The 56841-nt window shown below is 70.6% G+C and carries 48 protein-coding genes and 10 pseudogenes (1 of these 58 only partly in view); 28 read left to right on the forward strand and 30 right to left on the reverse strand.

Annotated elements, in window-relative coordinates; genetic code table 11:
• The 6 genes and pseudogenes from AC27LF_RS38580 to AC27LF_RS38605 all read right to left on the reverse strand — a co-directional run.
• A partial coding sequence (locus AC27LF_RS38580) for a helix-turn-helix domain-containing protein (protein WP_479663920.1) occupies positions 1-147 on the reverse strand: 147 nt, incomplete at its 3' end.
• A 205-nt stretch (positions 148-352) separates the two neighbouring features.
• Positions 353-1231 (reverse strand): annotated as a pseudogene (locus AC27LF_RS38585) (IS701 family transposase); the annotation flags it as partial.
• Positions 1232-2971 carry a group II intron reverse transcriptase/maturase gene (ltrA, locus tag AC27LF_RS38590; protein ID WP_479663918.1) on the reverse strand — a complete coding sequence of 580 codons (1740 nt, stop codon included), beginning with the start codon at positions 2969-2971 and terminating at the stop codon, positions 1232-1234.
• Positions 2972-3638: 667 nt separating this feature from the next.
• A pseudogene (locus AC27LF_RS38595) lies at positions 3639-3734 on the reverse strand (transposase); the annotation flags it as partial.
• 825 nt (positions 3735-4559) lie between these two features.
• Positions 4560-5840, reverse strand: a complete 1281-nt coding sequence (locus AC27LF_RS38600; protein WP_479663917.1) for a metal-dependent hydrolase family protein — start codon at positions 5838-5840, stop codon at positions 4560-4562.
• Positions 5837-6895 carry an aminotransferase class V-fold PLP-dependent enzyme gene (locus AC27LF_RS38605; RefSeq protein ID WP_479663916.1) on the reverse strand — a complete coding sequence of 353 codons (1059 nt, stop codon included), beginning with the start codon at positions 6893-6895 and terminating at the stop codon, positions 5837-5839. Before AC27LF_RS38605 ends, AC27LF_RS38600 begins: the two co-directional genes overlap by 4 nt.
• A gap of 289 nt (positions 6896-7184) precedes the next feature.
• Here AC27LF_RS38605 and AC27LF_RS38610 point away from each other — a divergent pair, with 289 nt between their 5' ends.
• The 3 genes from AC27LF_RS38610 to AC27LF_RS38620 all read left to right on the forward strand — a co-directional run bounded on the left by AC27LF_RS38610 (position 7185) and on the right by AC27LF_RS38620 (position 9562).
• Positions 7185-7427, forward strand: coding sequence for a DUF3311 domain-containing protein (locus AC27LF_RS38610; protein ID WP_479663915.1), 243 nt, complete (start codon positions 7185-7187; stop codon positions 7425-7427).
• 16 nt (positions 7428-7443) lie between these two features.
• A complete protein-coding gene (locus AC27LF_RS38615) occupies positions 7444-8943 on the forward strand; it encodes a sodium:solute symporter family protein (RefSeq protein WP_487231292.1) in 1500 nt (499 codons plus the stop codon).
• 82 nt (positions 8944-9025) lie between these two features.
• The gene (locus tag AC27LF_RS38620) at positions 9026-9562 is read left to right on the forward strand and encodes a helix-turn-helix domain-containing protein (protein ID WP_479663913.1); all 537 of its coding nucleotides are present in this window, start codon (positions 9026-9028) and stop codon (positions 9560-9562) included.
• Between the two features lie 145 nt (positions 9563-9707).
• On the opposite strand, the pseudogene AC27LF_RS38625 reads toward AC27LF_RS38620, so the two are convergent.
• A pseudogene (locus tag AC27LF_RS38625) lies at positions 9708-9987 on the reverse strand (NF041680 family putative transposase); the annotation flags it as partial.
• A gap of 103 nt (positions 9988-10090) precedes the next feature.
• On the opposite strand from AC27LF_RS38625, the gene AC27LF_RS38630 reads away from it, so the two are divergent.
• Both AC27LF_RS38630 and AC27LF_RS38635 read left to right on the forward strand, forming a co-directional pair.
• Positions 10091-10468 (forward strand): DUF4259 domain-containing protein, encoded by a 378-nt coding sequence (locus AC27LF_RS38630; protein WP_479663912.1) that lies wholly within the window; start codon positions 10091-10093, stop codon positions 10466-10468.
• A 74-nt stretch (positions 10469-10542) separates the two neighbouring features.
• Positions 10543-10920, forward strand: a complete 378-nt coding sequence (locus AC27LF_RS38635) for a hypothetical protein (protein ID WP_479663911.1) — start codon at positions 10543-10545, stop codon at positions 10918-10920.
• Between the two features lie 88 nt (positions 10921-11008).
• On the opposite strand, the gene AC27LF_RS38640 is transcribed toward AC27LF_RS38635, so the two are convergent.
• The 4 genes from AC27LF_RS38640 to AC27LF_RS38655 form a co-directional block, all read right to left on the reverse strand.
• A complete protein-coding gene (locus AC27LF_RS38640; RefSeq protein WP_479663910.1) occupies positions 11009-11599 on the reverse strand; it encodes a hypothetical protein in 591 nt (196 codons plus the stop codon).
• 32 nt (positions 11600-11631) lie between these two features.
• Complete coding sequence (locus tag AC27LF_RS38645; RefSeq protein WP_479663909.1) at positions 11632-12030, reverse strand: hypothetical protein; 399 nt, start codon at positions 12028-12030, stop codon at positions 11632-11634.
• A complete protein-coding gene (locus AC27LF_RS38650) occupies positions 11987-12820 on the reverse strand; it encodes a hypothetical protein (RefSeq protein ID WP_479663908.1) in 834 nt (277 codons plus the stop codon). Before AC27LF_RS38650 ends, AC27LF_RS38645 begins: the two co-directional genes overlap by 44 nt.
• Before the next feature lie 592 nt (positions 12821-13412).
• On the reverse strand, positions 13413-13649 hold the full coding sequence (locus AC27LF_RS38655) for a hypothetical protein (RefSeq protein WP_479663907.1): 237 nt from the start codon (positions 13647-13649) through the stop codon (positions 13413-13415).
• Positions 13650-13968: 319 nt separating this feature from the next.
• Here AC27LF_RS38655 and AC27LF_RS38660 point away from each other — a divergent pair, with 319 nt between their 5' ends.
• Positions 13969-14370 carry a hypothetical protein gene (locus tag AC27LF_RS38660; protein ID WP_479663906.1) on the forward strand — a complete coding sequence of 134 codons (402 nt, stop codon included), beginning with the start codon at positions 13969-13971 and terminating at the stop codon, positions 14368-14370.
• A 36-nt stretch (positions 14371-14406) separates the two neighbouring features.
• On the opposite strand, the gene AC27LF_RS38665 is transcribed toward AC27LF_RS38660, so the two are convergent.
• On the reverse strand, positions 14407-15987 hold the full coding sequence (locus AC27LF_RS38665; protein WP_479663905.1) for a PucR family transcriptional regulator: 1581 nt from the start codon (positions 15985-15987) through the stop codon (positions 14407-14409).
• A gap of 125 nt (positions 15988-16112) precedes the next feature.
• Between AC27LF_RS38665 and AC27LF_RS38670 the strand changes: the two genes are divergently transcribed.
• The 16 genes and pseudogenes from AC27LF_RS38670 to AC27LF_RS38745 all read left to right on the forward strand — a co-directional run bounded on the left by AC27LF_RS38670 (position 16113) and on the right by AC27LF_RS38745 (position 34876).
• The gene (locus tag AC27LF_RS38670) at positions 16113-17564 is read left to right on the forward strand and encodes a sodium:solute symporter family protein (protein ID WP_479663904.1); all 1452 of its coding nucleotides are present in this window, start codon (positions 16113-16115) and stop codon (positions 17562-17564) included.
• A gap of 67 nt (positions 17565-17631) precedes the next feature.
• The gene (locus AC27LF_RS38675; RefSeq protein ID WP_479663903.1) at positions 17632-18396 is read left to right on the forward strand and encodes a class II aldolase/adducin family protein; all 765 of its coding nucleotides are present in this window, start codon (positions 17632-17634) and stop codon (positions 18394-18396) included.
• 326 nt (positions 18397-18722) lie between these two features.
• Positions 18723-19603: pseudogene (locus tag AC27LF_RS38680) on the forward strand (IS5 family transposase).
• A complete protein-coding gene (locus AC27LF_RS38685) occupies positions 19600-20352 on the forward strand; it encodes an IS110 family transposase (RefSeq protein ID WP_479663902.1) in 753 nt (250 codons plus the stop codon). The pseudogene AC27LF_RS38680 and the gene AC27LF_RS38685 overlap by 4 nt, the downstream one beginning before the upstream one ends.
• 17 nt (positions 20353-20369) lie before the next feature.
• Positions 20370-20669 (forward strand): reverse transcriptase N-terminal domain-containing protein, encoded by a 300-nt coding sequence (locus AC27LF_RS38690; RefSeq protein ID WP_487231293.1) that lies wholly within the window; start codon positions 20370-20372, stop codon positions 20667-20669.
• A pseudogene (locus AC27LF_RS38695) lies at positions 20584-21615 on the forward strand (transposase); the annotation flags it as partial. The gene AC27LF_RS38690 and the pseudogene AC27LF_RS38695, both read left to right, overlap by 86 nt.
• A gap of 358 nt (positions 21616-21973) precedes the next feature.
• Positions 21974-23074 (forward strand): ABC transporter substrate-binding protein, encoded by a 1101-nt coding sequence (locus AC27LF_RS38700; protein WP_479663900.1) that lies wholly within the window; start codon positions 21974-21976, stop codon positions 23072-23074.
• Positions 23071-24198 carry an ABC transporter ATP-binding protein gene (locus AC27LF_RS38705; protein WP_479663899.1) on the forward strand — a complete coding sequence of 376 codons (1128 nt, stop codon included), beginning with the start codon at positions 23071-23073 and terminating at the stop codon, positions 24196-24198. Before AC27LF_RS38700 ends, AC27LF_RS38705 begins: the two co-directional genes overlap by 4 nt.
• On the forward strand, positions 24195-25139 hold the full coding sequence (locus AC27LF_RS38710; protein ID WP_479663898.1) for an ABC transporter permease: 945 nt from the start codon (positions 24195-24197) through the stop codon (positions 25137-25139). Before AC27LF_RS38705 ends, AC27LF_RS38710 begins: the two co-directional genes overlap by 4 nt.
• Positions 25136-25972 carry an ABC transporter permease gene (locus AC27LF_RS38715; RefSeq protein ID WP_479663897.1) on the forward strand — a complete coding sequence of 279 codons (837 nt, stop codon included), beginning with the start codon at positions 25136-25138 and terminating at the stop codon, positions 25970-25972. The genes AC27LF_RS38710 and AC27LF_RS38715 overlap by 4 nt, the downstream gene beginning before the upstream one ends.
• A complete protein-coding gene (locus tag AC27LF_RS38720; RefSeq protein WP_479663896.1) occupies positions 25969-28098 on the forward strand; it encodes a hydantoinase/oxoprolinase family protein in 2130 nt (709 codons plus the stop codon). Before AC27LF_RS38715 ends, AC27LF_RS38720 begins: the two co-directional genes overlap by 4 nt.
• Complete coding sequence (locus AC27LF_RS38725; protein ID WP_479663895.1) at positions 28098-30152, forward strand: hydantoinase B/oxoprolinase family protein; 2055 nt, start codon at positions 28098-28100, stop codon at positions 30150-30152. Before AC27LF_RS38720 ends, AC27LF_RS38725 begins: the two co-directional genes overlap by 1 nt.
• On the forward strand, positions 30149-31081 hold the full coding sequence (locus tag AC27LF_RS38730) for an LLM class flavin-dependent oxidoreductase (protein WP_479663894.1): 933 nt from the start codon (positions 30149-30151) through the stop codon (positions 31079-31081). Before AC27LF_RS38725 ends, AC27LF_RS38730 begins: the two co-directional genes overlap by 4 nt.
• Positions 31078-32307: a M20 metallopeptidase family protein gene (locus AC27LF_RS38735; RefSeq protein WP_479663893.1), complete on the forward strand. Its 1230-nt coding sequence runs from the start codon at positions 31078-31080 to the stop codon at positions 32305-32307. The genes AC27LF_RS38730 and AC27LF_RS38735 overlap by 4 nt, the downstream gene beginning before the upstream one ends.
• Before the next feature lie 46 nt (positions 32308-32353).
• A complete protein-coding gene (locus AC27LF_RS38740; protein ID WP_479663892.1) occupies positions 32354-34141 on the forward strand; it encodes a thiamine pyrophosphate-binding protein in 1788 nt (595 codons plus the stop codon).
• A gap of 57 nt (positions 34142-34198) precedes the next feature.
• Positions 34199-34876 carry a GntR family transcriptional regulator gene (locus AC27LF_RS38745; protein ID WP_479663891.1) on the forward strand — a complete coding sequence of 226 codons (678 nt, stop codon included), beginning with the start codon at positions 34199-34201 and terminating at the stop codon, positions 34874-34876.
• A 5-nt stretch (positions 34877-34881) separates the two neighbouring features.
• Here the strand turns inward: AC27LF_RS38745 and AC27LF_RS38750 are convergent.
• The 3 genes and pseudogenes from AC27LF_RS38750 to AC27LF_RS38760 form a co-directional block, all read right to left on the reverse strand.
• A pseudogene (locus tag AC27LF_RS38750) lies at positions 34882-35037 on the reverse strand (IS5 family transposase); the annotation flags it as partial.
• Positions 35022-35183, reverse strand: a pseudogene (locus AC27LF_RS38755) (IS630 family transposase); the annotation flags it as partial. The pseudogenes AC27LF_RS38750 and AC27LF_RS38755, both read right to left, overlap by 16 nt.
• Positions 35184-35266: 83 nt before the next feature.
• Positions 35267-36139 (reverse strand): SDR family NAD(P)-dependent oxidoreductase, encoded by an 873-nt coding sequence (locus AC27LF_RS38760; protein ID WP_479663890.1) that lies wholly within the window; start codon positions 36137-36139, stop codon positions 35267-35269.
• A 105-nt stretch (positions 36140-36244) separates the two neighbouring features.
• On the opposite strand from AC27LF_RS38760, the gene AC27LF_RS38765 reads away from it, so the two are divergent.
• From AC27LF_RS38765 to AC27LF_RS38775, 3 genes and pseudogenes are all read left to right on the forward strand, one after another.
• Entirely contained in the window at positions 36245-36895 is a 651-nt protein-coding gene (locus AC27LF_RS38765) for a TetR/AcrR family transcriptional regulator (protein WP_479663889.1), read from the forward strand.
• 266 nt (positions 36896-37161) lie between these two features.
• A pseudogene (locus AC27LF_RS38770) lies at positions 37162-37649 on the forward strand (PP2C family protein-serine/threonine phosphatase); the annotation flags it as partial.
• Positions 37650-37891: 242 nt separating this feature from the next.
• Positions 37892-38935 (forward strand): glycosyltransferase, encoded by a 1044-nt coding sequence (locus AC27LF_RS38775; protein ID WP_479663888.1) that lies wholly within the window; start codon positions 37892-37894, stop codon positions 38933-38935.
• A 172-nt stretch (positions 38936-39107) separates the two neighbouring features.
• Here AC27LF_RS38775 and AC27LF_RS38780 read toward each other — a convergent pair.
• Both AC27LF_RS38780 and AC27LF_RS38785 read right to left on the reverse strand, forming a co-directional pair.
• Positions 39108-39707: pseudogene (locus AC27LF_RS38780) on the reverse strand (phosphotransferase); the annotation flags it as partial.
• 569 nt (positions 39708-40276) lie between these two features.
• Positions 40277-40732, reverse strand: coding sequence for a MarR family winged helix-turn-helix transcriptional regulator (locus AC27LF_RS38785; RefSeq protein WP_479663887.1), 456 nt, complete (start codon positions 40730-40732; stop codon positions 40277-40279).
• Positions 40733-40799: 67 nt separating this feature from the next.
• On the opposite strand from AC27LF_RS38785, the gene AC27LF_RS38790 reads away from it, so the two are divergent.
• Both AC27LF_RS38790 and AC27LF_RS38795 read left to right on the forward strand, forming a co-directional pair.
• Positions 40800-41294: a hypothetical protein gene (locus AC27LF_RS38790; RefSeq protein ID WP_479663886.1), complete on the forward strand. Its 495-nt coding sequence runs from the start codon at positions 40800-40802 to the stop codon at positions 41292-41294.
• Positions 41291-42871, forward strand: a complete 1581-nt coding sequence (locus AC27LF_RS38795; protein WP_479663885.1) for a multicopper oxidase family protein — start codon at positions 41291-41293, stop codon at positions 42869-42871. The genes AC27LF_RS38790 and AC27LF_RS38795 overlap by 4 nt, the downstream gene beginning before the upstream one ends.
• Before the next feature lie 218 nt (positions 42872-43089).
• Here the strand turns inward: AC27LF_RS38795 and AC27LF_RS38800 are convergent.
• Both AC27LF_RS38800 and AC27LF_RS38805 read right to left on the reverse strand, forming a co-directional pair.
• Positions 43090-43260: pseudogene (locus AC27LF_RS38800) on the reverse strand (integrase core domain-containing protein); the annotation flags it as partial.
• 103 nt (positions 43261-43363) lie between these two features.
• Complete coding sequence (locus tag AC27LF_RS38805; protein ID WP_479663884.1) at positions 43364-44089, reverse strand: group II intron reverse transcriptase/maturase; 726 nt, start codon at positions 44087-44089, stop codon at positions 43364-43366.
• Between the two features lie 193 nt (positions 44090-44282).
• On the opposite strand from AC27LF_RS38805, the gene AC27LF_RS38810 reads away from it, so the two are divergent.
• Positions 44283-44471, forward strand: coding sequence for a hypothetical protein (locus tag AC27LF_RS38810; RefSeq protein ID WP_479663883.1), 189 nt, complete (start codon positions 44283-44285; stop codon positions 44469-44471).
• 28 nt (positions 44472-44499) lie between these two features.
• Here the strand turns inward: AC27LF_RS38810 and AC27LF_RS38815 are convergent, their stop codons facing one another.
• From AC27LF_RS38815 to AC27LF_RS38865, 11 genes are all read right to left on the reverse strand, one after another.
• Positions 44500-46236: an ABC-F family ATP-binding cassette domain-containing protein gene (locus AC27LF_RS38815; RefSeq protein ID WP_479663882.1), complete on the reverse strand. Its 1737-nt coding sequence runs from the start codon at positions 46234-46236 to the stop codon at positions 44500-44502.
• A 218-nt stretch (positions 46237-46454) separates the two neighbouring features.
• Positions 46455-47486 (reverse strand): GDP-mannose 4,6-dehydratase, encoded by a 1032-nt coding sequence (locus tag AC27LF_RS38820; RefSeq protein ID WP_479663881.1) that lies wholly within the window; start codon positions 47484-47486, stop codon positions 46455-46457.
• Positions 47483-48136, reverse strand: coding sequence for a D-glycero-alpha-D-manno-heptose-1,7-bisphosphate 7-phosphatase (locus AC27LF_RS38825; protein ID WP_479663880.1), 654 nt, complete (start codon positions 48134-48136; stop codon positions 47483-47485). The genes AC27LF_RS38820 and AC27LF_RS38825 overlap by 4 nt, the downstream gene beginning before the upstream one ends.
• Complete coding sequence (locus AC27LF_RS38830) at positions 48129-49226, reverse strand: NAD-dependent epimerase/dehydratase family protein (protein ID WP_479663879.1); 1098 nt, start codon at positions 49224-49226, stop codon at positions 48129-48131. Before AC27LF_RS38830 ends, AC27LF_RS38825 begins: the two co-directional genes overlap by 8 nt.
• Positions 49227-49301: 75 nt before the next feature.
• On the reverse strand, positions 49302-50030 hold the full coding sequence (locus tag AC27LF_RS38835) for an HAD family hydrolase (RefSeq protein WP_479663878.1): 729 nt from the start codon (positions 50028-50030) through the stop codon (positions 49302-49304).
• A 94-nt stretch (positions 50031-50124) separates the two neighbouring features.
• Positions 50125-51090, reverse strand: a complete 966-nt coding sequence (locus AC27LF_RS38840) for an FkbM family methyltransferase (protein WP_479663877.1) — start codon at positions 51088-51090, stop codon at positions 50125-50127.
• A 42-nt stretch (positions 51091-51132) separates the two neighbouring features.
• A complete protein-coding gene (locus AC27LF_RS38845) occupies positions 51133-52212 on the reverse strand; it encodes a methyltransferase (protein WP_479663876.1) in 1080 nt (359 codons plus the stop codon).
• A 16-nt stretch (positions 52213-52228) separates the two neighbouring features.
• Positions 52229-53641 carry a phosphohexomutase domain-containing protein gene (locus AC27LF_RS38850; protein ID WP_479663875.1) on the reverse strand — a complete coding sequence of 471 codons (1413 nt, stop codon included), beginning with the start codon at positions 53639-53641 and terminating at the stop codon, positions 52229-52231.
• A gap of 27 nt (positions 53642-53668) precedes the next feature.
• Positions 53669-54163, reverse strand: a complete 495-nt coding sequence (locus AC27LF_RS38855) for a ferredoxin family protein (protein ID WP_479663874.1) — start codon at positions 54161-54163, stop codon at positions 53669-53671.
• Positions 54153-56006 (reverse strand): alpha/beta fold hydrolase, encoded by a 1854-nt coding sequence (locus tag AC27LF_RS38860; RefSeq protein ID WP_479663873.1) that lies wholly within the window; start codon positions 56004-56006, stop codon positions 54153-54155. Before AC27LF_RS38860 ends, AC27LF_RS38855 begins: the two co-directional genes overlap by 11 nt.
• Positions 55991-56841, reverse strand: partial view of a glycosyltransferase gene (locus tag AC27LF_RS38865; protein WP_479663872.1) — the 3' portion only. 55 nt of this gene lie beyond the right edge of the window; 851 of the gene's 906 nt are visible here — the last part of the coding sequence; the start codon falls outside the window, past its right edge; the stop codon is at positions 55991-55993. Before AC27LF_RS38865 ends, AC27LF_RS38860 begins: the two co-directional genes overlap by 16 nt.

Raw genomic sequence — 56841 nt, forward strand, 5'->3', positions numbered from 1 at the left:
ACGGGTGTACTTCGGCGGCCGGTCGGTGTTCAGGGCCTTCTTCACGGTGTTCTTCGAGATGCCCAGGTGCCGGGCGACAGCCCGGACCGGCATGCCCTCAGCGCGGTGCAGCCTGCGGATCTCTGCCCAGTCCTCCACGCGGATCACCCTCTCCTCCTGACTCCCTGTCAGAAGTCAGAATGGTCAGAAGATCACGGAGTGGGTCACTTTTGATCCGCCGTTCGTGAGCCAGTTTTCAGGCGTCGCCGACACGTGCGGCACCGCCGCAGATAGTGACAGCGGCGGGCCACTGCTTCGCGTCGGCGGCGCCAGTTCGACCAGCTCAGCGCGTGGTGTCGGCCTCGGTGCCCGCTCAGGTGCGGGGGCCGGGCACGACAAGCTGCCAGGAGTCGCCGAACCTCCGCCACTTGAGCCCGATGGCCCCGGCCGTCCCGCCTGTGCCGCCCCTTTTTCCCACGGCTGGTGTGCCGTTGCCGCCAGGAAGGCGTGCGCGAGCATGGCCAGAGTGGTCCAGGCCGCATTCGTTCTTCGCGGCCTGGAAGCATTCCTCGATCGCCCAGCGTGCCCCGGCGACCCGCACCAGCTCCTGGACGGTGACCTGAAGGGGTGCGTAGGCGAGGTAGCAGGCGATCTCCTCGGGCCTGCTGATGCTGCGCCGGGCCAGCGCCCGGCGCATCCGGTGGGGAACCTCGCCCTGACAGTCGAACTCGGCGAGGGCTGGCAGCCGCACCGCTGCCCAGTGGTAGACACGGGGCCCCTTCGCGCCGTCGCCGCAGGAGATCTTCTCCCATGCCTCGTCCGGGGCCTGCGCGAACAAGCCCTCGATTCGTGAACAGCCCACGCTGAACTGGGACTTGGGGACGGCCAGTACGTAGCCGGCACCCGGCTGTTCCAGCAGCCGGCGGAACCGGTTGTCCTGCCCGTAGGCGGAATCCGCGGTGACCCAAGTGATGGGAAGCGGCGAGGCGAGGGCCCGCAGCACCATGTGCCGGGCCAGTTCGCCCTTGGTGGCGAACTCCCGCTCGTCGGGGACCCTTGCGGTGCGGCAGCGTTCCCTGTCCTCGGTCCAGGACTTCGGGAGGTAGAGCTCGCGGTCGACCAGAGCCCGGCCGCGGGCGGAGGCGTAGGCGGCGAAGAGTCGGGTAGGACCGCCGCATTGCTGCGGCGGTCCCCCCTCAGAACCGGCCGTGCGGGCTTTCCCCGCAGCTCGGCTCAGGCAAGCCCTGAAGCCTCACAGACATGCAGCGCGGCAGGCCGCGTGGATGAGACGGAGCTGCACCCCGTCCGACGTGTCGATCCCACGGTAGGTGATCTTCCTCGCGGTGATCGCCTGGCGGGTGCCCCGCAGCCACTGTTCCCACTCGGTGGGGCTGGACGGCGGGTCATCGGCGTGCAGAAGCGGGCACCGGCAGATCAGACATTGCCCTTTCTGCGCCTGGAGCAGACGCAGGGTGGCGCGGTCGATCGGTGGTGGCGGGCTGGTGCGGCGCCGTTCGGCCCAGTAGGTGGCCAGGGCGGGGTCGTCCGGGGACGCCGCGCCGTGGACCATCTGGTGTCGGACGATCTTCGTCCAGGCGAATTTCAGCAGGTAGGCGCCGCTGTCACGGTCACCGAACACCCACTGGTCCTGCCGGGACTTGTTGAACGTGCCGTAGTACCGGGCGGTGACCCAGTGCCGGGGCTTGTTCGTGTGAGCGCGGGTCGCCCACTTGTAGGTGAGCTTCCACATGTAGTCGTCCAGCGCGGTGAAGACCTCGCTGGCGACCACGCTCCGGTAGTAGGCGGACCATCCCCGGATGATCGGGTTGAGCCGTTGCAGCACCGCAGCAACATTGGCCCCGCGAAGGGACCGCACTTCGGCGCGCAGCCTGTTCCGGATCCGTCTGACGGCCTCGCGGCTCGGCTTGATCAGCAGCTTGCCGTGATAGCGGCGGATGGTGAAGCCCAGGAAGTCACAGCCCTCTTCGAGGTGGACGACGCGCGTCTTGTCCTCGTTGAAGACCAGCCCTCTCGGCTTCAGCCACTCGGCAAGCCTCGCTTTGACCTGTTCGGCCTGTTCCCGTGAATGGCACAGGGCGACAAGATCGTCGGCGTATCTCACCAGCAGCGGGGAGCCCGGCATGGTGTCACCGGCACGGCGTCCGGTCTGCCGGTACTGGACTCCCGCAGCCGTCTCCATCCCGTGCAGAGCGATATTCAAGAGCACCGGGCTGATCACGCCGCCTTGTGGAGTCCCCTCCTCGGTCGGTGTGAACCGACCCTCCTCGACCACACCCGCTCGCAGCCACTGCTCGACCCGTTCCCGTGCGGGGAACGTACCGAGTTGCTGGAGAAGGTGGTCATGGTCGATTCGGTCGAACGCCGCTGCCAGGTCCGCGTCCAGTACCCACCGGCGGCGGGCTCTGCTGCCCTTGACCGTCCAGTAGATCGCCGCGATCGCGTCCTGACAGCCACGGCCGGGCCGGAAGCCGTACGACTTCGGCTCGAACCGCGCTTCCCACTCCGGTTCCAGTGCCTGGGAGACCCGGGCTTGCTCCACCCGGTCCAGGATCATGGGAATGCCGAGCGGGCGTCTCCTGCCGCCTGGCTTGGGGATGTACACCCTTTTGACCGGCCGGGCCGTGCCTGGGCTGATCCGGTGCTGGACCCGGTGGGCCAGTTCCGCCTTGCCCGAGGCGGTCAGGACAACCTGACCGTCGATCCCGGCCGTCTTGCGTCCTGCGTTGATCTCCGTGACCCGCCGCACGCTGAGCAGCGTGTTAGCGCGGGAGCGGAGCATCAGTTTCTGCAAGTTGCGGACCTTTTTGAGGTCCCCTGCCTGCGATGCCGTGAAGATTCTCTGCCGCAGTCGCCGTACTGACTCCTCCTGGGCCTGCCAGTCGATGGCCTCCCAGTCGGGTGGAGCGTCCTCCGGTCCGTTCACCGGGACGGTGCTGGTCGCGGCCGGATCGGCAGCGGGTATGACCGTCACGGTGCCTAACTTGCCCTTCGGTTCCGGTTCCTGTCCGACAGCGTTCTTCACAGGCTCACCCGGCCCACGTCAGCACCCTTTCGGGTCCGGGCATGCACCCGTATCCGGCCAGTTATGCGGGACTCGGCGGAGGTGCCGATGCCTGTCCCGGTTTCCTGTTGCCTTTCGGCGGCCGGCATTGGCTTCCTGGGCCGTCCTGCACCCGCTGGGGAGCTGGGCCTCCCTTACGGTCGGCTGACCAGACCAACAGGTCTGGACCCCAACGGGGTTGTCGCGTTCCACACGTGTGAGATGCGACCGGGGTGGGCGCCCTCATTACCCCGGGGCGGTGGTGTCCTCCCGGCCGACTCGGTGTCTTCGACCGGCACCCGCCGCTTCTCAGCGGCCAGCCCTGCACCCCGCTGTTGCTACCCATCTGCGAGGCTTGCCATCACGGAGCATCGTTGAGGGTTCAGTGAGCTTCACCCGTCCGGTCTTCCCCTTGCCTGTGACCCCCGGATGGAACGGGAGTCCTTGGGCTTCTTCCCCGAGCTTCGCACCCCGCCGTTACCAGCGACGCACGCCGGGGAGGGGACGGGCCTTGGACACGGGCCCGGGTTACGTCATCGGCATCAGGCCGACCTCCTCCCTACGTAACCACTCACAGCGTGCGACCTCGCGTCGCACCGCCGATCTGGCAGTTCTCGGTCCGTCCGGCAGTTCCGGAGTACTGACGCTGGACCCCGGCTGAGGTGATGCCCTTCTTGATGAACCCGGTGTCGTCGTCCAGTTCGAGGTCCCACTGCGCGGCGGCAGACTCGGTGATCACCCTCGGAGGCCGCCCCGTCGCTGTCACTACCTGCGGCGGTGTCGCACGATCGAGGGGCGGTCTCCGTGAGACCGCCCCCGCACGATCGACGTCCCGCTACACTCCCGCCACCCGGAGAAAGACCAGGTCAGACAGCGAAATCCTGCTGGAGTACTAGCCGTCGGAGCCGTGCTAGTGCCGACCGGTGTGCCTGTCCGTCTATGGCGAATCCTGCACGGAACCGGGGCGGAGCAGTTCCCGCAGGTCTTTGAAACCGTCGCCGAAGCCGAAACCACCCTCGACGACTGAGACACGGGCGCGCCTTCGCGACGCGGCTCACGTCGGCGCATGCCCCGCGGTGTCAGATCTCGAAGAACGCGAACCAGCCTCGCTGGCCCGGGACCGGTCAACCCAGGAGAACAATTCCGTTCGACGACCCTGTGCACGGTCAAGAGCAACGGGTTTCATCACAGCTTCTCACCCCGACCGGCGACCGTGCCCCGGAGCGGTCCGGGGTTGCACCGGACCGGGCGGTCGTCAGGCCCCTCATCAGCGGTCAAGCGGTGCCCCGAGGCCCGACGACAACCCCCAGGTCATGCGCACAACAGGGGGCAAACGACCACACCGGACCCGGGGGCCAGGCGCCCAGTTACGGGGCCACGAGAAAGGTAACTGTGATAGTCGAGGTGCGGCCCGGGTTGGGCTGCTGTCAGGCTCGGCGTCGACGTTCCGGCACGACGCACAAGGTAATTGGCGGCTCGTCAGAGCTTGCGGGGGGAGCGGACTTGCACGGGCGGGTGCTTACTGTCCGGTGTCGTGACGGCCTGCACCGACCTCTAGCTTGCGCCGGATTCGGGCGCGCGATTCGGCGTCACCGGTATGAAGGGCGGTATCGCGGATCGGGTGGGGGCGGCCGGCGGCCATGACGAACCTCGGCTTGTGGAGGCCGGCGATGCTCTGGGTGGGGTCGCCGTCGACAGCGATCAGGTCGGCGCTCAGGCCGGGCGACACTCGCCCGGTGACGTCTTTGAGGCCGCAGACTTCGGCGGCGACATCGGTGGCGCTGGCGAGCACCTGGCGGGGGGACATTCCGGCGTCGGCGAAGACCTCCAGGCAGTCGGCATAGCGTTCGAAGTGGACGAGCGGGATGCCGGCGTCGGTGCCGGCGACCACGACGGCATCCAGGGCGATGAGCTTTTGAAGGTTGCCGATGACGGACTCTCGTTCGTCCCATGGACACATGTAGTGCTCGGCGGTACAGACGGTGTTCATGGCGGGGCTGATGGCAATGCCCTGCTCGACGATCATCGCGGCGATGCGGGGGTCGAACTGGGTACCGGTCCGGGTGACCCAGCCGCAGTGTTCGATGCAGTCGATACCGGCCAGGACGGCCCGTTCGATGCCTTCGGTGCCCAACGCGTGAGTGGTCACCGGAAGGCCGGCTGCGTGCGCTTCGGTGATGAGAGCGCTCAACTCGTCGACGGTGTAGCGGGCTTCGGAGGGATGACTGCCGGGTGTCATGAACCCGCCCGTGGTCATCACCTTGATCAGGTCGACGCCTTGTTCGGCGTGGTGGCGTACCTGTGCTCGCATCTCGTCGATGCCGTCGGCGATGCCGCCCATGGCCCAGGCATGGCCTCCTGTGACGGTGATCGGTGCGTTCGCCACCAGCATCCGGGGTGTGGCGTGGGGCAGCGTGGTGAGCAGGTCCCGTATCTCGGTTCCCAGGGTGCCGGGTGTGCCAAGGTCGCGGGCGGTGGTGACGCCACCGTCGAGCAGCCGCTGCGCGTTGGTGACCATGAGCTGCCGCATCGCCTCATGGTCGGAGGACATCTCGGTGAGGACGGTGTCGGAGTCCGGGTCCAGGCACAGGTGTACGTGGCAGTCGATGAAGCCGGGCATGATGGTGGTGTCGCCGAGGTCGGTGACGTTCTCGGCGGTGCTCACCCAGGCCGGCGCCGAGCTGCGGGGGCCGGCGTAGGTGATGGTGTCGTCCTCGACGCACACCATGGCGTCGTGGATCAGCGGCGCGGCGGAGTCGGTCAGAAGCCTGGTGGCCGCAAGGACGGTACGGGTGGTCACGACTGCCTCCGGTAACCCTGGATCGCCGCGCACAGGCGGTCGATGTCGTCGCTGGTGTTGTAGTAGTGGAAGGCGACGCGCAGGTTCGACCCGCGCGGGGAGGTGACGATCCGGCGTGTGGCCAGGAACGCAGCCAGAGCCTCCGGGTCGGTGTCGGCTATCGCGACCTGGGGGCCGGGGCGGGCGCCGGGGGCCGGCACGCTCAGTGTCTCGCCCGCCTCGGTCAGACGGGCACCGGTCTCGGCGACCAGCTTCTCGATGTGGGCCCACCGAGTGATCGGGTCGACCTGGTTGAGCGTTTCGATTCCGGCCCGTGCCGCGTACACCGAGGGGACGGCCAGCGTACCGGACTCGAAGCGGCGGGCCTCTGTGGGGTATTCGAGGTTGGTGGGATCAAAGTTGAACGGGTTCGGGCGGCCGAACCAGCCGGTCATCCGGGGCGGGTTCTCGTCCGTGACGCCCGACCGGGCGAAGAGTACGGCGATCCCGGCGAGACCCAGCATGTATTTCAGGGTGCCGGCGATGAGGTAGTCGCAGTCGATCTCGGCAACGTCGATGGGGACCACGCCGGCTGCCTGGTAGGCATCGACCATCACGCGGGCCCCGACCGCACGTGCGTGTTTGGCGATCTCGTTGACCGGTTGGAGGGATCCGTTCGTATACAACGCCAGCGGCACCGACACCAGCCGGGTGCTGTCGTCGATCTGGGCGCGGTATGCCTCGACCACGCCGAGTGTCTGCATGGCATCCTGGCTGACCCACCGCACTTCGCCGGGCCCAGGACGCTGGGCGTGCAGCACCTGGCCGATGCTGGGAAACTCCGCAGCCATGGAGACGATCACCCCGCCGCCTGAGAAGTTCACCGCGTTGGCCACCTGGAACGCGCCGTGCGATGCGGAGGGCACGAGGGCGATCTCGCTGGTGGATGCGTTGAGGAAGCCCGCCGTCACCTCGCGCAGTCGCTCGATCTCAACCATCCACGCTTCCCACGGCGCGCCCTGGTCCCGCATCGCGTAGGCCATCTCTGCCAGCGCCGTGGTGACACGTGCGGACACGGCGCCCTGGCTACAGGAAGCCAGGTGCGTGGTGTCGGCCAAGCTGGGGAACTGTGCTCGGAACCGGTCGGGATCCATAGGGTCTCCTCCGTGTGAACAACGCCTCACGTCTGTTAGTCACAGTGAACACGCGTCAGTGTGACTACGCAATACCGGGGAAAAGAATCTACTTCCGCAGGGTTGACGGCGCGGTGCGCGTCACTGACATTGATGCGAGTTCATTCCGGCTGAAGGCGAAGGGAACACTCGCCCAAAGCCGGGTCAAGGCCCTTGCGCCGATCGGAGCAGCATGTCTAGACCAACAACTGCGGCAGTCGGGCGCCGCCCCCGGCGCCGCTGGCACTGGCTCTTGCTGGCCATCCCGCCAATGTGGTGCATCGGTTCGGTCCCCCTGGCCAACCGCGTCGACTACGTCTTCGGCTCGATCCCGTTTCTGCTGGTCTGGATGACCCTCGGCGTCCTGGCCGGGTCCGGCGCCATCGCTGCCGTCTACTGCGTCGACCGCTCTCGCGGCGACATGGGCCGGGTGTGAGGAGCACGAGATGGCTATGATCCTCACCTTCGTGATCGCGATCGGCTCCATCGTGTGGGGCACCGTGGCGGCCGCTCGCGGCCGGACCATGAACCTGCAGGAATGGTCCGTTGGCGGCCGACGCTTTGGCACCCTGCTGTTCTGGTTCCTGCTTGTCGGGGAGACCTTCACCACGTCCGCGTTGCTGGGTTCCTCTCAGGCTGTGTTCAGCAACGGCGCGCCCGGCTTCTACAGTCTCGGCACCGTGGTCCTGACCGCCACGGTCGGCTACTGGATGGTGCCGAAGATCTGGCGGGCGGGTAAGCGACGCGGGCTGGTGACCATGGCCGACTACTTCACCGCCCGGTTCGAAGCACCCTGGTTCGGTGGTCTGGTGGCCGTCTTCGGCATCGTCGCGCTGCTGCTCTACGGTCAGCTGCAGCTGACCGGTCTGAGTCTCATCCTGGCCACCCTGTTCGGCACCGGGGTGCCGTCCGTCGCCTATGTCGTGGCCGGCGGTGTTCTGGTGGCCGCGTTCGTCCTGGTCGGAGGCATGCGCAGCGCCGCCTATACGTCGATCGTCAAAGACATTCTGCTGGTGGCGGTCCTGCTCGTGATCGCCGCCGGTGCGGCGAAAGCAGCCGGTGCCGACGGCCTCCTGGGCATCTTCGACGGCGTCAAGCGGACTCACCCCGCCGCAGCCACTCTCCCGGGCATCCACGGCGGCGCCGCAACGAACACCTGGTGGTGGACCAGCTTCCTGCTCCTCGTCCCGCTGGGCGCCTTCGCCCTGCCCCATGCGTTCCAGGTGTCCTACAGTGCCAAGGACGTGACCACGATCCGCCGCAACCAGGTGATCCAGCCCCTGTACTCCCTGTTCTACGTCCTGATCATCATCATCGCGTACGCCTCGCTGCTCGCGCTGCCGGATCTGGCCGGCAAGCAGGCCAACCAGTCGCTACTCGTGTTCGTGCAGGAGAAGTACCCGGACTGGGTCGTCGGAATTCTCGGAGGCGCGGGCATTCTCATTGCACTCGTACCCACCGCGGTACTCATGGTGGCAGCCAGCAGCCTGTTCAGCCGGAACGTGATCGGAGCCGTATCTCAGCGCTGGTCGTCGTCGCTGTCGCTGACCCGGGCCGGCCTCATCGTGTTCACTGCACTGTCGGTGCTGCTGGCCGCCGGCAGCAATGCCACCTTGCTGACGATCATGACGAGTGTGTACAGCGCCGTCGGCCAGCTGGCGCCCGCTTTGTTCCTGTCCATGCTGTGGCGGCGGGTCACCGCGGCGGGGCTGGCCGCCGGCGCGATCTGCGGCGGGCTGGTCGTCGCCGTTCCCGACCTGAGCACGGTCGTGCTGCACGCCGTGCCCTCTGGAATGGTCATCGGTCTGCCTGCCCTCGTCATCAATCTCATCGTGACGGTCGCGGTGACCATGGTCACCGCGCCTCCCTCGGACACCGCGATCGACGTCGGGACCGGAGATGAGATGACCAAGGACCCCGAGAAGGCGACCGAGGTCAGCCTCGCCGGATGACCTGAGAGGTGTGCGGGCTTCGGCCGCGTGCTCGGGCAGGAGCCCAAGGCACGCGGCCGAGGCCGTACTGGATAATGGCGTGGTGGCCGTGACAAGGATTCGTGAATATCGCAACCTCAAGGGCATGACCGTCCGGGAACTCGCTGACCGCGCCGGCGTCTCCACGGGCCTGATCAGCCAGGTTGAACGTGGCGTAACCGACCCCAGCCTCGAGACGATGCGCCGGATCGCAGAAGCCCTCGATGTCCCCCTGTTCAATCTGTTCCAGGACGGCGACCAGCAGACGGTCGCGGTCATCCGCCGCGAGGACCGGTACCGGATCTCCTCGCCACACCACGCCATCACTTACACCCGTGCCTCGCCCGGAGGAGCCAGACTAGAGGTCCTCGAAGGGGTACTCGAACCCGGAGCCGCCTCCTCGCAGACTCTCCGGACGCACCCGTCGGAGGAGTGCGCCGTCGTCCTCACCGGCCGGCTCACAGTCCAGGTAGGCGACCAGACCCACGTTCTCAAGGCGGGCGACAGTTGCCACTTCGACTCGAACATCCCTCACCGCTTCGTCAACGACGGCAGAAGCAGCGTGCGCTTCATGCTCAGCATCACGCCACCCAGCTACTGACCCTCCCGCGCAGGCGCGGCGACCGTATCGGTGCAGGTCGGACTGTGACGTAGCCGATGGGGTGCCGCTCCGGCCCCGGCACTCGCCCGGCCGGCTCCAGATCGGGCATCGATGCACCGGCGCTCTCCGGCAAGACCACTGTGGTGACCTCCAGCCGGATCAACGCGCCCTCGATAACGGGGAGTTCGCCATCGTGGTCGATCCAGGCGAGCGGGTGGTGAGCCGGGGACGGATACGGTCCCAGACCATCGTCCGCGCGGTCCCGTAGCGGTCGGTGACCTGCGCGGTCGCTGCGTCCGGCTCACCCCATGTGTCCGCCTGGCGAAGCGGAACTCCTGGCGGAAGATGTCAGCCCGGCTGTCCCAAGGCCACTGGATTCCCGCGACAAGCCGAGGACCTGGGCCCCGGCGGCACCTCCCACACCGGTTCAGGATTTTCCGGCCTCGCCTGCCGCACCTCCGTGCGGCCCGGTTGTCAGTACACGCTGATACAACTCTTGCGAACGACCCGGCGAGCAGAGGAGATCCCGTGGGCGACTGGGGAACTGGCAACTTCGAGAACGACACGGCCGCAGACCACCTGTCGATCCTCACGGACCGGCTCATCACCGAGGTCGCGGAAGCGATGGCGGGCGACCCGGTCGGGATCGAACCCGACGAGTATTGGGGAGTCGCGGTGCCGGCCAATTTGGAGTTGCTGAGCCTCCTGGCGCGGCAGGGTTACGTAGGGGCGTCACTGCCTGAGGCTGATGTGGTCGAGGGGTGGAAGAAGACGTACATGGCGGTGTGGGAGGGCTACATCGACGAGTTGGAGGTCTCCTCGGGTTACAAGGACGAGCGACGCGCAGTCCTGATCCGTACTTTCGACGAGCTGGCCGCGCTCCAGAGGAAGGAGAACTCGGACTGAGGCCTGCCCTGGAACGGACACTCACACGGCGGCCTCGGCGGCGTTGTGGCACGCTGCACGGCGGTGACCCGGAAGTGCCGGTCCTCCACCACGAGACCATCCTGGTTCTGGCCGAACTCAGCTTTCATTTCACCGACGGGTCGATCACCACAGTGGAGGCCGAGGCCGAGGCCACGTTCATGAAGAGCGCTTTCGCCGGGGCTTCAGTTGGCGACTGGGCGTTCTGGTGGGCGGAGTTGAGCAGGCGAGTCGGCGGGCGTGATCGCAGCGCCGGCGAGACGGTCCTGCGGGCGGGGACCTCGGTGACCTCTTCTTTCTGTGGTGGCGTCGAGCAGCCTCAGCTCGGCCGAGAGCACCCAGAGCTGCACCAGGCCGATGGCCCATCCGGTTATGGCCGAGAACCGGATGATGACGAACAGGAATGCCTGCCCGAGCAGCAGGTCCACGAGTAGCGATGCGCGCGGCAGCCACCGCCGGATCTGTCCGCATTCGGTAACAAGGCAACTGGACGTAGCCACACCGGTGTTCACGCCGTGCCCGTCAGGGTGCAACGGCACCGGCTGCCGCGGCGCAGGAAAGGCCCTTGAGAACCGGGGTCAGACGCAGCGTCCTGCCACACGTCGGAGCGCCCGGGAGAACGACGTACGGCAGGTGCGCTTCGCGCGGGTCGCGGGCGGTGCGCTGGCGGACGACGTCGACGTAGGACTGGGAGCCGAAGCCGCGGACCACCAGGACCGGGATGCCGTAGTCGGCGAGCCAGCCGGTGAGCAGCTGGCGCAGGGTGTCCTTCTCCGCCGCCACGTACAGGGCGTGCTCCTGGCCGCGGGTGCGGTCCAGAGCGAACCAGTCGACGGCTTCGCGCAGGAAGGCGCCCGCGTCGGGCCAGGCAGGCGGCACGTGGACCTCGCGCAGGGTGTCGACCAGGTCCGGGAAGCGGCCCTCGCGGCGGGCCTGGGCGAGCCGGGAGGACAGCCGCAGGTACATCGACGGCGTATGCGGCAGCACGCCTTCGGAGACGAGCCGGTACATCACCTGGCGCAGCGTGACGCCGCCCTCGTAGCTCTCCACGATCTGCCTGGCCCGGTCCACGACGGCCGGCCAGTGCAGCCGCTCACCCGCCATGCGGTACATGTACCCCTTCGCGTCCGGCCGGGCCGCCCGGTTCAGATGCCGCCGCCGGCGACAGCCGCGCGGAACTCCTGCGTCATCAGCGGCACCGAACTGCGCTGCACCGGCACCGGGCCCGGTTCGCCCCAGACCTTGTGGAGCGCCGCGCGCGGCTTGTCGTTCATCGCCTCTTCGACCACGGCCCGGAACTCGTCGGGGACCTCGCGCGTGTCCTGGACGGCGACCATGGTGCCGTTGCGGGTGCCGATCCACCCGATGGTGGTGACCTTCCAGCCGAGCTGCTTGGCCGCCTTGCGCATCGCAGCCCGGATCAGCTCCACCCCGCCCAGCCCCACGGCCTCCTCGTCACCGAGGTTCACCTGGTAGTAGCCGCCGTATCCACCAGCACCCTCAGGGCAGGCCCGGCGCAGCAGTGGAACGAGTGCATCGGCCATGACGATGCAGCGCGGGTCCTTCGCGTACGACGGCACCAGAGGGCTCCTTCAGCGCGGTGCGGGCAGGTGGGGGAGCAGCGTAGTGAGATCCCTGCGGACGCGTGCGGCCAGGACGGCCGGGTCGTTCGCGGTCCACTGGTGGGCGACGGCGACCGTGTCGGCTCCTCTGGAACGCGAGGAGCTCTTGTCGGGGAAGGCGCCGCCGGTTACCCGGGCGGTGAAGGTCGCAGGCCCCGGTGGGCGCGGCAGGAACAGCAGCGGGTGGTGCGGGGTGAAGTCGAAGTGACCGAGACGGGCGGCGGGCTCTTCGTCGAACAGCTGCCTGCGGCTCGGTCCACAGCCCGACGCTGACCACCAGCCAGGTGTGGGGGCGGTCCGGGTCGTTGCACAGCCACAGGTCGAACGTGCCGACCAGCAGGCGTTCCTCCCACTTCCATACCTTGGCCCGCGGGTCGAGGTCGGCGGCGCCGTCGATGCGCAGCGGCATGAGCGCCTGCTCGAAGGGGGTGATGACGTCGGCGTACGCCTCGCGCATGGCTGTGCTGGCGGCGTGGTCAATGGTGCGTTCCCGGTCAGGAGCGATCTCCCAGGGCAGCTGGTCGGGCAGCTGCGCGCGGAGGTACTGGTGCAGCTGGTCGACGGCAGCGGGGATGCCGGCCTCGGTGCGGCGGGCGTGTTCGGCCTGCGGCAGGCGTACCCACCAGGCGTAGTACGGGACGTCCTCGCCGTAGGTGTCGTCGTCGCAGCAGTCCTCGTACACGCAGCCCAGTTGGGCGGCGAGTTCCGTCATCGGCTTCCGGGTGCGCTCCGCCAGGTCCGGCAGCTGCTCTGCCCCTCGAAAGGAGTCTGGACACGCCCTTCCGGGTCATCCGCGGTCAGTCGCCACACCACCCAGTCGAAGTCCTCCCACTCCTTCACCTGCTCGCCGCTCCCAGCCACTGCCGGCCCCCTCTGCCTCGCCCGGTGGTGGTGGCCAGTACACCAGGACCCCAGTCACAGCAGGGGCCGTTCAGTGGTCCCGGCCCCGGACGGGCGACGCAAGCCACACCGTGCCCTCCCTCAACGAGGCCGCCGCGCCACCGGCGGCCAGGCGCGGCGGTCTCGCCGACGCGCAAACAGCGTGAGCGCGCCCCGATCCCCGGCGCGGCCGCACCGCCCGCCCCGCGCGTCCCTTCTCCTTCACTCCAGCCAAGGGACATGGGCGAAGGCGGCCGTAACGGGGATGTCAGCGGGCCGACCACAGAAACCTGGTGGTGACCCGCAAGGACACGAAGACGGTTCACCGGGTCGCGCAACCGCAGGTGCAACCCGATGGCGCAACCGTAGGTGCAACCCTTGCCGCAACCCGGCTCCTGGCGGCGCGCGGCACCCAGACGGGGGCCTCACGCGGCCCGGGCCGGTTCCCGGGTGCGGGCCAGCTGCCGCAACTCGGTACGCGCCGCCGGCACCGAGCAGGCGGTGTTCCAGTACGGGTGCCACCACAGCCGTACGGACAGGCGCAGCAGGCGGCGGCGCAGGGCGGTGGTGTCACTGCGATGAGGCGCGGCGAGCGCGGCGTAGGTGGCGTTCCAGACGTCTTGCGTCTGCACCAGGTCATCGGGGAAGTCAGTGGCGTTCACACCAAGTATTAGATCGCTTGTTCGAGTTCCTTGTCATCCCGGACATGCCGCCGCCTGTCCGACCACTGTGGTCGGGGCTGCGCGCGACGCGACTGGAGGCATGCTTGGCCTCGCGGCCGGGGTTCATGGTCGCCCCGACCGTGACAGCTCGGCCGGTGGTCAGCAGTGGCGTCCGGATGGGCGTCTTTCCCTCGCGTACGCGGGCACAACCCTAGCGACGTGCGCCCAACTTTCCTGTTTTCAGGAGGTATTGATAGACATTCATGGTTCCGTCATGTTCTGTCCCCTTATTTAGGGCGAACGAGCGAGAGGTGATCTCATGCGACGAACCGAGTACGACGCGAGCCAGGCCGCCAAGCGCCTGAAGGTGCCGACAGCCGCGTTCCGATGGGCGCGGCACACCGGTCTCATCCCCGACCCGGACGCGTCGTCCTTCCAGTGGTCCCGGGCCGCTGTCGAGGCGCTGGACACCGACGCCATCCGAGCCGCGATGCCCTCCCCGCCGATCTCCGGCGGCGCGGCGGTGGTGATGTCCCAGCGGCTGACCACGGCGCTCGCCTCCGTCGTCGCCCGGCACCTGCACCCCCTGGCGGAACGCGCGCTCACGACAGCCGGCGACTCCTACACGCCCGCCGCGGGCGACGCCGTGGTGGAGGTCGTAGCCGGCACGACCCGACACCTGGTCGTCTTCCCTGTCAAGTTCTTGGGTTCAGATCTTTGATCGGGCTACCTGGACACTCTTGGCGGTCTGCGCCCGTCAACTATCGGCTGACTCTCCGGGCAGCCACTGCAGAGCGAACCAGAGTTCCATGCGGACGCCGGGGTCCTGGAGATCTACGTCGAGGATGTCGGTGACCCGGGTCAGGCGGTGGCGCACGGTGTTGCGGTGGACCTGCAGAGCCGCTGCCGTGCGGTCCCAGCTGCCGTGAAGGGCCAGCCAGGTGCGCAGGGTATCGAGGAGGACCGCGGCCCCTGGCGCCCCGACCTGGTCCAAGGGCGCGAAGCGGGTGCGAGCGAGTTCCCGGGCGTCGGTGGGGGAGACGAGTGCGTGGAGGGTGAGAGCGTCGGCGGTGTGGACGACGGCGGGAGTCTCGGTGGCGATCGCGCGCCGCAGGGCGCGCTCGGCTTGGGTGTCGGCGTGTGGCAGGTCCTGCGCGGACGCGGGCGCGCTGTAACCGAGGACCCACCCGAGGTCGGCGGCCTGCGCGGGGACACTCGGCCGGGCGTGGGGGGGACTGAGGATCAGCGCCTTCAGGCAGGGGCCGTCCAAGTAGACGTAGGGGGTTCCCAACAGGGCGCTCAAGGCGGCGAGTTGGGCTGGGTCATTGTCGGTCGGCGGTACTGAGGCGGACCGTGTGGGCAGATGGCGCCCGTGTACCACCGTCCAGTGGCCGCCCTGTGTCTCGCCGTCGGACTCAAGGGCGAGCGCCACCTCGGCGGGCGTAGCGCCGAGCATGAGCCGTACCAGCGCGCCGACGCTGTGAGTGTCGGTGCTCAGGGCGTGTCGGGGGCTGGTGAGCAGGGCCAGCAGAACCGTCGCCGTACTCGTCACCCGGCGGTGCACGACGGTCGGAGGCGTGGTGGCGGCCTGGCCGAGGGCCAGCGTCGCGGTGGTGCGGTCCGTGCCGGGCAGGGCGTGGACGACCATGTGGATCCCCTGGTCGGGTTCGTGGGCCGCTGCCGCCGTGGGACCGCAGGTCCGCCGCAGGGTTCGCACGACGAGGTTGCGAAGGAGCTGTGGGGCGTCGGGGAGTGCGGGGCGGGGGCCCGCCGAGAAGAGTTCGGTGCCCTGGGCGTCGTACAGGACCGACCAGGTGGTGGTGTGGGCGGCGAGCTGGCCGAGTACGGCGCGCAGGGCGTCGGGGCGGGCGGCGGCCGAGGCGAGGGCTGATTGCGCCCGGGAGATCTCGCGCAGCTCACGGTTGCGGGCCTCGGCGATCGCCGCGTACACCGCCTGCCCGACGGCAACGAAAGGGGTGGCCGGTGGCAGACGGAGCAGGGGCAGAGCGTGCCGTTCGCAGGCCCGGACCAGTTCGGCCGGCACCTCCGGGTGCACGGGGACGACGCCGAAGCCGAGCGCGGTGACACCGGCGGCGACGACGCGTCGTACGTACGTGTCGACGCCGTCCGCGTCGTCGGGGAGCCGGATGCCCGCGGTCAGCAGGAGTTCGCCGCCGGCCAGGTAGGGGGTGGGGTCCTCGATCTCGGTGGTGCCGACCGTGCTGACCAGATGGTCGTCGGCCGGCGGACCCGCGATCTGGGTGAGGCCCAGTCCCGGGTCGGCGAGCAGCACGCCGAGGCGCACGGACGGCTGACCGTCGTTGTCGGACTCATCCAATGGCTGTCTCCAGATTGGACAGAAGCGGCACTTCAGTCCCAGTAGACCTGGTGGCTACGTTTCTGTCATCCCCCCACCACCTCCGCTCTCCCCTCTCCTCCCCTCTCCTGTCCTTGGAGGATTCTGTGACCGTCGACTATCTCGTCATGGCCGCCTATCTGTTGGGCATCGTCGGTGTCGGCTGGTGGGGCAAACGGCGTGCCGCCTCCAAGAGCGACTTCCTGGTCGCCGGTCGTCGCCTCGGCCCGCTGATGTACACGGGCACCATGGCCGCCGTCGTGCTCGGCGGTGCCTCCACCATCGGTGGTGTGCGCCTGGGGTACTCCTACGGCATCTCGGGCGCCGCCATGGTGTTCGCCATCGGCCTGGGGCTACTGGCTCTGAGTGTCTTCTTCTCCGCCCGGATCGCGCGGCTGCGCGTCTACACGGTCGCCGAGATGCTGTCGCTGCGTTACGGCGACGCGGCGAGTGTGATCTCCGGCGTCGTCATGTGGATCTACACCCTCATGCTGGCGGTGACTTCGACGATCGCGTACGCCAGCGTCTTCGACGTCCTGTTCGACGTGCCCCGCTGGGTCGCTGTGGTCGTCGGGGGCTCGATCGTCGTCGGCTACTCGGCGCTCGGCGGGATGTGGTCCATCACGCTCACCGACATGGTGCAGTTCGTCGTCAAGAGCCTGGGCGTGTTCCTCCTGCTGCTGCCGATCGCGGTGGTCAAGGCGGGCGGGATGGCCGACCGGCTCCCGCACGGCTACTTCTCCCCCACCTCCATCGGCGGACAGACCATCGTCACGTTCGTACTCATCTACACCTTCGGCATGCTCATCGGTCAGGACATCTGGCAGCGCGTCTTCACCGCCCGCAGCGACAAGGTCGCCACCTGGGGCGGCACCGTCGCCGGGCTCTACTGCCTGCTCTACGCCCTGGCCGGCGCGGTCATCGGCATGGCCACCAAGACGCTCTACCCGAACCTGGCCGCGGCCGACCAGGCGTTCGCCACGATCGTCCAGCACGTCCTGCCGACCGGTGTCCGCGGCCTCGTCCTGGCCGCCGCCCTGTCCGCGATGATGTCCACCGCCAGCGGCGCACTGATCGCCTCCGCGACCGTGGCGAACAACGACATCTGGGCCCGGCTGCGCCGCCGCGCCCCCAGCAGCGCCCAAGAGCACGACGAGGTCGGCTCCAACCGGCTCGCCATCGTCACCCTCGGCATCGTCGCCATGGTGATCGCCTGCGTCCTCGGGGACGTCATCGAGGCCCTCACTGTCGCCTACAACCTGCTCGTCGGCGGCTTGCTGGTCCCGATCCTCGGCGGCCTGCTCTGGCGGCGCGGAACTCTGCAGGGCGCACTGACCGCCATGATCGCGGGCGGCACGACGGTGATCGCCCTGATGGTGACCGACGGCCTGCTCGCCAACGAACCGATCTACTACGGCCTGCTCGCGAGCCTGGTGGCCTATGTGGCGGCCAGCCTCCTGAGCCGCCCTACCGAGGCAGCGCTCTTGGAGGCATGGAACCGTCGCCTGGCGGGCGAGCAGACCCCCGCTGTCACGGCGCCCGAGCTCACCACGGCCTGAGCCACGCACCGCACCGCCCCCCTCCGCACGCACATATCCGTACCTCACCGAAAGGGAAAGGCCCTCTATGTCCGCCCCCACCGTCTCTCCCGAAGAACTGCGCCTGCGCCGCGAACTCGCCGCCGTCTACCGCCTCGTGGCGCACTTCCGGATGACCGACCTGATCTTCACTCACATCTCGGTACGGCTCCCCGGACCGGAGCACCACTTCCTGATCAACCCCTACGGCCTCCTCTTCGAGGAAATCACCGCCTCGAACCTGGTCAAGATCGACCTCAAAGGCAACCCGGTCGAAGAGACCCCTCACCCCGTCAACCCCGCCGGCTTCGTCATCCACAGCGCCGTCCATGCCGCCCGTCCCGACGCGCAGTGCGTCCTGCACACGCACACCAAGGCCGGCTGCGCGGTCGCCGCGCAGGAGGAGGGCCTGCTCCCGCTCAACCAGATCTCCATGGAGTTCTACGGCAGGCTCGGCTACCACGCCTACGAGGGTGTCGCCCTCAACCTCGCCGAACAGCAACGGCTCGTCGCCGACCTCGGCGGCCACCCGGCGATGATCCTGCGCAACCACGGCCTGCTGACCGTCGGCGAGACCCCCGCCCAGGCGTTCCTGCGCATGTACTACCTGAACAAAGCCTGCGAGATCCAGACCACGGCCACAGCCAGCGGCACCAAACTCGTCCTGCCCGCCCCCGAGACCTGCGAGCTCACCGCACGCCAGCTGGTCGGCGAGGACCACAGCTCCGACCTCCAGGACGACAAGGCGTACGACCTCGCCTGGTCGGCCCTGCTGCGTCTCGTCGAGCGCATCGCCCCCGACTACGCAGACTGAATCACCACCGTGCCCTCACCTGCCGTGTCGCGGCCGCTGTCCGGCCGGTTGAAAGGCACTGCTGTAGCGGGCGCCGGACGCGGCGCCCGCTCTTAGAGGTCGTTTTCACCTTCAATGTGAGCGTCATCCTGGATTTTTCGGTGGGAGTTGGTCGTTGTGCTGGGCCTGGTGGAGTGGATGTGGCGCATGTGCTGCAGGGGGTGACGCCTGGGACGCAGTGCGGCTTCCGTCTGTCTCATCCCAGGACGCCCGTCGTGCGGCCTGTGCTTCCGCTGCTTGCGGTGCACGCCTGGGCGCACGCCCCCGGACGGCGGTAGGTCCAGGTCATGGTCGAACGTCGTGCGTATCCGAGTGATCTGTCCGGTGCCCGCTGGGAGTTGATCGAGCCGGTGCTGTCCGCCTGGCGGGCCGAGCGGCGTCGTCAGGCGCTGAGCGTCGGCCGGCCGCCCGAGCACGATCTGCGCGAAATCATGGACGCGATCCTGTCCGTGGACCGCACCGGGGTGCAGTGGCGCTGCCTGCCCCACGATTTCCCCGCCCTGGGAGACCGTCTACGGCTACTTCGCCAGGTGGCAGAAGGCCGGCGTGTTCGCCCAGCTCACCGGCGTGCTCCGGCGATTGTCGAGGCAGAAGGAGGGCAAGGATGCAGAGCCGTCCGCGTGTGTGATCGACGCGCAGAGCGTGAAGACCTCCACCAGCGTCCCGGCCGCAGGCCAGGGCACCGACGCGGCGAAGAACATCGTGGGCCGCAAGCGCAGCATCGTCACCGACACCCTCGGACTGCTGCCGGCGGTGCTGGTCACCGCGGCGAGCGTGCAGGACTCCGCCGCCGGCACCCACCTGGTCGACCAGGTGGCCGCCGCACACCCCACCATCCGCACGATCCGGGAGGGACGGCGGCTACCGACAGCACCTCGTCGAGCACCCGGCCGCCCTCGGCATCGACAGGGAAATCGTCCAACGCACGCCCGGAACCAGAGGATTCACCCCGCTGCCTGAACGCTGGACCGTGGAGCGGACCTACGGGTGGCTGATGTTCCACCGCCGCCTCGCCCGTGACTACGAGACCCTGCCCACCCGCTCCGAAGCCATGATCCAGCCGGCCATGACCGACCTGACGGCCCGCCGGGCCCGCCGCCTCACCGGCGAAGCCACCATCTCCTGGCGCGACCCGACACCACAGGATCAAACACCTGTTCCAGGATGAAACATCGGGAGAGAACGACCTCTGAGTCCACCCACACCGCTACTGCCGTTGACCACCCCGCCTCGAATCAGCAGCTGGAGTCGCTGAGGGCCGAGGCGAGCCTGTCGGAGTACCGGCGGCTGCTGGCCTGGGCCCGCCGCTGGCCCCAGCGCACGTGGGTGGTGGAGAACGCGAGTGGCCTCGGCCGCAAGAACGACCGGATCGACGCTGCCGCAGCGGCGACTGCCTACCTGCACGGCGACGGACGCGAGGTGGAGGCCGAAGACCACACCACGGCCCTGGCCCTGCTGGACGAACGACGCGTCAACCTCGCCCAGGCCCGTGCCCGTACCGTCAACCAACTGCACGCTGTGCTTCGGGATCTGCTTCCCGGCGGGGCTCCGGCCCGGCTGTCAGCAGATCAGGCCGCCGCGAGATGCGGCAGGCGCCGGGCGGATATGCATGCCGCTCGGGAGGACACCGCCGCCCCGGGATATAGAGGGCGCTCATTCCGGTCGTATCTCGCACGCGCGGAACGTGGAAACCCCGACGGAGGCCGCCGCTCTGGCATGAGCGACGGTGGGCTGACCGTGAGGAAGGCTGATGTCTCCGGCGGGACAGGACGGTTCAAGAAGCGAAGGCCGGCAGGCCGAAAGGCCAGAGGAAACCAGGGCGGTGTATGCGTCGGCCTCTCCGTCGCAGTCTCGGCCAACTCGCCGGATACCGGACCGATATCCGGGTCCGAAAGGACGCTGACGTGGGCCGGGTGAGCCTGTGAGGAGGGATGATGGCAGCAGCGACAGCACCGAAGGACAAGTTGGAGGCCACGGCTGCGGCCGGGGTGAACGGACCGGAGGACGACTTCTTCCCGGACTGGGACAGTATCGACTGGGACCAGGTGAACAAGAACGTACGCCGTCTGCGCCAGCGCATCTTCACGGCATCGAGGGACGGTGACCTGGCGAAAGTCAGGAACCTGCAGAAACTGATGCTCCGGAGGGCTGGCGGATCTCGCCGAGGCGACTGGGCTGACAGCCGCGTTCTGCACCGCGCTCGGCCCTCTGCGGCCACGTGGCACCGGTCATGACCCGAGCCGCATCGCCACCGATCTCGCGGTGATGCTCGCCGACCGCGGCGAGCCGATCAGGGATCTGGCCGCGCTGCGAGACCAGGGCGAGGTGTTCGGCACGGTGGCCTCCACGCCCGCGGCCTGGCGGCTCCTCGCCAGCATTGACCATGCCGTCCTGGCCCGGCTGCGGTCGGCCCGCGCCGCCACGCGGGAGACAGCCTGACTGCAGGCCACCGCAACTGGTGTGGGCATCCCCGCCGCGCGGGCCGGCGGCCGGGACCTTCCCGGCCTGGTCCTGGACATCGACGCAACCCTGGTGACCTGTCACTCGGAGAAGGAACGGGCCGCCGCCACCTACAAAGGCAGATTCGGCTTCCACCCACTGCTGTGCTTCCTGGCCAACACGGGTGAGGGGCCGTCGGGCCGGCTCCGTCCCGGCAATGCCGGAGCGAACACCACCGACGACCGCATCACGGTCCTGGACGACGCACTCGGCCAGTTGCCCGAGGCCGACCGCTACGGCACCGAGATCCTCGTCCGCGCCGACAGCGCGGGCAGCGCAAAAGCCTTCTTGGCCCACCTCCGCCGATTGCGCGAGCGAGGGGTGAACACCTTCTTCTCCGTCGGCACCGCCGTCACTGAAGATGTCCGCCGCGCGATCCGCTCCGTTCGCGACCGCCTGTGGCATCCGGCTCTCGACCATCGTGCGCCGCGAACGCCCCACTCCGGCGCTCAACTGTTGTTGTTCGACCAGGACGAGGGCCTGCGGCATCAGGCGTTCATCACCGACACCCCGTGCGCAGGCGCCGGCTCGGCCCAGTACCTGGAGGTCCGTCACCGCGGCCACACCACGGTCGAGGACCGCATCCGCTGCGGCAAAGACACCGGCTTCGGCCGCTTCCCCTCCCGCCACTTCCAGATCAACGCCGACTGGCCGGAGCTGTTCCTGACCGCGATCGACCTGCCTTCCTGTCGAGGGCTGTGGCGCCGTAAAACCCGTTGTCCACACCGCCGACGAAGGTCGGCGACTGTCGGAGGGTGCGCTCGGCGTTGCCGTGGTAGCGCGGGGGAGGGGCTGAGGGAGACGTCGAACTCGGCCTGATCCCCATTGACCATCCAGCGGGATCCGGGTGCAAAGCGCCTGGTCCGGCGAGGGGTTTTTGTTGCGGGACTGTGAAGTCTCACCGCTGGGGGCTTTTGGCATACCGTTTCGCATGCGAAGCTGCATGCGAGATTTTTCCTCGGGTGGCGGGGTCGCTCCGTGGCGTCCCGCCCCCGGGGGCCGCTTGGCAGCCCAGCCCTTGAACGACAGAGGATTCGCCATGACGTACCTTGATCGTCGCGCACTCCTGCGCTCTGCCGGTGCCGCGGGAGCGGCCCTCCTGGGCGGCGGTCTGCTGGCGGCCTGTGGGTCGCCGGGCCGCACCTCGGCCGACGGGTCGACCACTCTCACCCTTTTCCACTGGGCAGGGGCGCAGGGGACCGTGCCGCGCAGGGTCGCCCAGGCCTTCGCGAAGAAGCACGACGTGACGATCCGCTACATCGAGGGCACCAACGCGGACACCTTTCCCAAGCTGGTGTCCTCCGTCCAGGTCAACGCCGACAAGCCGCTGCTGAACCTGGGTTTCTTCAACGCGCAGAGCTTCGCCCAGGGTGCCGCCGACGGGCTGTGGGCGCCGGTGAGCGAGAAGTCGGTACCGAACATCGCGAAGGTGCTGCCGGGATACACCACCGGTAACCGTTTTGGCGCCTACATGGTGATGGACGCGATGGGCCTCATCTACAACAAGAAGGTCATCCGTACTCCGCCCACCTCCTGGACGGACCTCTTCGACTCCGCCTACCGGGGGCGGGTGACCACGTGGGACGCCCCCGCCTTCAGCGTCAACGCCGTCCCGGTGATCAACCAGATCGAGGGCGGTTCCGACGGCGACCTCTCCAAGGGCATAGCCGCCTTCTCTCGGGCGGCCAAGAAGGGGCAGTTCAGCGGACTGATCGGCTCGATCGACCAGTTGCGCCAGCAGCTCAACAGCGGGCAGGTCGTCATCGCGCCCGGCTTCCAGGGTGTCGCGCAGCCGTGGATCGACGAGGGCGACCCCATCGGCTTCGCCGTGCCCAAACAAGGGGTGATGGCCTTCCCCGAGGGCTTCCAGCTCGTGAAGGGGTCGAGCGAAGACCAACTCGCTCTGGCCGCCGACCTGATGAACGAGATCTTCGCTCCCGACGCGGTCTCCGACTACAGCGCGGCCACCGCCACCATCCCCCTCGTCGAGGGTGCACGGCTGCCCGCCAAGTACCGCGACATCGAGAGTTTCCAACTGAAGACGGTGCAGAACGCCCTCAAGCTGGACTGGACCGCCCTGGTGACCGGCCTCGACAAGGCCACGACCGCCTGGAACAACGACGTAAAGGCGCATCTGTGAGCGGCGCTTCGTCCGACGCGGCCGTACACGCGGAGGCAATCACCCGCTCCTTCGGCTCCCGTCGGGTCCTGGACCACGTCGAACTGGAAGTGCGCCAGGGCGAGTTCTACTCACTCCTGGGCCCTTCCGGCTGCGGCAAGACGACCGCGCTGCGCATCATCGCCGGACTGGAGCACGCGGACGAAGGCGTCGTGCGGATCAACGGCGTCGACGTCACCCGCACGCCCGCCCACCGCCGCCCCACCAACCTGGTCTTCCAACAGGGCGCCCTGTTCCCGCACATGGACGTGGCACGCAACGTCGCCTTCGGGCTCAGCACGGAGCGCACGGACCGCAAGGAGACGGCCCGCAGGGTCGCCGAGGCACTGGACGTGGTGGGGATGTCCGCCTTCGCCGGGCGAGCACCGAGCACCCTGTCGGGAGGCCAGCGCCAGCGCGTCGCCATCGCACGGTCCCTGGTCAAGCGCCCCCGGGTCCTTCTGCTGGACGAGCCCCTGAGCGCCCTCGACCTCGGCCTCCAGCTCCAGATGCGGCGCGAACTGCGCGCTCTCCAGCGCCGTACCGGCACCACGTTCGTCTGTGTCACCCACAACCAGGCGGAGGCGATGGAGATGTCCGACCGTATCGCCGTCATGGCCCACGGCCGGATCGAGCAGGTCGGCACAGCACAGGAGCTCTACCGGTCGCCGGCCGGCAGGTTCGTCGCCGAGTTCATCGGCGAGAACAACATCTTCGAGGCGACCGGCGTCCAGGACGGCCCCGAGGGCGCCCGCCGTGCCACAACGGCCGCCGGGCTGCGGCTGCCGCTGCCTGAGAAGTCCTCCGCCACCCCGAAGACGGTGGTCGCCGTACGCCCGGAGTCGTTCCGCATCACCTCGCCGGACACTCCCGGCGCAGCGGGCCGTGCCACCGTGCGGTCCGCGGGCTTCTTGGGAGCCCGCGTACGCGTCGTCCTGGAGACGCCCGACGGCCGGGAGATCCTGGTCGACACGACCGCCACGGGCCCGGCTCCGTCGGTCGGCGAGAGCGTGGGCCTGACCGTCGACGCCTCGGACGTCGTCGTACTGCCGCCCGCCGCGGCCGGCGGGGCGCCGCGCCCCGCGGTACCCGGGAGCACACGGTGACCGGCACGCGCGAAGAGACACGCAGCACCCCCGCCGTGCGGCCGCCCGCCCACGAGGGCCGTCGGACGGCCACCGACCGGCATCGGTCGAAAGACGCACGGCTGGCGTACGCGCTCGTCGCGCCCGGCGTCCTCTACCTCCTGCTCGTCTTCTGCTCGATCATCCTGCTCCTGCTGTCGTACAGCTTCCGCACCGAACGCACCAGCCGTCTCTTCGCCCCGTTCGACCTGGGCACCTGGACCCGGCTCCTCGACGATCCGTACACGGCGGATGTGCTGTGGACCACCCTGCGGGTGGGCGCCATGGTGGCCGTGCTGGCTGTCCTGATCGCGTATCCCATCGCCTGGTGTCTGCTGCGGGTGCGCCGCTGGTGGCTGTCCGGCCTGCTGATGTTCGCTGTCTTCTCGCCGATCCTGGTCAGTGTCGTGGTGCGCTCCTACGGCTGGATGCTGCTGCTGGCGCCGCACGGGCTGCTGCACGGCCCGCTCGGCGGCTGGCTCTACCACGAACCGGGTGTGGTCCTCGCCCTCGTCCATGTCGAACTGCCCTTCGCGATCGTTCCGTTGCTCGGCTCGCTGCGGTCGCTGCCCGAAGGGGTGCTGGAGGCGGCGGCAGACCTCGGGGCATCCCCGTGGCGGCGGCTGCGGTCGATCCTTCTGCCGCTGACCATGCCCGGCGTCATCGCCTCCCTCCAACTTGTCTTCGCCCTGACCGTGAGTGCCTTCGCCACCCCCTCGCTGCTCGGCGGCGGACGTGTCGCGGTGCTGGCGCAGTCCGTCTACCAGAACATCCAGCAGCTTCAGTGGCCGCTGGCTGCGGCGCAGGCGCTGGTCCTGCTCGGCGTGGCGCTGGTGGTGCTGGCCACCTTCAACCGGCTCGGCCGCCTGGCCGACGTGCGCCACCGTGCGCCCGCCGGCGGCCGGCGGGAGGTGGGAGCGTGACGACGTCCCGCCGCCTGCTGCCGGTTGTCCGCGGCCTCTTCCTCACGACGGCCACGGTGTTCGTGCTGCTGCCGCTCGTCGTGGTGGTCTACAGCTCCTTCCGGGGCACCGCCGCGTCCGGCGGGGGAGAGGGCTTCACCGTGCGCTGGTTCCGGGAAGCGCTGTCCTACGAGCCCTTCACCGTGGGGCTGTTGTACTCCACCCAGGTCGCGGTGCTGGCCACGTGCATCTCCGTGGTCGTGGGCACGGCCGCCGCCCACGCCATCGCCCGGCTGTCCTTCCCCGGCCGTCAGTTGCTGCGCTCCGTGTTCGTGATGCCGCTGAGTCTGCCCCGCGTCGTCACCGGGTTCAGCCTGTTCGTCCTCTACGCCTCGCTCTTCCCCGCGGCTTACGGCACCGTCGGCGGTATCGCCTTCGCCCACTGTCTGCTGCTGATGCCGTTCGTCGTGGCCGTCGTGGGGGCGGCGCTGGCCGGCCTGGACCCGGCGTTGGAGGAGGCGGCCCGCGACCTGGGCGCCTCCCCGCTCGCCGCGTTCGTCCGGATCACGCTGCCGCAGGTGCGGCCCGCGCTGCTGGCCGCAGCCGTGTTCGCGTTCCTCACGTCGTTCGACGAGGTGGACACCTCGGTGTTCCTGATGCCCGCCGACACCACGACGCTGCCGGTGGCCATGTTCCTGCGGCTCGAACAGCGGCAGGACCCCACGGTCACCGCCATGTCGAGCCTGCTGATCGCCGGTTCACTGCTGCTGGCGGCACTCGCGGCGGTGGCGGCCCGCCGCGTGGCCGGCGCCCTGGTGAACGCCCCCGCACCGCAAGGAGATTTCGCCTCATGAACACCCGCTGCCCGTCCGCCGAGCCCGCCTGGGCCCGGTCCGTGGCACCGGCGTACCGTATCGGTGTCGATGTTGGCGGCACCTTCACGGACGTGGTGCTGGCCGCCGCGGACGGCTCCGCCCTGCACACCGCCAAGGTCCCCTCCGACGCCGCCCGGCCGGCCGCCGCCGTAGTGCGGGCCGTGACCGGGATCCTGGAGCGGCACCAGGTGGCACCGGAGCAGGTGGAGTACTTCGCGCACGGGCAGACGTTCGCCCTGAACACCGTTCTCCAGCGGTCCGGCGCCCGCACCGGGCTGCTGGTGACGGCCGGTTTCCCGGACCTGCTGGAGATAGGGCGGCTCCGCCTGCGCGACCCCATCGACTTCTTCGCCGACCCCCGCCGCCCCCTGGCCGACCGCAGGGACGTACGGGAGATCCCCGAGCGGATGCGCGTCGACGGCAGCGTCGACCGTCCACTGGACGAGGCGGCCCTCCTCGCCGCCGCCAGTGATCTGCTCGCCGACGGGGTCGAGGCCCTGGCCGTCGTCTTCCTCCACGCCCACGTGCACCCGGGGCACGAGCAGCGGGCCGTTGCGCTGCTGCGGCAGGCGCACCCCGGTCTGATCGTGGCCGGTTCCGCCGAACTGTGGCCGGAGGAGAAGGAGTACGAACGCGCCACCGTCGCCGTTCTCGCCGCGCATGTGGCGGGACTGTTGCGCGGCTACCTCGGTGACCTCTCGCACCGGCTGCGCGAGCAGGGGCTCAGCTGCCCGCTGCACATCACCAAGTCCAACGGCGGCGTGATGTCCGTGCAGGGAGCCCTGGCCGCCGGTGAGGGAAGCGCGGAACTGCTGCGGGCAGCCGTGGAAACCTTGCTGTCCGGTCCTGCGGCGGGCGTCGCGGGTGCCGTGCGGCTGGCCACCGCCGCCAAGGTGGACGACCTCGTCACCATGGACATGGGCGGCACCAGTGTGGACAGCGCGATCGTCGAGGGCGGGCGCATCCCCTATTCCACCGACGCCGAGCTGGGCGACTTCCCGCTGATCACCCCGTCGGTGGAGGTCTACTCGATCGGTGCGGGCGGTGGTTCGGTGGCCTGGCTGGACGCCTCCGGCGTGCTCAAGGTCGGCCCGCGCAGCGCCGGCGCCCACCCGGGCCCCGCCTGCTACGGGCAGGGCGGCTCCGAGCCGACCCTCACCGACGCCTACGTGGTCTGCGGCTACCTCGACCCGGACACCTTCGCCGGGGGAACGGTGCGCCTGGACCCGGGCGCCGCCCGGGCGGCGTTCGCGCCGCTGGCCCGGCGGCTGGGCACGGACGTGGAGGGCGCCGCGGAGGCCGTCGTGGACGTGGCCACCGCGATGATGCACGCCCAACTCGTCCCGCTCCTCGCCCGCCGGGGCGTCGACCCCGCCGGATGCCGTCTGGTGCCCTACGGCGGTGCCGGCCCCGTCCAGGCCGTGGCCCTCGCCCGTGCCCTCGGCATCCGGCACCTGCTGGTCCCCTGGTCCCCGGGAACCCTGTGCGCGTTCGGCGCGCTCGTCACCGACCTGCGCCACGACCTAGTCGCCCCCGTCGGGCAGACCACCGGCCACCTGGACGACGAACGGCTGCGGACCGTGTGGAAGGACCTGGAGGAGCGCGCCCGGCTCTGGTACCGCGACCAGTCCGCCGTCCTCCACGACCAGGTCGCGCTGACCCGCTGGGCGGACGTACAACTCGCCGGGCAGTCCTTCACCCTGCCCGTGACCCTGCCCGGGGACGGACAGCCGACCGTCGCCGCCCTCAGCGAGGCGTTCACCGCCCGCTACCGCGCGGCCTACGGTGTGGACGCCTCGGGACGCGAACTCGACGTGCGCAGTCTGCGGATCACCCTGACGGCCCGCTCACAGCCGCTGACCCCCCGCACCGGTTCCGGCACCGAGGTCAGGCCCCGGCCGCACACGGTCACCGAACACGGCCACCGCGTGTCGGCGGGCCGTGTGGAACGAGCCGATCTCGCGCCCGGCGTCCGGCTCAAGGGGCCACTCGTCGTCTCCGCGCCGGACGCCACCGTCTTCCTGCCCACCGGCGCCTGCGTCGAGGCGGACGCCATGGGCAACCTGCTGATCGACGCCGGGCGAGCCCGGGGGAAGGCCGACTGATGCGCAGCTCACCGGTGACCTTGGAGATTGTCGCGCGTCGGCTGACCGCCGTCGTGGAGGAGATGGCCGAGACCATCCGCCGCACCAGCTTCAGCGTCTTCGTCAAGCAGACCGCCGACTTCGGGACCTGCCTGGTCACCCCGGACGGCGAGGTGTTCGCCGCACCCCGGAGCATCTCCGGCAACCTGATGATCGGCGCGCCCGCGCGAGCCGCCATCGACGCGCTGGCCCCGTACGCGCCCGGCGACATCGGCATCAGCAACGACCCCGACGCCACCGGCGGACTGGTCACCCATCTGCCGGACGTGTGGACCTGGGCCCCGCTGTACGCGCAGGGCCGCATCATCGCCTACGCCTTCAGCTTCGTGCACGCCTCCGACATCGGCGGCTCGGTGCCCGGCTCCATCTCCTGGACCCACACCGACCGCGCCCAGGAGGGCGTCCTGATCCCGCCCGCCAAGCTGCGCGAGGCCGGCCGGGAGAACACGGCACTGCTGCAGACGATTCTCGCCAACACCCGGGTACCGGAGGAGAACCACGGCGACATCGACGCCCAGATCACCGGACTGGTGGCGGCCCAGCGCCGCATCGACGAGATCGTCGCCGTGCACGGAGCCGACGCGCTGGAGGACGCCGCCGCCGACCTGCTCGACGAGGCGGAGTCCCGGGCGACCGGGCTGCTGGCCGAACTCCACGACGGCAGCTACCAGTTCGTCGACTACGTGGAAGGGCTCACCGAGACCGGCCCGGACGGCCGCGAGACGGTGACCGTCCCGCCGACCCGGCTCGCGCTGGAACTCACGCTCACCCGGGGCCGCCCCCATCTCTCCTTCCAGGGCACCTCGCCCCAGGTCGCCGAGGCAGTCAACCTGCCGACCGGGGGCCGTCCCGGCCACTACATGCTGGTGTTCGCCCTGGTGAACTACCTGGTGTCCAAGGACCCCGGCATTCCCTACAACTCCGGCCTGGTCCGCGCCGTCACCGCCGACCTGCCACCCGGCTCGGTGGTGAACCCCGGCCCCGGCGCCACCTGCGGGGTCCGAGCGGCCGTGTTCTTCCGCATCATGGACTGCGTGCTCGGCTGCCTGGCCCAGGCAGCGCCCGACGACGCCCTCGCGACCGGGTCCGGGGCGGTGGCGATCGCCACCGTCGCGCACACCGACCCGGTCACCGGCAAGCGCCATGTGGCCGTCGGCCAGCCGCTGACCGGCGGATCCGGCGGGCGCCCCGGACGCGACGGCCTGCACGGCACCAGCTTCACCGGCGGCTGGCTGCGCAATGTGCCCAACGAACTCCTGGAACAGGACGCCCCCGTCCTCGTCGAGGAGTACCGCTACCGCACCGGCTCCGGCGGCGTAGGAGCCCGCCCCGGCGGAGCGGGTATCACCCTGCGGATCCGGGCCCTCGCCGACGGAGTCACCCTCGCCGTGCGCGGCATGGAACGCCTGCTGTTCGAGCCGTGGGGTGTGCAGGGCGGCGGCACCGGCGCGCCCGGTCGCGCCCTGCTCAACCCGGGCACCCCGCGCGAACGAGACCTCGGCCGCGTCAATGTCGTCACCCTGGCCGCCGGGGACGTCCTCCTCGTCGAGACCGCGGGCGGCGGCGGCCTCGGTCACCCCCACGACCGGCCCGCCGACGCAGTCGCCGCCGACGTGGCCTGCGGCCTGCTGGATCCCGACCTGGCCGCCGCGGCCTACGGCGTCGCCCTGCACGCGGACGGCACCGTCGACCAGGAGGCCACGACCGGGCTCCGCGCCCAACAGGACCCGCGGGAAGGGACGTTCACCCTCGGTTCGGCCCGCGCCGCCTACGAGCGACGCTGGCCCCCGCAGGTGCAGGAGGACCTGGTCGAGGCCGTCGGCCGCCTACCGCGGGCCGAGCGTGCCCAGGTCTACCGCACCGCCTACGTCACCGCCGACCGCGAGGCCGGACCGGGCACGGTGACCTCCGCCGCCGTGATCCACGCCGTACGCCGGGCCGCCGGCCAGACCGGCACGGGAACCGACGAACCCCGCACTACGGACCCGCACAGGACAGGAGCGACGTCCCGATGACCGGCACCCCTCTCAGGTTCGGCCTGATGACGTACGAGGCCGCCCCCTGGGCCCAACTCACCGAACGCTGGCGCCGGTTCGAGGACCAGGGGTGGGACAGCCTGTGGGCCGGAGACCACCTGTGGAGCGCCCTCGATACCCAAGGGCGCCCGGTGCGCGGCCGGTTCGACGCCTGGATGCTGGCGGGCGGCATCGCCGCCGCCACCTCCCGGGTCACCGTGGGCACACTGGTGAGCGCCGCACCCCTGCGCAACCCCGCCCTGGTCGCCAAGCAGGCCATGACGCTCGACCACATCTCCGGTGGCCGCGCCGTGGCCGGTGTCGGGGCCGGCGGCAACCCGAAGGACCTGGCGTACGCGGGCGTACCGCCCTGGCCGCAGGCCGAGCGGGCAGCGCGGCTGGAGGAGTACCTGACCGTCGTCCGCGGCCTGCTGGAGCGGGACGGCTTCGATCACGACGGAACCTACTTCACCGTGGCGGGCGCGGTCCGGGCCCCCGCACCCGCCGCAGCCGAGCGGCCCCCGCTGCTCGTCGCCGCGCACGTCGACGCCACCCTCGCGGTGGCCGCCCGCCACGCCGACATCTGGAGCAGCTACGGCAGCCTCTTCTCCCAACTACGCCGGGGCGTCAAGCTCGACGAGAAGGAGAGCCTGCGCCTGACCAGGGAGCGCGGCGCGCTGCTCGACGCCCACGCCGAACGCGCCGGACGCGACCCGGCGTCGATCCGCAAGTCCTTCATGGCCGGGTTCACCGAGGACGCCCCCTGGCAGTCGGTGGAACGCTTCCGGGACTTCGTCGGCCGCTTCACCGACATCGGCATCACCGAGTTCATGTTTCCCTTCCCGCTCCAAGGCCCGCACCGCGAGGGCGTGTTCGAGGAGGTCGTGGCGGATGTGCTGCCGCCCCTGCGGGCCGGAGGGCGGCCGTGAGCGCCGCGCGGGAAGTCCTCGGCGCACGCGCCCGTGCACTCGCCGGTGACCTGACCTCCCTGCGCCGCCGACTGCACGCCGTGCCGGAGGTCGGGCTGCGCCTGCCGCTCACCCAGGCCATTGTGCTGGACGCCCTGTCCCCGGCGGTCAAGGAGGCCGGTGGCGCGCTGGAGGTGACAACGGGCGCGGCGCTGGACTCGGTGACCGTGGTCCTGCACGGCGCCCGTCCCGGCCCGGTGGTGCTGCTGCGCGGCGACATGGACGCGCTGCCGCTGAGGGAGGCCACCGGACTGCCGTTCGCCGCCGACGCCGACCGTATGCACGCCTGTGGACACGACCTCCACACCGCCGCCCTGGCAGGCGCCGTCCGGCTGCTGGCCGAGCACCGGGAGAACATGGGCGGAAGCGTCGTGTTCATGTTCCAGCCGGGGGAGGAGGGATACGACGGCGCGGGGGCGATGCTCGACGAGGGCGTCCTCGATGCGGCGGGCCGGCCGGTGCAGGCGGCCTACGCCCTGCATGTCGTCGCCGACCTGCCCGCCGGGCGCTGCTACACCCGTCCCGGCCCGGTGATGGCTGCCTACGGCGTCCTTGACGCCACGGTCCGCGGCCGAGGCGGCCACGGCGGCAGACCGCACGAGGCACTGGACCCGGTCCCCGTGGCCATGGCCGCGGCCACCGCCGTCCAGACCTACACCGGCCGCCGCTTCGACGCCTTCGACCCCGTCGTGGTGACCGTGGGCGAGTTCCACGCGGGCACGGCCCCCAACGTCATCCCCGCCGACGCCCGCTTCCGGGCCGGTGCCCGTTCCTTCTCCGCGGAGGCGACCGCGCGCCTGGCCGCCGAACTCCCCCCGCTGGTCGAGGGGATAGCCCGCGCCCACGGCCTGGACGCCGAGGCGACCTTCACGACCGTCCTGCCCACCACGGTCAACGACCCAGGACATGCGGGCCTGTTCGCCCGCACCGCCGTCGAACTGTTCGGCCCCGACCGCTACGAGGAACTGGCGCGGCCCCGCGTCGGCTCCGAGGACTTCTCCCGGGTCCTGCAACGCGTCCCCGGGGCCTACGGCTACCTCGGCGCGGCCGCGCCCGGCCGTGACCGCCCCTCCGGCAACCACGCGCCGACCGCCGTGTTCGACGAGTCGGTCCTGCCCGATGCGGCACTGCTGCTGGCCGCACTCGCCTGGCAGCACGTCGGCCCCGCTCCCACGTCCTGTCCCTGATCGCTCTCGCCGCACGCCTCGCGGCGCCCACCACCTGGAGTTCTCCGTGTACGACGTCCAGCCCGAGCAGGTGCCCCTCGACCCGGCCGCCGCAGAGCCGGGTCACGCGCCCGGTGAGCGCCGGGGATGCGACGCGCTCGTCGACGCGCTCGTGGCCGCAGGCGTCACAACCCTGTTCGGCGTGCCAGGCGACACCGGCGTGGCCCTGTACGACGCGCTGTACCGGCGTACCGACGACATCCGGCACATCCTGGCGCGTGACGAGCGGCACGCGGCGGCGATGGCCGACGCCTACGCCCGCAGCGGCAACCGGGTGGGCGTGGTGGAGGTCTCCAGCGGCGGCGGAACGACCTATGTCGTCGGCGGCCTCGGTGAGGCCTACGCGGCGGGGGTGCCCGTGCTGCTCATCACCTCCGACATCCACGCCGGCAGCCGGGGCACGGGCGCGCTGACCGAGATCGACCAGGTCGCCCTGTTCTCCGCCGTCACCAAGTGGACCCGGGTGGCCGAGAACGCCGACGAACTACCGGAGCTGGTCGCCCGAGCGCTCGAAGAGGCCGTGTCGGGTCGCCCGGCACCGGTCGCGCTGATCGTCCCCGAGAACGTCCTGGACGAGCCGACCCGGGCCCGCCCCGCCCACGACGCCGGCGCGCCGGTCCTGCCCGCGCGGCGTCCCGCGGCCCCCGCCGAGGCCGTCGCCGAGGCGGCCCGGCTGCTGTCCCAGGCCCGCAGGCCCGCCGTTCTCGCGGGCTCCGGCGTCCATATCTCCCGGGCCTGGGACACCCTCGAACAACTCGCTGACACGCTGGGCGCCGCGGTGGCCACCTCCATCCACGGGCGTGGCGCGGTCCGCGGCGACTGCCCCTGGTCGATCGGTGTGGTCGGCAACAACGGAGCCCTTCCCGGCGCCAACGCGTTGATGCGCGAGGCCGACACGGTGCTTCTCGTCGGTACCCGGGCCAACGCGACCGACACCAACAGCTGGACCGGACCGGCCCGAGGCGGTGTGCCCGTCATCCAGATCGACATCGACCCCGCACGCGCCGGCCGCAACTTCCCCGGGGCCCTCGCCCTTCCCGGCGACGCGGACACCGTCCTGCGCCAGCTGCTGGACGCCGTCACCCGCATCGACGACACCGAACGCGCCCACCGGTTGACGGCCGTCCGGGCGGCCGCCGCGGCACCGGAGCCCGCCTGCCCGGCGGTGGCTGCCGGATCCGTGACCGGCGGACGGCTGCTGCCGGACGAGGTGGTCCGCATCGTGTGCGACGGCCTGCCCTCCGACACGCCCGCCCTCGCCGATCCTGGCACCCCCACGCCCAATGTCGCCGTGCACTGGCGGCAGCAACAGGCCGGACGCACCGTGGTGGTGCCCCGTGGCCACGGCCCCATGGGCTATGCGATACCGGCGGCCGTCGGCGTGGCCATGGCCCGGCCCGGCGTCCCGCTGGTGTCCTTCACCGCCGACGGCAGCTTCGCGATGGCGTGCGGTGAGCTGGAGACGGTGTCCCGTCTCGAACTTCCGGTGCTGTTCGTGCAGTTCACCAACCACAGCCTCGGCTGGATCAAGATGCTCCAGCATCTCTACACCGGCCGTCGCTACTTCGGCGTCGACCCCGGTACCATCGACGCGGTCGCCGTCGCCGGGGCGTGCGGCGTGGAGGCCCACGCGGTCCGCTCGGCCGACGAACTCGCCGCCCGGGTTGCCGACTTCGCCGAGCGGCCGCGGCCGCTGTACCTGGACATCGAGGTACCCCACATGATCGACTACACGCCGCCGGTGCCCGCTTGGGACCGGGGCCTCACCGGGAACGCCGAACGTCCCGTGTACTGACCGGCACTTCGGTGACGACGGGCCCAGGGCGGCAACGCGGCGGACAGGAACGGACCAGTGACGGAACAGCATCCGGACGCTTCATCGGGCAGTGCCGGCAAGGTGTCGGCGCGTCGCCGGTCGGAAGAGGTCTACTGGACCTTGCGCAAGGAGATCGTCGACGGAGTACTGCGGCCCAACGCGCCGCTCGTGGAGGACGAGATAGCGGCCCGGCTCGGCGTCTCGCGAACTCCCGTCCGGGAAAGCATGCAGCGGCTGATGGCCGACGGCCTCATCCGCTCGCAGCGGCGGCGCTGGGTGGTGCACGAGTACACCCAGGAGGAGGTGGCACATCTCTACGAGGTCCGGGCCGGCCTGGAAGCCCAGGCCGCCCGGCTGGCCGCGCTGCGCGCCACACCCGAGGAGCGTGCGGCGATCGCCGGGTGGCGCGAACGCATGACCTCGCCGACGGCGGACTCCCTGTGCGACCGCGTCTCCAGCAACGACGCCTTCCACGACAGCATCACGGCCGCCTCCAGCAACCGCCGTCTGCTGGAGATGATCCGCGCCAATCGCCTTTTCCACTTCAACAAACGCATCGCCGCGCTGTACAGCGCGGAGGAGATCGCGCTCTCCTCGCGACAGCACGGCGATCTCATCACCGCGGTCTGTGAGGGCGACGCGAACCGCGCCGGGCAGACGGCGCGGGAACACACCGAGTACTCCCTCGAAGTAATCCTCCGCAAGCTGTTCTGAGCGGTTCAGGAGCCGCGCCGGTCCGGGGTGGATGCGCGGGTGAGCCGTCGGCCCATGAGGTCGATCACCGCGACATGGATCATGGCTTCGGAGCGGTGGGAGCGGGTCTCGTAGTCGCGTGCGAGACGGCGGTGGTGCATCAGCCGACCAGCTGGGCGATCACCGGCACCCGGTTCCCGCCGGCCGAGGCCGGCAGCATCATCGCGCGCCGGTAGCGCACCGAACTGGTGCTGCCCCGACGCACGATCTGCTGCAGCTTCTGCCCCTCCTGGTCGGTCAGTCTGCGCACACGGACAGGCTCGGCCACCGCACCTCCAGCAATCGGATCGGACGTCACCGCACATCCAACCGCCCCGGCCACCACCCCGGCGAACCTATGCGGTCACGGCACTAGATGGATTCGTTGCCTTCCGGGTCGAGGATTTCGTCGAGGTCGGTCAGCAAACGCTCGGGAGTGAGCTCTGTGTCGTGTATGCCGCGGCTTCGCTGCACAATGATGCGTGACACCTGTCCGCCGGCTGCCGTGAGCACCTCGCCTGTCAATCGGCAAGCAGGGTGGGCCAGGAACACGGCGACAGGCGCTACCAGTTCGGGCGGCATGGTCTGGCGCATTCGCTCGACGAGTGCGGTGTCCATGGAGCCTGCGGTGGCGGCGTCCATCATCCTCGTACTGGCGCCGGGAGCGATCGCGTTGACCGCGACTCCGTGTGGCGCCCCGGCTACGGCCAGATTCCGGGTGAGCCCGAGAACCCCGCCTTTGGCCGTTCCGTAGTGCACCACGTCCGGGGCTCCCCATACGGCGGCGGAGACCGTATTCACGATGCGTCCCTCGCCAGTGGTGCACAGGTACGGCCACGCCGCATGGCTCACGAGGAAGGACCCGGCCACGTGGACGTCCAGTTGGGCTTGCAGGTCATCGAGGCTGAGATCGTCGAACGGCTTCGTACCGAAGATGCCCGCGTTGTTGACCACCACATCGATGCGTCCGTAGCGTTCGACAGCGGTAGCGACGATGCCGGCAGCCCCCACCTTGGTCGCCACGGAGTCATGGCAGGCCACTGCCTCGCCGCCACTGTCCCGGATCGAAGCGACCACCTCTTCGGCCGGGTCGTCACTGATCGGCGCTTCTTCCGGCGAAGTGTCGAGGTCGCACACCACGACAGCAGCTCCCCGCCGTGCGAAGAGCTCCGCCTCGGCGCGACCGATGCCGCGACCTGCTCCGGTGACGATGACCACTTTGCCGTCGAATCTCAGGTGACGCATGAGACCCCCTCCGAAGTAAACACTTGTTTACTTCGGATCGTAGGGATGCCCGCACCCTCAAGTCAACAGTTGCTTACATAGCGGCGCAGGTGCTACCACTGGAGCGTGACCACTGTTTCTCGTTCGCCGGGGGAGCCATTGCCGCAAGAGAACGCGCCCGCCACGCCACGCAGTCGCGATGCGGCCGCAACACGAGCCGATCTGCTGCATGCGGCCCGACGCCGGTTCTCCGTCCTGGGGTACGAGAGAACCACGTCGCGTGACATCGCAGCAGATGTCGGTGTCAACGTTTCGCTGATCAATCGCTACTTCGGGTCGAAGGACGGTCTCCTTGAGGCAGTCCTGCACGAGACGTCCGAACTACTGCCCCCTTCCGGCACGGCAGACAGTGATTCCGATCTGCTTGGCCAGGTGCTGCACCTCACTGACCGCGAGTCATGGCCCGAGTTCGGCGGACAGCATCCATTGCTGCTGTTCGTCCAGGACATGGGTGACGATCCACGTGTTCGCCTTCTTCGGGAAAGAGCTGTCCGCGCATTCGCGCACTCGCTGATCAGGAGCACCGGGCAGGCTGAACAGGCACAGGAAGAGTCGCATAATGCCGAAATCAGCGCACAGTTGATGACGGCGCTACTCCTTGGCATGACCGTGTTGCGCGAGATCACGCCCATCGAGCCTCTCGCCAGTGCGGACATCAACCGCCTACGCGCCCCCATCACGCGGGTCATCGAGGCGCTCCGTGTGGTCACCCCGTGAGTGTTCAGCCAGTCGCATACTGCAATGACACAAAGGGCGGCATGGACTCCGTCTATCCCACGACCGAAGATCCCCCCGACGCGGCTACACCACCACAGGGGACATGACCATCCGGGATGGTGTCCCGCCAAGTGGTGTAGGCGCTAGCGTCGTGAGTGCGCGGGTGTCTGCCCGGGGCGTGCATCAGTTGTTCGTGGCTGTTCCCTGAACACCGGGCAAGGGCCGGGCGAGGATCTCCGGGGTGCCGATCGATCATCGTCAGCCGCCGCAGCGCCCTCACCGCCGCCTCCCTCGTCGCCGAAGGCCCCGCCCGCGCTCTGGAAGTCCTCGGGGTGTACGCCCGTACCGTCGACGGCGCCGAGAACACCACCGTGGCCACGGCATTCATCGACTGGGAGACTCACACCATCACCTACAGCAGCGCCGGCCACCCTCCGCCCGGGCTCCTACAGAGGGACGGGACCGTCGAGTTCCTGGACCAGGCCACCGACCCGCCACTGGCCGCCCGCCCTCAGCACGCCCCCGGATCCAGGCTGTCACGGCCTTCCGCGAAGGCGCCGTTCTCGCTCTCTACAGCGACGGCCTGATCGAACGGCGACGCGAAGACATCGACACCGGCCTCGCCCGGCTCGCCGACTCCCTGGCGCGCCACCGGGCAGACGACCCCGAAACCCTCGCCGACGCTGTGCTCAACGACCTGCTCCCACCCGGCGGCGCTACTGACGACACCGCCCTGGTCATCGTGCGCCTGTGAACCCAGCACGTCACGTTCGCGGCCGGGGTCGGTGAGTGTTCCACGGGCGGCCGGGAGTGCGCTGGTGTGCGGCCTGCTCGGACAAGGGGAGGGGAAGCGCCGGGCTGTTGACGCTCTTCCGGCATATGGGCCCTCTGCGTGTCAGGCCCAGGAGTCGAGGGCGCGGGTGAGGTTGTTCTCCGCTTTGTGCAGCAGGGCGGCGAAGGTTTCGCTTCGGTGTCGGTGAAGCCGTCGAAGGTGGCGTGCTCCAGTTCCTGCCAGGCGTTCTCGACCTGGCGGCGCAGGGCCTGGCTGGCGGTGGTGGCTTCGACGGTCATGACGCGGCAGCCGTATGGCGAACCGTCTATCTCGGCTCCCACCAAGCGCCCTGGGACCGGGCCCCGCAGACCGCCCCCATGCGGACCTTCCTCGACGAGCACAACACTGCGTACGAGGAATCCCGGGAGGCTCTGCGCTACAGGTGGAACGAATTGGACTGCATGGCCGTACCGCAGCAGCGGATCATGTCAGCTGTGCGGAGCCTGCTGTCCCGGGTGCGGCCGCATGTGGTGTTCACCTCGCGGGAAGGCACGTCCGACATCGCCGCCCGAGCCCGGCCCGCCGCCCTCGTCGCAGGCATCCTGCACTCGATCTCCCAGACGGGACTCGGGGTCCTCGCCGGTCGCCCTCACCATGGACTGGCTGTCTCCGAGTTCGTTCTCCGGCAGGTGCCCTGGACTGACGGCACTCGGTTGTCCGTCCTGTACACGCCCTTCAGGCCGCCCAGGCCGGGGCAGCACCGCCGAGAGCGGTCCAGGGCCGTCCTCATGGTCAACCCGATCCCGGCGAAAGGCGCTGATCTCCTGCACCAGCTCATCCGCCGCATGCCCGAACAGCGCTTCACCCTGGTCGAAGGCTGGTGGAACACCGCCGAACAGTTCGCCGGCTATCCCAATGTGACCTACGTGCCCCGGGTCTACGGCATGAGCCCTCTCTACCGCAGTCACCGCCTCGTGCTGGTGCCGTCCGTAGTGGAGTATGCCTTCCCCCGCGTGATCATCGAAGCCGCACTGCACGGGGCCCCGAGCATCGGCACCAATCGCGGCGGCATCCCCGAAGCCATAGGCAACGCGGGCATCGTGCTTCCTGCCGAAGCCAGCGCGGAGGAGTGGACGGAGGCCATCCGCACCGCTGACCACCACCTGGGCCCGCAGGCGCGGCGACGAGCGACCACCTTCGCCCAGCCCCGCCTGCCGGATCTCGAACGCCTCGGGATCTACCCTGCGGTGAACGCGTCCTCGACCTGATCCAGTCGGTCCGTCCACCAGCGCAGACGGCTCCAGCGGCACCACAGACCGATACCCCTCGACGAACGCCGACACCCGTGCGAGGGTCGAACACTCCGCCCACCCCGAACTGTACCTGAGCCGTCCGCACGACCTCTTCCGCGTACGGGCGCACCGCGAGGCGGTCCCAGTCCAGGACGGCGGCAAGTTCCCCGCCTTCCCAGAGCAGATTCCGGTACTGCACGTCGCCATGCGTCCACCCGTGGTCACCTTCAGGCGCCGTAGACACCGGACGATAATCGGCGTACTTGAAGACGAGCGCCCGCCGGTGATCCAAGGCGGCAGCGGCTGCTTGATCGAAGTCACTGTCCGTGCCCTTGTCACGTACGGCCGCGGACAGCCGCTCGGCCTTCTCCACCGCCCGCTCCGGCGACGTGACGTCCGCGGTGATCGTCTCGGGCACAGCGGGCAGCAGTCCTCGACCGCAAGCCCCGCCCAGGCTCACATGCAGGCGCCCCAGGTGCGCGCCCAGCGCACCCACCTGGGCCCGGCTGAGATCAACACCCCGAATATGTGAGCCGGCCACCCACGGAAACAAGCACCAGGCACCACCGCCGACCTGCGCCACCAGCGACCCCGAGGCCGTGGCGACAGGGGCACTCACCGGGACACCATCGCCGGTAAGGGCGGCCAGCACCCCGAGACTGCGCTGCAACCGCTCCAGCGAAACATCCGTGACCCGCTTCAGAGCGAACATGCCGACGGACGTGTCCAGCCTCCAGTTGGCGTTCATCAGCCCATCAGCGAGATAAAGACGCTCCCGCACGTCGCCAAGACCGAAGGCATCGATCAGTCTTCCGGGCACACTGTCGGCGATATCGCTTCGGACGGCCACGGTGGCATCAATCACCCCACGGACGATACGCGAGCACGCCCCACCCGAGCATGACGATCACTCGAACACCCGCCTCGCTCCCTGAGTGGCTCCGTCCCCTCGTCAACAGTGGCGATTCCAGCCACTCCTTCCGCTGATCACGGGGGCTGATCGGCCCCAGACCCGGCGCTCCGGTCTCATTCGTCCGGCACCGTCCGGACTTCCCGTCGGCAGTCGCTCCACAGCCCACCAGGGCAAACGAAACCCAGATCGCTCTGCGGTCGGATACTCGGTGGTGTACACGCCGTTGATCTCACAGCGCGAGGACCCGCACGAACTAAGCAGCCTGGGTAGAGTCCAGTGCGGTACTGCGCCCCTGCGAGGGACGCGGGGCTGTATCGGTATGCGGCTCCGCCGCGTGGGCGCGACCAGCCCCCACCGGCCCGCGGGTTCATCACCGTGCTTCCAGCGGAGCACTTGGCGCTGCGTCAGACCTCCGGGGCCGCCACGAAGCGTTCCAGCAGAGTGCAGAGTAGGTCACGGTCGCCCTCGTCCATGTGGCCGAGGAGCCGTGCGGCCACGTCGTCGGCGACGACGGACGCCTCGGCGAACAGCGCCCTGCCCTGTTCGGTGATCTCGACGGCGTAGGCGCGGCGGTCGGTGGGTGAGGGGCGGCGTACGGCCAGACCGCGGGTCTCCAGATCGTCGACCGTGCGCACCATCGAGGACTTGTCGCCGCCCGTGAGGTCGATGAGCCGGCGTTGGCTGAGCGGTCCGTGCAGGTCCAGGTTGAGCAGGACGCCGTAGTGGCGACCCTCGATGCCCAGGGGACGCAGGGCGTCGGCGAACGTATGGGCAGCACGTCGCTGAGCGAGGCGGAGCAGCAGGCCGACGCGGACATGGCCGGTGGCGGGCGAGCGTGGGGTGGAGTCGGGCGGGTTCATCGGCATCAGCATAGGGCAGGCTGAGATTGGTTACGGCAAGACAGTTCCATATGGCACTATCTCGTGCATGCCTAAATCGATTGCATCCACCTCGCCCCAGGTCCATGCGCCGCCCCCACCCGCGAACGCCGGACGTCCTCCGGTGCGGCGCTGGGCCCTGCTGCTCTTCCGGACGGTGGTGACCTGCGAGGCCGTCCTCGCTCTGGGTCAGGCGGTCCTCGCCGGAAGCTTCCTGTCCGGCCACTACGCCGCCCTCGACCTCCACGCGCTCAACGCCACCGCCACCGGGCTCACCGCCGTGGCGCAGACCGCGGCCGCGCTGCTGCTGTGGCGGCCGGGCGGCGGACCGGGCTGGCCGGCCCTGGCCTCCGTCGCGCTCTTCGGCGCGGAGGCCGGGCAGATAGCCATGGGGTACGGGCGGGTGCTCGCCGTTCACGTCCCGCTGGGTGTGGCCATCATCGCCGCTACGTTGCTGATGCTGGTCCGGGCCTGGCGTCCGGCGGCCGCATGGACCCCGTCCCCCCGTACCGAGGGCTCCGCTGCCGAGGAGAGGTCCGCATGAGCGGCGGCATGACCAGGCGGCGCCTGCTCGCCGCGGCGGCTGTGGGCGGCGGCGCGCTCACCGCGGGCGGATGGGCCGTGGCCGGCGGGGCGCTGACGTCCGGTCAGCCGGGGCTGCTGCTGCGCAGCCGGGCCCCGCTGCCGAGGCCGTACGAGGTGCCGCTGCCTGTGCCGTCCCTGCTCGCACCGGTCAGTACGAGCGGCACGGCGGACGTCTACGAGATCACCCAGCGGCCGGCGCGGCTGCGGATCCTCCCGGGTCTGGAGACCGACGCCTGGACCTATGACGGGACGTTCCCGGGACCCACCATCGTGTCCCGTTCCGGACGGAGGACGGTGGTGCGGCACCGCAACGAGCTGCCCCGTCCGACCGTGGTCCACCTGCACGGCGGACACACCCCGTACGGCAGCGACGGCTACCCGACCGCGTTGATCCTGCCTCGGAACAGCACGGCAGGCATGGCAGGCATGGCAGGCATGCCGGGCATGTCCGGGGCCGGTGGCGCGCAGGACACCGTTGCCGGGCAGCGGACGTACACGTACCCGATGGAGCAGCGGGCCGCCACCCTCTGGTACCACGACCACCGCATGGGCTTCACCGGACCGAACGTCTGGCACGGGCTCGCCGGATTCCATCTGGTCCACGACGACGAGGAGGCAACCCTGCCCCTGCCCGCAGGGGAGCGCGACATCCCGCTGCTGATCGCCGACCGGTCCTTCGCCGCCGACGGCTCCTTCCAGTACCCGGCGCTCGATGCCGGACAGCGCACAGCGGGCGTCACCGACCGGTACATGGACGGTGTCCTGGGCGACGTCATCCTGGTCAACGGGGCGCCCTGGCCGGTGTTCGAGACCCAGCGGCTGCGCTACCGGCTGCGGCTGCTCAACGGCTCCAACGCCCGCCGCTACCGACTGGCGCTCGACCCCGCGCCGCCGGGCGGCGGCGCTCTGGTGCAGATCGGCGGCGACGGGGGCCTGCTGGAGCGGCCGCTCGCGCACAACACTCTCGACATCGCCCCGGCCGAACGCTTCGACGTGGTCGTCGACTTCGCCCGCTACCGGCCCGGCACGCGGGTACGGCTGGTCAACCGCCTGGGCATCGGCGGCACGGCGGCCGTCATGCGGTTCGACGTCTCCGGGGCCCGGCCGCCGGCCGACGACTCCCGGGTACCGGACCGGCTCTCGGCGATCCCCGCACCGCGGCCCGAGCGGGCCGCGGCGACCCGTACCTTCCACTTCCAGCGGCGGGCCGGATCCGGATGGACCATCAACGGCCGCCCCTACGAGCCAGGCAGGCCGCTGGCCACCGTCCGCCTCGGCACCACCGAGGTGTGGCGGTTCGTCACCGACTTCCACCACCCCGTCCACCTGCACCTGAACCACTTCCAGGTGACCGCCCGCAACGGCCGGCCGCCTGGCCCGTACGACGCGGGCTGGAAGGACACCGTGGATCTGCGTCCCGCCGAGTCCGTGGAAATCGTCACGCGCTTCACCGACTACCCGGGGCGGTTTCTGCTGCACTGCCACAACCTTGAGCACGAGGACATGGCGATGATGGCCGACTTCGTCACGGAGTGAGCCAGTGTCTCTAAGCACCGATCAAGCTGGATCATCAGCAGCGACCGTCGGCCTCGTGAATCGCGCCCCCGATACGTGCCTGTTACGCGCCTCCCGGCGTGATCCGCTCTCGCCGCAGCCTGCTTGTCGGCAAAAGCGAGCGTCGGCGTCACGCTTCGCCTTGGGCGGTGTGCAGGTATGCGGTGAAGTCCCGGGGGGCGGGGGCCGGGGGGAGTTGGCTAGGTGTATTGCCCTGAGAGGTTGGGGACGCGGCTGGCGGGTGGTTGGCCTTTCAGCGCGGTGTGTCCGCGGTGGTGATTGTAGGTGTGCAGCCAGTGGGGGAAGGCGTCCCGTCGTTCCTGCTCTGATCGGTAGGGGCGGGCGTAGGCCCATTCGTCCAGCAGGGTGCGGGTAGGGTCGGCCGAGCGGCGAGGTCCCTGTTGCGCAGGGCCTTTTCCGCTCGGCCTCCCACCGAACCGGACGGGCCCGGCCGGGCATCCGGCTCTCCAGTGACTACTGCGTGAGCGCCGTGTTCAGCTTCCCGGTGTGGATGTGCTCGTGACAGGCGCCGCAGACCACGAGGGCCTTGCGCCGGCGCCTGGCCGTCAGGTTCATCCAATCGGCGGGCTGCCCGTCCAGTCGGCTGAGGTCGTTGAGTGACCTGATGTGGTGAACCTCCACCTCACCAGCCTGCTCGCAGACTTCGCACCGATTTCCCTGGAGCCGACGGATCAACTCCTTGTGGGGATGGACGGGACCGGTCAGACGGTCGGTCAGCTCCGCCGTCTTCTGCCGTTCGAGGGGAATCCCTCCGAATCGGACCACCAGTTCCTTCCTGTTGTCCCGTGGCATGCGAGCCTCGAAACAAGTGCGTGGCCCGTAGGGCGTCTGGATCTTGGCCTTGAAGCGGGCCGCCATCTTCGACACCGTGGAGCCATGCTTCCGCGCCACAGTTCGGAGCATGGAAGTCTCCATGACCCAGCGCAGCCGGTGAAGCCGGAAGACGTCACTGGCCATCAGGTAGTACTGGACAACGCCCCTGTACTCGATGGCGAATTTGCCGACAATGACATGGTCGGACTCGTTCACGAGCGAGTTCTGGCAAGCAGGTTTTCCTCGTGCCATGTAGGGGGTGTACTTGGATTTGATCGCGTCGACGGGAACGTGCAGGACGATCGCTCCGTTCACGGAGCGGCGGTTGCGCCGGTCCGATGCGGACGGCTTCAGCTCGCCGCTCACCAGGCACCCTGGCAGAGTTCAGGGCAGCCGCCACCCGGGAACCGCATCCCGGTCTCGACCGGCCCTCCGACGCAAGAATCTCGGAAGAGGTCCACAGCTACGAGGACGCCATCGGCGCCGTGGACTACCACCTGCCCGGCGAATACCGGGACCTTGACCCCCTGCTGAAGCGGCGAAGCCGAACATCGGCGGGGTGCGTGGTGGCCACGATCATGGTGGGCCGAGGCCGGCGACCGCCGGTCCGGCGAACGTCCTTCACGCCTTCGAGGGCGCGTTCGTCTTCGGCCACGACGAGACGTTCCTGCACGCGATCGGTGTGACCCGATGGCTGCGTCCGGAGGACGGCGTGGTCGCGGAGATCCCGGCGCCGGCACGCGGCTGACGGGGGCGCCGCCCCATGCGCGGGCTGCTCAGCCGGGGCGGCGCAGACGGCCGTCCGTCAGTTCGAGTACGCTGTCCGCGTAGCGTTCGCGCAGGGCGCGGTCATGGGTGACCAGGACGATCGGGCCGATGAACTCCTCGATCGCCTCCTGTAGTTGCTCCACCAAAGGCAGGCTGAGGTGATTGGTGGGCTCGTCGAGCAGCAGGAGGTCCGGGCGGGCGGCGAACAGCTCCGCGATGCCCAGGCGGCGGCGCTGGCCCGTCGACAGCCGGTCCACCGGCACCGCGAGGTCACCGCGCCGGAAGAGCCCGAAGCGGCCGAGTTCGGCGTGCGCGCTCTCGTGGTCGAGGGCCCGGCGTTGTGCGTAGACCTCCAGGAGAGTGCGGTGGCCGTCCTCGTACACCGTCTCCTGCGGCAGGTATCCCACCCACGCTCCGTCCCGCAGGGTGACGGTACCGCGGTGGGCGGGCAGGACACCCGCGAGTACCCGCAGCAGGGTCGACTTGCCCGCGCCGTTGGGGCCGACGACGACGGCGCGGTCGCCCTCGCGGAGGTCGAGGTCCACGCCGCGGAGCACGTCGGCCAAGCCGATGCCCGTGGCACTCAGCAGCGGCGGCCGGGTGCGCTCCGGCTGCTCCCTGGGGGCCGCGGCGTCGTCCGGCGCGGCCGCGGTGGCGGGGGGCCGGAAGCGCAGTGGCTCGGGCGGGCGCGGGACAGGGTGCTCCAGGAGCCGTTGCAGGTTGAGCCGGGCGGCCCGGGTCCGGCGGGCGATGGTGGCCTGGGCGCCGCCGCCCGCGTGGTCGTAGCCCATCTTGTCGCGGTCCCGCATCAGGCCACCGCGGTCACCGGCGGCGCCCGCCCGGTGGAGCCGCTCCCGCACACGGTCGGTCTCCTCGCGCCAGCGCGTGTACTCGCGTTCCCAGCGGGCACGGGCGGCGCGCCGTTCGGCGAGGTAGTCGTGGTAGCCGCCGCCGTGGCGCACGGCCGAGCCGCGGGGGCCGTCCAGATCGACGATGGCGGTGACCGCGCCGCCGAGCAGACAGCGGTCGTGGGAGGCGATGACGCACGGGCCGCGGTAGCCGCTGAGCCAGTCCGTGAGCCAGTCGGTGGCGCGGTCGTCGAGATGGTTGGTGGGCTCGTCGAGGAGCAGCGCGGACGGCTGCGCGAGGACGAGTTCGGCGAGCGCGAGCCGGGCCCGCTGACCGCTGGAGAGCCGCCCCACCGGGTGTGCGGGCGCGAGGCCGCTGAGGCCGAAGACGGCGAGGACCTCCCCGGTGCGTGCCTCGCGCTCCCATCCGCCCCGGTCGGCGAAGGCGTCCTGGGCGCGGCCGTACTCGGCGAGGAGGGCGTCGAGGCCGGCCGGGTCGGTTTCCTCGGTGTGTGCCATGCGCTGTTCGAGGTCCTGTAACCGTGCGGTGATCGCGTCGAGTTCGGCGTGCGCGCGGTCCAGTACGTCGGTGACGGCCCAGTCGGCCGGGAAGTCCGGCTCCTGCGGCAGGAACCCGACGCGGCCGGTGACGGCCCGCAGCACGGTGCCCCGGTCGGGGGCCAGGCCCCGGGCGAGGATCCGCAGCAGGGTGGACTTGCCGAGGCCGTTCTCACCGATCAGGCCGATGCGCTCGCCCGCCGCGACGGTCAGGGAGATGTCGCGCAGCACGGGCCGGTCGCCCAGGGTGCGGTAGACGCCTTCGGCCGCCAGGTGGGCCGCGCCGCGGCTGCCCGCCAGGACATCGGCGCTGCCGGGGAGGTGAACGGTGTGCTCCATGGCTCCAGTATCGGGTCGACATCGGGGCGGGAATCATCCGTGGCTACCGGGTCGGCGCCGAGTCCGGGGCCGCGGCTGTGCTCGCGGGGCGTGCCGTGCGGGGCCGCGGGCGCGACCAGCGGTGGCGGGCCAGGGCCACGAGCGAGGCGGGGAAGCACAGCACCGTCAGGGACGGTGGCCGGCTCCTCCCCGGCGCGCCCGGCGGCAGCGGCCCGGGTTCACCAGTCATGGACGTCCCTCGGTGCCGAGGAGTGGCGCAGCTCGCTGCGCGCCCGTTCCAGGTCGGCCTCGACCATCATCCGGATCAGCTGCTCGAAGCCGACCCGGGGCTCCCAGCCGAGCTGGGTGCGGGCCTTCTTCGGGTCGGCGCACAGCAGGTCCACCTCGGCGGGGCGGACCAGGCGGGGGTCGCTGACGACGTACTCCCGCCAGTCCAGGTCCACCGTCTGGAAGGCGATGCGCACCGCGTCGCGCACGGAGTGCATGTGCCCGGTGCCCACGACGTACTCGCCGGGTTCCGGCTGGGCGAGCATCAGCCGCATGGCGCGTACGTAGTCCCCGGCGAAGCCCCAGTCGCGTACGGCGTCGAGGTTGCCGAGGCGCAGTTCGTCCTGCAGGCCGAGGCTGATCCTGGCGGCCGCCCGGGAAATCTTGCGGGTGACGAACTCCCGTCCGCGCCGCGGGGACTCGTGGTTGAAGAGGATCCCGGCGGTGGTGAACATGTCGAAGGACTCACGGTAGTTGCGGGTGATGAGGTGTCCGTACGTCTTGGCGACGCCGTAGGGGCTGCGGGGCCGTGGAGGGGTGTCCTCGTTCTGGGGTACCGCGGTGACCTTGCCGAACATCTCGGAGGACGACGCCTGGTAGAAGCGTATGGTGCCGACCGGGGCGGCGCCGGACTTGCCGATGCCGCTGACGATGCGGATGGCCTCCAGGATGCGCAGCACGCCCATGCCGGTGACCTCGCCGGTGAGTTCTGCCTGCTGCCAGGACAGCGGGACGTAGGAGATGGCCGCGAGGTTGTAGACCTCGTCGGGCTGTACCTGGTCGACGGCGGCGACCAGGCTGCTCTGGTCGAGCAGATCGCCCTCCATGAACCGCAGTGCGGCGGCGATCCGCTGGATGCGACGGCGGTGCGGGTTGGCCTGGCCGCGGACCAGGCCCCACACCTCGTACCCGAGTTCCAGGAGGTGTTCGGCGAGGTAGGAGCCGTCCTGGCCCGTGATGCCGGTGATCAGTGCGCGTTTCACGGTCTGGCTCCTTCCTTCGGCCGGGCGGCAGGCGGATGCTCGTCCCCGGGACGGGCCAGCGGCGGCCGCCAGTCGACCGTGGCGAGTGTCGCGATCAGTTCGGCCGCCTCGGCGAGCGTGGGGACGCTGCCCAGGCAGCCGGGGTGCCGGGCGGGTGGTCCGCCGCGTCCGCTGCGGACGTGGACCGAGCAGCAGCCCGCCGCACCGGCGGCCATCAGGTCGGTGTCGTGGTCGCCCACGAGCAGCGCCCGGGACGGGGCAACTCCCAGGTGGGCCAGGGCGCCCGTGAGGAGCCCCGGGCGGGGTTTGCGGCAGGGGCAGCGGACGTCGGGCCGGTGCGGGCAGTGGCGGATCACCGGGCGGGGCACGCCGACGGCCGCCAAGTCCTCGGCCATGCGGTCGTGGATGCGGCCGAGTTCGTGCTCGGTGAGCAGGCCGCTGCCGATGGCCGACTGGTTCGTCACCACGGCCAGGCGCAGGCCGAGTTCCGTGAGACGCGCGCAGGCGTCGAGCGCGTCGGGCAGCCACCGCCACTGGTCGGCGCGGGTCACGTGGTCGGGGCGGTTGACGTTGAGGACGCCGTCGCGGTCGAGGAGCACCGCCTGGAGCGGCGCCGCGCGTGCCGGGCGCCGTGGTCGGAGGTCAGCCATGGCCCGGCCTCAGCAGGGCGGACGTCCCGGGCCGGCCGGATTCCGGGTCGGCGGTGGGCGCGGGGGTGCTCTCGGCGATGAGTTCCCGGACCGCGGTGCGGACGGCGGCGGCCGAGGTCAGCCGGGGCCGCCAGCCGAGGCCGAGCAGCCGCCCGGGGCTGACCCGTACGGTGGGAATGTCGCCCCGCCAGCCGCGCTCCCCGGTGCCGTAGGCGATCTCGCTGTCGGCGCCCGGGAATTCGGCGACGGCGATGCGGGCGACGTCGGCGGCCGGGGTGGTGTCGGTGTTGCACACGTCGTACGCCTCGAACGCCTGCGGGACGGCGTAGCGCGCCTCGCCCGGCGCCTCGGCGAGTGTCGTCAGGGCCGTCACGCAGTCGGAGACGTGGAGGTAGCTGCGGGTCTGGCTGCCGTCGCCGAGGACGGTGAGCCGGCCGGAGTCCTGTCGCAGCCGGCCGACGAAGTCGTGCACGATGCCGCGCCGCATGCCCGCGCCCACGATGTTGGAGAGCCGCGCGGCCACCGCGCGGAATCCCGTCTCGTGGGCGGCGGCGCACAGGAACGCCTCGGCCGCGGCCTTGCCCGCGCCGAACCGGGTCGTCGGGCGCGGCGGGCGCGCCGGCGACGCAGTCCCGTCCGGTGGTGTGCCGGGGCCGTCCTGGTCGCCGTAGACGAGTTGGCTGGAGGCCATCACCACGCACCGCGGCGGGTGTTCGGCGAGCGCTTCGAGGAGGGCCACCGTGCCGGCCACGGTGGTGTCCAGATCGGCGCGGCCGGACTGGGCCCAGGAGCGGTTCTCGGTGTTGGCACCCAGGTGGAAGACCCAGCGGGCGCCGCCCGTGAGCCCGCGCAGCGTCCGGGTGTCCCGCAGGTCGGCCTCGTGGTAGCGCAGACGCGGGTCGGGGCCGGCGCCGCGCAGCCGGTGCGCCGCCGACCACGGGACGACGTCCACGGCGGTCACGTGGCAGGGTCCGGTCAGCAGCTTCGTCACGAGGTGCGATCCGATGAATCCGGCGGCTCCGGTGACCACGGCGTGCGGTACGTCGCCGGGGATGTCCTCTGGTACGTCTGGTACGTCTGGTACGTCCATGTCCTGGCCTTCCGTGACTGGTCGGGTGAGGGTGCGGTGGTGGACCGGGCGGGGGTGGCGCCGGTTCTTGGTGTCTCAGCGGACGGCGTCGAGGAGTTGGGACAGGCTGCGGATGCGGGTGTAGCGCACGGTGTCGTCCGGGTAGATGCCCAGCGGGTCGTAGAGGATCGTGGGGGGCAGGTGCGGTGGGGCTCCGTCGAGGGTGTCGCCGACATAGCGGCACTGGTCCAGGGGCCGGCCCAGGGCGACGGCCGCCATCCGGAAGATCCTGGGGTCGGGTTTGGCGATGCCGACGGCGTACGAGTCGAGGACGCCGTCGAGGCGGTCGAGCAGTCCGGCCCGCGCCAGTTCGGCGTGGGCGTGGCCGTCGGCGTTGCTGACGACGTAGCGCTGGACGCGCCGGGGCAGGGCGTCCAGGAACGGCACGGCCTCGGGGTTGACGACGCTCCACAGCACCGTGTCGTCCACCTCGTGCCGGACTGCCCGCCACAGCGATTCGGCGGCGTCGGGTGGGCATCCGGCGTGGGTGGACCACCGGAGGGCGAACGAGAGCGGGCCGGTGTCCGGCTCGCTCTCCAGGTCGCGGTCGCGGGCCGCGAGAGCGACGGCGCGGCGTGCGGTGCCGGGATCGATGCGCAGCCCGAACCGCTTGCCGTAGTGGGCGATGACCTCGCCGTCGAGCAGGATCAGGACGCCCCCGGAGTCCAGGAGCAGCGCCGGGGGGTGCGCTGTTGCGCTCCTCGGGGGGCGAGGCCGGGCGGGGCCGGGAGGTGTGGCGGAGGCGCGGGGCTGTGCGGTGCTCATGGTGGCTCCTCTCCACCTTCGGTCCCGGGCCGGGGCCGAAGGGCACCGGACGTGACCGCCACGGGCCGCGGTGGTCACTTGCGGCGCGTGGCGGTCACCGGGGCCCAGGGGTCAGGAACAGGTTCACGAACTCTCGTTCCGTGCTCTGCGCGGCCTTGACGAACTCCTCGTCCGGCAGGCCCGGGTCGATGTCCAGGTCGTCGACGATGTCGCGGGTGAAGCCGAGCGAGGAGTAGACCCGCAGCACCTCCACGGGGTCCGCGCCGCGCTCGCGGATGCCCGGCGGCCAGAACTCGACCAGCATCCGGGGGCGGCAGCGGTGCAGCGTGCGCCGCATTCCGAGGATCGCGAGGTGGTCGCCGCCCTGGAGGTCCACCTTGACGAAGTCGATCCCGGGCACGTCGTCGAGGATGTCGTCCAGGGCAATCACCGGTACGGGGTGGCCGAGTTCGCTCGGCTGGTCGAGGACCCGGTGGTCGCCGGTGTTGCCCTCCTTGTCCCGGCGCAGGTGGGCGATGCCGGGCCGGTCGCCGGCCGCGGCGAACACCGGGGTGACGTTGGAGGCGCCGTTGCGCAGCAGGTTCTGCACGAGCAGCTGGTGGTTCCAGGCGTCGGCCTCGATGGAGATGACCCGGCCGTGGGACTGCACGAGCTGGGACATCAGGAGGCTGAAGTAGCCGATGTGCGCGCCGATGTCGAGGACAGTGGTGCCGGCGGTGACGGTCTTGCGGATCGCGGCGTCCTCGTCGGCCTCCCAGCGGCGGGTCTCGGCGATCTCGGGCCGGATGATGGTGTCGTCACCGTCGATCTGGAGGGCGCCGACGTCGGAGTCGAGGTGGGCGGGAAGCCGCCAGCGCGGTGCCGCGGCGCCGGGTTCGGCGAAGGCGCCGCCGACGATCGGCCGCCACAGCCGCGCGGTGGTCGCCCCCGCCGCCCGCGCGTCCTGAGGGGAGGCTCCGTTGGTGGTGGCGATCGCCGCGGCGGCGGCGCGCTGCACGGTGAGCGCGTAGTCGGCGGGCGAGGGGCCGCCGTAGGGGGCACGGTTTCCGGTTTCGGTCATGCGGATCCGGGTCCTTTCTCGGATGTACGGGGCTGGGTGTGGTCAGGCGGGTACGCCCTCGACGACGCTGTGGTAGTGGGCTTCGAGGTAGCCGTGGTCGGCCAGCTTCCGCGTCATCGTGTGCCGGAACCCGGCAGACGTGAACAGCTGAGCGAACTCGGCCTCGGTGCGTACGCGTCCGCGCGTGGTCACCAGCAGATCCATGTCAGTGGTGACGATGCCGTGGGCGGGCCCGAGGTCGTCGGTCCCCATCGGCATCAGCGGCTCCATCACGAGGATCCGGCCGTCGTCGGGGATGACATCACGGCAGTTGCGCAGGAGTGTGCCGACCCGTTCGTCGTCCCAGTCGTGCAGGACGCTCTTCATCAGGTACAGATCGCCGCCGCGCACCACCTCTTCGAAGGCGTCCCCGGCGACGGCCGTGCAGCGGTCGGCGACACCGGCCTCGGCGAGCAGCCGTCCCGCCTGTGCCATTCCTTCCGGCCGGTCGAACACGATGCCCTGGAGGCCGGGGTGGGCGGCGAGCACGCAGCTGAGCAGGGCTCCGTTGCCTCCGCCGACGTCCACGACGGTCTTGCACCAGGAGAAGTCGTAGCCCTGGGCGAGGGCGGGGCCCACGGCCTTGGTGTCCTCACCCATCGCCGAGTTGAACACCGCGTAGTCCTCGGGACGTTGGGCGTAGTACGTGAAGTAGGGCACCCCGTGGATGCGTTCGAAGCCGTTGCGGCCCGTGCGGACGGTCTCGGCGAGGTCGCCCCAGCTTCGCCACATGGCCTCACCGGCGAAGAGCAGCACCATGGCGCACAGCGAATCCGGTACGTCCGAGCGGAGCGGACGGCCCATCGGCGTGAGGGCGTAGCGGTCGGGGCCCGCCGGGGCGACGATGCCGGCGCCGTCCATGCCGCGCAGCAGGCGACGCAGCGACATCTCGTCGGCGCCGCTGCTGCGCGCGAGTTCGGCGCAGGTGCGGGGGCCGTCGGCCAGGGCGTCGGGCAGGCCGAGACGGACTGCGGCGTGGATGATCTGGGCGGGCATGGAGCCGAAGGCCAGTTGCCACAGACGGGCCGTCTGCTCGTCGTCCTGCGGCGTCTCCGCCTGCGGGGCGGGGTCGTGGGTGGTCATGGTGGGTCCCTCTCCTTCAGTGCGCCGGAGCCGCGGGGGCGTGTGGCGGGTCGGACGGGGCGGGGGATGCGGACTGGACGAGGCCGAGGACATCGGCGCGCAGGTACTGGGCGGTTTCCGCGTCGGGAGCCTCCACGTTGAGCCGCAGCAGGCCACGGCTCTCGGTGTGGGAGGGCCTGAGGTTGAACCAGGCGCCGTCGCCGCGGCGGGCCGTGAGCCCGTCGAGCCAGTCGCAGGTGGTGTCCGGGCGGCCTTCGACGGCTAGGGCGACCGCGCGCAGCCGCTCGTCGGGGTCGGTGACCCGCATCGCGGTCTCCGGCAGGGTGGTGCGGCCCGTGCGGGGGCGTACGAGGTGGGACACCGTGCCGGTGCTCTCCGCCATGGCGGCCAGGACGTGCAGTGCCGCGAGGAGACCGGAGTCCGCGTTCCAGAAGTCCCGGAAGTAGTAGTGCCCAGAGTGTTCGACACCGAGCACGGCTCGGCTGCGCGCCATCTCCCGCTCCATGCAGGAGTGGCCGGCCCGGGAGCGCGCCGAACGGCCGCCGAGCGCGGTCACCGCGTCGGGCAGGGACTGGGAGGTGACAGCGCTGTGCACGACCGTGGCGCCGGGCTCGGCGGAGAGGGCACGCTCGGCGAGGAGCACGCCGATGGCGCTCGGGGGGACCGTCTCGCCACGCTCGTGGACCACCACGCAGCGGTCCGCGTCGCCGTCGAAGGCGAAGCCCACGTCGGCACGGTTCGCGCGGACGCGGGTGCGCAGGGCCGCGGTGCAGCCGGGTTTCATGGGGTCGGCGTCAGGCTGCGGGAAGGCGCCGTCCACGGCGAAGTTCATCGGGACGACGTCGACGGGCAGCGCGCCGAGGACGGCGGGTACGGTGAGTCCGGCCATGCCGCCGCCCGCCTCGACCACGGCGGTGATCCGCCGCGCGGGCGCCGTGGCCGGTGCAGCGAGGGCGAGCAGGTGGTCCCGATGGCCGGCGAGCACCGAATGGTCCCGGACGGTTCCAGTACCCGCCGTGCGCGCGGGCGCTGGGGCGCGCGCCACGTCCGGCAAGGTGCGCAGTCCGGTGTTCCATCCGACGGGTTCGGCGTGCGCGCGGCACAGCTTGATGCCGTTGTAGTGGGGCGGGTTGTGACTCGCGGTGATCATTGCGCCGGGACGGCCCAGGGCCGCCGAGGCGTAGGAGAGCATGTCGGTGCTGGCCAGGCCGATGCGTACGACGTCGCTGCCCTGGCCGAGCACGCCCCGGACGAAGGCCCGGGTGAGCCGTGGCGAAGAACGGCGCATGTCGTGCCCGACGATCACTTCGCCCTCCGGCACCAGGCGCGCGAAGCGCGCCCCGAACGTCTCGACTAGGTCCTCGTCGAGTTCGTCGTCCACGATGCCTCGTATGTCGTACGCCTTCACCACGGCGGCTGCGTCGCCCATGTTCGGCTCCTTGCTGTCCGGCCGCGCTCACCAGCGGCGGATACGGGTCGGCTGCACGGGGGGACGGCGGGTGCCGTCCGGGAGGACGTAGGGGTCCTCCGGGCCGAACGGCTCCTCCCACCACTCCTCGCGAGCGGGCTGCCATGTCTCGTCCGGGTAGATGCAGTCGACGGGGCAGACCGGGGGCAGGCACTTGCCGCAGCCGGAGCAGAGTTCGGGCAGGATGGCCATGCCGTGGCCGAGGTTGAAGACTGCGCCGAACTGGGACGGGCATGCCTCTACACAGGCGTCGCAGCTGATGCACTCGCTCTGCTCGATACGCAGGGGTGGCCGCCGCCACTGCGCAGGGCGCGTGCGGTCGGTGACGCGCTGGGCACGGGGAGTCTCCTGGGCCGGCGTCGGCTCGGTCCTGGAGCGCCGTTCGCGCCGCCCCGCGGGGCGGTCCGGCTCGCCGCCGCGCCGGTCTGCGGGGTCGCGTCCGCTGCTCTGCCGGGCGGGCCGGCCGGGGCGTTCATCGGTCATGGGCGGGATCCTCCGACACGGGTGAGGCCATGAGGGGTGCTGGCATGAGTGGGGTGATGCAGGGTTGCCGGCCGTCGGTGGGGCCGAGGGCGGCGGTCGTCCACGTGATCGTGGCCCGTACGGCGGCGGCCAGGCCGTTCGCCGAGAAGCCGTGGCTGCCGTCGACGATGTGCAGCGTCCAGTCGGGGCGCCGGTCGGTCTCGTCGAGGAGGAGGCGGGTGGTGGTGTCGGGGTGCTCCAGTTCCTCGGACCCGTAGACGACGAACACCGGTACTCCGCTCTCCCGCAGCAGTCCGGGGTAGTCACGGCCGCGGTCGTCGCGGGTGTAGGCGACGCCGAGCCACAGGCCGCACCAGGCGGCGGCGAGGGTGCCGTCGACGCGCTGCAGGCGGGGCGCGGGCCCGTCACCTTCCTCGCTGAGGATCGGTCCCCACAGGACGGCTCCGGTGACGGCCGGCAGGTGGTGGGCGGCCATCGCGGCGAGCCGGGCGCCCGCGCTGTTGCCCACCACGACGAAACGTTCGGCCACTCCCTGTGCGCGCAGCCGGTCGACGGCCGCGCCCAGGTCCGTCAGGCGGCGGCTCCAGGTGGTGTGCGTGAAGCAGCCGTCGCTCACTCCTGTGCCCCGACTGTCGTACCGGAAGACGGGCACGCCGTGCCTGGCCCCGGCGTGGGCCAGGAGAGTGCCGCACTCGTGGATGTCCACGCGCTGCCCGGGGTTGCCCGGTTCGTAGACAAGGCACACGGGCCAGGGGCCGGGACCGGCGTCGGGCGCGTGCAGGATGCCGAGCAGTTCGTCGCCTTCGGAGGTGAGGTGCGCGGAGCTGATGACGGATGTCCCGGGGCCGGGAACCGAGTCCGCCGTCCGGCCGGTGTACGGGCCCGGGGCCGAGGTACCGAAGGGCGGGGGGTGGTCCTCGGCGGCCGGAACAGGGTGGTCCGTGTGTACACCCGGGGTACGGCCCGCGCCGACGGGCGGGGGATCCGCGGGCGCGTCCCGGACACCGTCCGCACCACCCGTCGGCGTAGGGGCCCTGCCCGTCAGGAAGTGCTCCGCTGCTGTCATGACGGTCTCGCGCGGCTCGTGTTCCCAGTGCCAGCTCGGAGCCCACTTGGTCGGCCGGTGGCTGATCTCGCGCAGGGGCAGTCCGGTGTCGCGGGCCCAGGACCCGTCCTCCTCCGCGGCCGCGACGACCAGCGTGCGGGTGCCGCGCAGCGCGGCGAACGCCGGGCCGGCGGCTGCGGACGCGTCCGCGAGCAGCCCGGCGTCGACCGGCCCCGCGGGCTGCGGCGGCTGATAGGGCTCGCCGACGGCCGCGTCGAGCAGGGCCGCCGCGACCGTGCTGTCCTGGAGTTCGTCGGGGGCCGCCCGGCCGCGCGTGCGGAGAGCGGCGAGTTCCCGCGGGGCCCGTGGGCCGGACCGCCACAGCGCCAGATCGGGGCAGACGAGCACGCCGGCGGCGCTCTCACCGGCCGTCAGCAACTCGGCGGCGAGCACGTTGCCGAGGCCGTAGCCGATCACGGACACCGGGCCGGCACCGGTCTGCCGGGCATGGGCGACCACGGCTCGCGCGGCGGCCCGTGCCCCGGACCAGGTCGCCGGGCGGCCGGTGGCGGCGCTGTCGGCGTGACCGGGGTGGTCGTACTGCAGGACGTTCACGCCGCGGCGACGCAGCCGGCGGGCGAGGATCGACCACAGGTAGCGCGGCTCGCTCATCCCGATGGCGAGTCCGGTCAGCAGCACGACGGTGGGGGCGGCGCCGTCGTGCTGGTGGCGCACCACGCAGACCGGGTCGGCGGGTCCGCGCGCCGTCAGGAAGTACTGGCTCAGCCGCGGCCGCATGCCCACCGCTCCCCCCGTCGGGTCCGCCGGGCCGATGCCCGCAGGGACTCCTCGAACTCCGTGACGGACATCCCGTCCAGCGTCAGGCCGAGCAGCAGCTCCGCCGGAACCCCGGGATGCTTGCGCTCGAAGTGCGCGGCCGAGCGCTCCAGCGCCTCGCGGTAGAAACCGGCCGGTCTGCCGTGCGCGAAGTGGTCGTTACGGGCGGCGGCGCAGTGCCGGAACTCGGCTCCGAGCGTGACGAGGCGGTGCCCGAGTTCCAGATGTTCCAGGCCCCACCGGGTGAAGTCCTCGTCGAATCCGCCCGCTCGGTCGAAGAGCTCCCGGCGCAGTGAGACGTTGCCGGACAGGAAGCTGAGCCAGCGCACCGGTGAGGTGGTGCGCCCCGTCTCGTCGTAGACGGCGCAGACCTTCTTGACGAACGCGGGGGTACGCGACCGTCGGCGCAGCGCCTCCCCGTCGGTGGCGAGTTGCTCCTTGACCTCGAAGAGGCGTTCCTCGAAGGAGCTGACGTACATCTCCTTGACGTCCCCGACCACGACGCGGTCTCGCCCGCCGTCGTGGGCGCGGGCATGGGCGCGTACGAAGCCGGGCACCGGTGCGCGGTCCCCGTCGCAGAAGACGACCACCGCTCCCCGGCTGATCCGCGTTCCGGTGTTCCTGGCGGCGGCGCGGCCCCGCGCGGGGGCGTGCTCCGCGCGCAGCGGCAGCCGTTCCCCGGCGGCCCGCAGTACGTCGGCGGTGGTGTCGGTCGACCCGTCGTCGACGACGACGAGTTCCCAGGAGCCCGGCGGGGCGTCCTGGCGGGCGAAGGCGTGCAGCGTCGCGTCCAGGC

The organism is Streptomyces diversicolor (genome assembly GCF_057537855.1).

What these genes read in the sequence shown, in the direction of transcription:
- AC27LF_RS38610 (WP_479663915.1), top strand. Translation starts at nt 7,185, where the DNA reads ATGTCTAGACCAACAACTGCGGCAGTCGGGCGCCGCCCCCGGCGCCGC.
- AC27LF_RS38615 (WP_487231292.1), top strand. Translation starts at nt 7,444, where the DNA reads ATGATCCTCACCTTCGTGATCGCGATCGGCTCCATCGTGTGGGGCACC.
- AC27LF_RS38640 (WP_479663910.1), bottom strand. Translation starts at nt 11,599, where the DNA reads ATGTACCGCATGGCGGGTGAGCGGCTGCACTGGCCGGCCGTCGTGGAC.
- AC27LF_RS38645 (WP_479663909.1), bottom strand. Translation starts at nt 12,030, where the DNA reads ATGGCCGATGCACTCGTTCCACTGCTGCGCCGGGCCTGCCCTGAGGGT.
- AC27LF_RS38650 (WP_479663908.1), bottom strand. Translation starts at nt 12,820, where the DNA reads ATGACGGAACTCGCCGCCCAACTGGGCTGCGTGTACGAGGACTGCTGC.
- AC27LF_RS38660 (WP_479663906.1), top strand. Translation starts at nt 13,969, where the DNA reads ATGCGACGAACCGAGTACGACGCGAGCCAGGCCGCCAAGCGCCTGAAG.
- AC27LF_RS38675 (WP_479663903.1), top strand. Translation starts at nt 17,632, where the DNA reads ATGTCCGCCCCCACCGTCTCTCCCGAAGAACTGCGCCTGCGCCGCGAA.
- AC27LF_RS38685 (WP_479663902.1), top strand. Translation starts at nt 19,600, where the DNA reads ATGAAACATCGGGAGAGAACGACCTCTGAGTCCACCCACACCGCTACT.
- AC27LF_RS38690 (WP_487231293.1), top strand. Translation starts at nt 20,370, where the DNA reads ATGGCAGCAGCGACAGCACCGAAGGACAAGTTGGAGGCCACGGCTGCG.
- AC27LF_RS38700 (WP_479663900.1), top strand. Translation starts at nt 21,974, where the DNA reads ATGACGTACCTTGATCGTCGCGCACTCCTGCGCTCTGCCGGTGCCGCG.
- AC27LF_RS38720 (WP_479663896.1), top strand. Translation starts at nt 25,969, where the DNA reads ATGAACACCCGCTGCCCGTCCGCCGAGCCCGCCTGGGCCCGGTCCGTG.
- AC27LF_RS38725 (WP_479663895.1), top strand. Translation starts at nt 28,098, where the DNA reads ATGCGCAGCTCACCGGTGACCTTGGAGATTGTCGCGCGTCGGCTGACC.
- AC27LF_RS38730 (WP_479663894.1), top strand. Translation starts at nt 30,149, where the DNA reads ATGACCGGCACCCCTCTCAGGTTCGGCCTGATGACGTACGAGGCCGCC.
- AC27LF_RS38760 (WP_479663890.1), bottom strand. Translation starts at nt 36,139, where the DNA reads ATGCGTCACCTGAGATTCGACGGCAAAGTGGTCATCGTCACCGGAGCA.
- AC27LF_RS38785 (WP_479663887.1), bottom strand. Translation starts at nt 40,732, where the DNA reads ATGAACCCGCCCGACTCCACCCCACGCTCGCCCGCCACCGGCCATGTC.
- AC27LF_RS38790 (WP_479663886.1), top strand. Translation starts at nt 40,800, where the DNA reads ATGCCTAAATCGATTGCATCCACCTCGCCCCAGGTCCATGCGCCGCCC.
- AC27LF_RS38795 (WP_479663885.1), top strand. Translation starts at nt 41,291, where the DNA reads ATGAGCGGCGGCATGACCAGGCGGCGCCTGCTCGCCGCGGCGGCTGTG.
- AC27LF_RS38815 (WP_479663882.1), bottom strand. Translation starts at nt 46,236, where the DNA reads ATGGAGCACACCGTTCACCTCCCCGGCAGCGCCGATGTCCTGGCGGGC.
- AC27LF_RS38825 (WP_479663880.1), bottom strand. Translation starts at nt 48,136, where the DNA reads ATGGCTGACCTCCGACCACGGCGCCCGGCACGCGCGGCGCCGCTCCAG.
- AC27LF_RS38830 (WP_479663879.1), bottom strand. Translation starts at nt 49,226, where the DNA reads ATGGACGTACCAGACGTACCAGACGTACCAGAGGACATCCCCGGCGAC.
- AC27LF_RS38835 (WP_479663878.1), bottom strand. Translation starts at nt 50,030, where the DNA reads ATGAGCACCGCACAGCCCCGCGCCTCCGCCACACCTCCCGGCCCCGCC.
- AC27LF_RS38840 (WP_479663877.1), bottom strand. Translation starts at nt 51,090, where the DNA reads ATGACCGAAACCGGAAACCGTGCCCCCTACGGCGGCCCCTCGCCCGCC.
- AC27LF_RS38845 (WP_479663876.1), bottom strand. Translation starts at nt 52,212, where the DNA reads ATGACCACCCACGACCCCGCCCCGCAGGCGGAGACGCCGCAGGACGAC.
- AC27LF_RS38850 (WP_479663875.1), bottom strand. Translation starts at nt 53,641, where the DNA reads ATGGGCGACGCAGCCGCCGTGGTGAAGGCGTACGACATACGAGGCATC.
- AC27LF_RS38855 (WP_479663874.1), bottom strand. Translation starts at nt 54,163, where the DNA reads ATGACCGATGAACGCCCCGGCCGGCCCGCCCGGCAGAGCAGCGGACGC.
- AC27LF_RS38860 (WP_479663873.1), bottom strand. Translation starts at nt 56,006, where the DNA reads ATGCGGCCGCGGCTGAGCCAGTACTTCCTGACGGCGCGCGGACCCGCC.